The organism is Kitasatospora sp. NBC_01300, from assembly GCF_041435235.1.
Lineage (GTDB): Bacteria > Actinomycetota > Actinomycetes > Streptomycetales > Streptomycetaceae > Kitasatospora.
The window spans coordinates 4,331,315-4,388,045 of record NZ_CP108408.1 but is presented as its reverse complement, the minus strand read 5'-3'; the positions used below and the strand labels follow the sequence as shown (position 1 = coordinate 4,388,045).

52 protein-coding genes (2 of these 52 cut by a window edge) are annotated in these 56,731 nt (G+C 74.3%); 33 read left to right on the top strand and 19 right to left on the bottom strand.

Features of this window, described 5'->3' with window-relative positions:
- The 4 genes from OG556_RS19480 to OG556_RS19465 all read right to left on the bottom strand — a co-directional run.
- Positions 1–1,425 carry the 5' portion of a threonine/serine exporter ThrE family protein gene (locus OG556_RS19480; RefSeq protein WP_371518192.1) on the bottom strand. Its footprint begins 348 nt before the window's first position, so only the first 1,425 of its 1,773 coding nucleotides appear in the window; the start codon lies at positions 1,423–1,425; its stop codon lies off the left edge, out of view.
- Between the two features lie 209 nt (positions 1,426–1,634).
- Positions 1,635–2,288 (bottom strand): VTT domain-containing protein, encoded by a 654-nt coding sequence (locus tag OG556_RS19475; RefSeq protein ID WP_350878332.1) that lies wholly within the window; start codon positions 2,286–2,288, stop codon positions 1,635–1,637.
- Between the two features lie 171 nt (positions 2,289–2,459).
- Positions 2,460–4,817, bottom strand: coding sequence for a hypothetical protein (locus tag OG556_RS19470; protein ID WP_371518190.1), 2,358 nt, complete (start codon positions 4,815–4,817; stop codon positions 2,460–2,462).
- Positions 4,818–4,878: 61 nt separating this feature from the next.
- Positions 4,879–6,840, bottom strand: a complete 1,962-nt coding sequence (locus OG556_RS19465; RefSeq protein ID WP_371518188.1) for an ATP-binding protein — start codon at positions 6,838–6,840, stop codon at positions 4,879–4,881.
- A 344-nt stretch (positions 6,841–7,184) separates the two neighbouring features.
- Between OG556_RS19465 and OG556_RS19460 the strand changes: the two genes are divergently transcribed.
- Positions 7,185–7,499: a hypothetical protein gene (locus tag OG556_RS19460; RefSeq protein WP_371518187.1), complete on the top strand. Its 315-nt coding sequence runs from the start codon at positions 7,185–7,187 to the stop codon at positions 7,497–7,499.
- 52 nt (positions 7,500–7,551) lie between these two features.
- Here OG556_RS19460 and OG556_RS19455 read toward each other — a convergent pair whose 3' ends face one another.
- Entirely contained in the window at positions 7,552–8,781 is a 1,230-nt protein-coding gene (locus OG556_RS19455; RefSeq protein WP_371518186.1) for a TetR family transcriptional regulator, read from the bottom strand.
- Positions 8,782–8,991: 210 nt separating this feature from the next.
- Between OG556_RS19455 and OG556_RS19450 the strand changes: the two genes are divergently transcribed.
- On the top strand, positions 8,992–10,149 hold the full coding sequence (locus OG556_RS19450) for an acyl-CoA dehydrogenase family protein (protein WP_363617680.1): 1,158 nt from the start codon (positions 8,992–8,994) through the stop codon (positions 10,147–10,149).
- 136 nt (positions 10,150–10,285) lie between these two features.
- Here OG556_RS19450 and OG556_RS19445 read toward each other — a convergent pair whose 3' ends face one another.
- Positions 10,286–10,552, bottom strand: coding sequence for a hypothetical protein (locus OG556_RS19445; RefSeq protein WP_063348761.1), 267 nt, complete (start codon positions 10,550–10,552; stop codon positions 10,286–10,288).
- Positions 10,553–10,697: 145 nt separating this feature from the next.
- Between OG556_RS19445 and OG556_RS19440 the strand changes: the two genes are divergently transcribed.
- Both OG556_RS19440 and OG556_RS19435 read left to right on the top strand, forming a co-directional pair.
- Positions 10,698–11,015 carry a cupin gene (locus tag OG556_RS19440; RefSeq protein ID WP_371518184.1) on the top strand — a complete coding sequence of 106 codons (318 nt, stop codon included), beginning with the start codon at positions 10,698–10,700 and terminating at the stop codon, positions 11,013–11,015.
- Between the two features lie 56 nt (positions 11,016–11,071).
- The gene (locus tag OG556_RS19435) at positions 11,072–12,310 is read left to right on the top strand and encodes an IS701 family transposase (RefSeq protein ID WP_371516237.1); all 1,239 of its coding nucleotides are present in this window, start codon (positions 11,072–11,074) and stop codon (positions 12,308–12,310) included.
- A 223-nt stretch (positions 12,311–12,533) separates the two neighbouring features.
- Here OG556_RS19435 and OG556_RS19430 read toward each other — a convergent pair whose 3' ends face one another.
- Entirely contained in the window at positions 12,534–13,145 is a 612-nt protein-coding gene (locus OG556_RS19430) for a TetR/AcrR family transcriptional regulator (RefSeq protein ID WP_371518183.1), read from the bottom strand.
- 148 nt (positions 13,146–13,293) lie between these two features.
- On the opposite strand from OG556_RS19430, the gene OG556_RS19425 reads away from it, so the two are divergent.
- Positions 13,294–14,862: an MFS transporter gene (locus OG556_RS19425; RefSeq protein ID WP_371518182.1), complete on the top strand. Its 1,569-nt coding sequence runs from the start codon at positions 13,294–13,296 to the stop codon at positions 14,860–14,862.
- A gap of 79 nt (positions 14,863–14,941) precedes the next feature.
- Here the strand turns inward: OG556_RS19425 and OG556_RS19420 are convergent, their stop codons facing one another.
- Positions 14,942–15,220, bottom strand: a complete 279-nt coding sequence (locus OG556_RS19420) for a type II toxin-antitoxin system RelE/ParE family toxin (protein ID WP_063348757.1) — start codon at positions 15,218–15,220, stop codon at positions 14,942–14,944.
- Between the two features lie 5 nt (positions 15,221–15,225).
- Positions 15,226–15,507 (bottom strand): type II toxin-antitoxin system Phd/YefM family antitoxin, encoded by a 282-nt coding sequence (locus tag OG556_RS19415; protein WP_244293429.1) that lies wholly within the window; start codon positions 15,505–15,507, stop codon positions 15,226–15,228.
- Positions 15,508–15,678: 171 nt separating this feature from the next.
- Here OG556_RS19415 and OG556_RS19410 point away from each other — a divergent pair, with 171 nt between their 5' ends.
- The 7 genes from OG556_RS19410 to OG556_RS19380 all read left to right on the top strand — a co-directional run bounded on the left by OG556_RS19410 (position 15,679) and on the right by OG556_RS19380 (position 20,706).
- Complete coding sequence (locus tag OG556_RS19410; protein WP_371518180.1) at positions 15,679–16,248, top strand: isoprenylcysteine carboxylmethyltransferase family protein; 570 nt, start codon at positions 15,679–15,681, stop codon at positions 16,246–16,248.
- A gap of 301 nt (positions 16,249–16,549) precedes the next feature.
- A complete protein-coding gene (gene tatA, locus OG556_RS19405) occupies positions 16,550–16,846 on the top strand; it encodes a Sec-independent protein translocase subunit TatA (protein ID WP_063348755.1) in 297 nt (98 codons plus the stop codon).
- 151 nt (positions 16,847–16,997) lie between these two features.
- Positions 16,998–18,368 (top strand): hypothetical protein, encoded by a 1,371-nt coding sequence (locus OG556_RS19400; RefSeq protein WP_371518179.1) that lies wholly within the window; start codon positions 16,998–17,000, stop codon positions 18,366–18,368.
- A gap of 133 nt (positions 18,369–18,501) precedes the next feature.
- Complete coding sequence (locus OG556_RS19395; protein ID WP_371518178.1) at positions 18,502–19,035, top strand: potassium channel family protein; 534 nt, start codon at positions 18,502–18,504, stop codon at positions 19,033–19,035.
- An 85-nt stretch (positions 19,036–19,120) separates the two neighbouring features.
- Positions 19,121–19,531: a VOC family protein gene (locus tag OG556_RS19390; protein WP_371518177.1), complete on the top strand. Its 411-nt coding sequence runs from the start codon at positions 19,121–19,123 to the stop codon at positions 19,529–19,531.
- 114 nt (positions 19,532–19,645) lie between these two features.
- The gene (locus OG556_RS19385; RefSeq protein ID WP_371518176.1) at positions 19,646–20,083 is read left to right on the top strand and encodes a helix-turn-helix domain-containing protein; all 438 of its coding nucleotides are present in this window, start codon (positions 19,646–19,648) and stop codon (positions 20,081–20,083) included.
- Positions 20,080–20,706, top strand: a complete 627-nt coding sequence (locus OG556_RS19380; protein WP_371518175.1) for a glyoxalase — start codon at positions 20,080–20,082, stop codon at positions 20,704–20,706. Before OG556_RS19385 ends, OG556_RS19380 begins: the two co-directional genes overlap by 4 nt.
- A 33-nt stretch (positions 20,707–20,739) precedes the next feature.
- On the opposite strand, the gene OG556_RS19375 is transcribed toward OG556_RS19380, so the two are convergent.
- The 3 genes from OG556_RS19375 to OG556_RS19365 form a co-directional block, all read right to left on the bottom strand.
- Positions 20,740–22,353, bottom strand: coding sequence for a protein kinase (locus OG556_RS19375; RefSeq protein ID WP_371518174.1), 1,614 nt, complete (start codon positions 22,351–22,353; stop codon positions 20,740–20,742).
- A gap of 404 nt (positions 22,354–22,757) precedes the next feature.
- Complete coding sequence (locus OG556_RS19370; RefSeq protein ID WP_371518173.1) at positions 22,758–23,906, bottom strand: hypothetical protein; 1,149 nt, start codon at positions 23,904–23,906, stop codon at positions 22,758–22,760.
- Entirely contained in the window at positions 23,903–24,793 is an 891-nt protein-coding gene (locus OG556_RS19365) for an RNA polymerase sigma factor (protein WP_371522756.1), read from the bottom strand. Before OG556_RS19365 ends, OG556_RS19370 begins: the two co-directional genes overlap by 4 nt.
- Positions 24,794–24,991: 198 nt before the next feature.
- Between OG556_RS19365 and OG556_RS19360 the strand changes: the two genes are divergently transcribed.
- From OG556_RS19360 to OG556_RS19350, 3 genes are all read left to right on the top strand, one after another.
- Positions 24,992–25,705 carry a VC0807 family protein gene (locus OG556_RS19360; RefSeq protein ID WP_371518172.1) on the top strand — a complete coding sequence of 238 codons (714 nt, stop codon included), beginning with the start codon at positions 24,992–24,994 and terminating at the stop codon, positions 25,703–25,705.
- 184 nt (positions 25,706–25,889) lie between these two features.
- Positions 25,890–26,630 carry a tyrosine-protein phosphatase gene (locus OG556_RS19355; RefSeq protein WP_371518171.1) on the top strand — a complete coding sequence of 247 codons (741 nt, stop codon included), beginning with the start codon at positions 25,890–25,892 and terminating at the stop codon, positions 26,628–26,630.
- A 196-nt stretch (positions 26,631–26,826) separates the two neighbouring features.
- Positions 26,827–27,576 (top strand): Clp protease N-terminal domain-containing protein, encoded by a 750-nt coding sequence (locus tag OG556_RS19350; protein WP_371518170.1) that lies wholly within the window; start codon positions 26,827–26,829, stop codon positions 27,574–27,576.
- A 61-nt stretch (positions 27,577–27,637) separates the two neighbouring features.
- Here OG556_RS19350 and OG556_RS19345 read toward each other — a convergent pair whose 3' ends face one another.
- Together OG556_RS19345 and OG556_RS19340 are read right to left on the bottom strand one after the other, a co-directional pair.
- Positions 27,638–28,093, bottom strand: coding sequence for an NUDIX domain-containing protein (locus OG556_RS19345; protein WP_371518169.1), 456 nt, complete (start codon positions 28,091–28,093; stop codon positions 27,638–27,640).
- Positions 28,094–28,238: 145 nt separating this feature from the next.
- Positions 28,239–28,676 (bottom strand): SRPBCC domain-containing protein, encoded by a 438-nt coding sequence (locus OG556_RS19340; protein WP_371518167.1) that lies wholly within the window; start codon positions 28,674–28,676, stop codon positions 28,239–28,241.
- A gap of 160 nt (positions 28,677–28,836) precedes the next feature.
- On the opposite strand from OG556_RS19340, the gene OG556_RS19335 reads away from it, so the two are divergent.
- The gene (locus OG556_RS19335; protein WP_371518166.1) at positions 28,837–29,163 is read left to right on the top strand and encodes an STAS domain-containing protein; all 327 of its coding nucleotides are present in this window, start codon (positions 28,837–28,839) and stop codon (positions 29,161–29,163) included.
- Here OG556_RS19335 and OG556_RS19330 read toward each other — a convergent pair.
- The 3 genes from OG556_RS19330 to OG556_RS19320 form a co-directional block, all read right to left on the bottom strand.
- A complete protein-coding gene (locus OG556_RS19330) occupies positions 29,071–30,048 on the bottom strand; it encodes a sigma-70 family RNA polymerase sigma factor (protein WP_371518165.1) in 978 nt (325 codons plus the stop codon). The two genes, OG556_RS19335 and OG556_RS19330, sit on opposite strands and share 93 nt — an antisense overlap.
- A gap of 129 nt (positions 30,049–30,177) precedes the next feature.
- Complete coding sequence (locus OG556_RS19325; RefSeq protein ID WP_371518163.1) at positions 30,178–30,450, bottom strand: hypothetical protein; 273 nt, start codon at positions 30,448–30,450, stop codon at positions 30,178–30,180.
- A 188-nt stretch (positions 30,451–30,638) separates the two neighbouring features.
- Entirely contained in the window at positions 30,639–30,905 is a 267-nt protein-coding gene (locus OG556_RS19320) for a UBP-type zinc finger domain-containing protein (RefSeq protein ID WP_363582452.1), read from the bottom strand.
- 230 nt (positions 30,906–31,135) lie between these two features.
- On the opposite strand from OG556_RS19320, the gene OG556_RS19315 reads away from it, so the two are divergent.
- Positions 31,136–31,897 carry an SDR family oxidoreductase gene (locus tag OG556_RS19315; protein WP_371518161.1) on the top strand — a complete coding sequence of 254 codons (762 nt, stop codon included), beginning with the start codon at positions 31,136–31,138 and terminating at the stop codon, positions 31,895–31,897.
- Positions 31,898–31,980: 83 nt separating this feature from the next.
- Positions 31,981–34,530, top strand: a complete 2,550-nt coding sequence (locus OG556_RS19310) for a lysylphosphatidylglycerol synthase domain-containing protein (RefSeq protein WP_371518159.1) — start codon at positions 31,981–31,983, stop codon at positions 34,528–34,530.
- A 49-nt stretch (positions 34,531–34,579) separates the two neighbouring features.
- On the opposite strand, the gene OG556_RS19305 is transcribed toward OG556_RS19310, so the two are convergent.
- Positions 34,580–34,777, bottom strand: coding sequence for a hypothetical protein (locus OG556_RS19305; RefSeq protein ID WP_371518157.1), 198 nt, complete (start codon positions 34,775–34,777; stop codon positions 34,580–34,582).
- A gap of 251 nt (positions 34,778–35,028) precedes the next feature.
- On the opposite strand from OG556_RS19305, the gene OG556_RS19300 reads away from it, so the two are divergent.
- The 13 genes from OG556_RS19300 to OG556_RS19240 all read left to right on the top strand — a co-directional run bounded on the left by OG556_RS19300 (position 35,029) and on the right by OG556_RS19240 (position 47,905).
- Positions 35,029–35,673, top strand: a complete 645-nt coding sequence (locus OG556_RS19300) for a class I SAM-dependent methyltransferase (protein WP_063348741.1) — start codon at positions 35,029–35,031, stop codon at positions 35,671–35,673.
- Positions 35,670–36,257: a TrmH family RNA methyltransferase gene (locus OG556_RS19295; RefSeq protein WP_363370405.1), complete on the top strand. Its 588-nt coding sequence runs from the start codon at positions 35,670–35,672 to the stop codon at positions 36,255–36,257. Before OG556_RS19300 ends, OG556_RS19295 begins: the two co-directional genes overlap by 4 nt.
- 192 nt (positions 36,258–36,449) lie before the next feature.
- A complete protein-coding gene (locus OG556_RS19290; protein WP_371518156.1) occupies positions 36,450–37,382 on the top strand; it encodes a 3-oxoacyl-[acyl-carrier-protein] synthase III C-terminal domain-containing protein in 933 nt (310 codons plus the stop codon).
- A 111-nt stretch (positions 37,383–37,493) separates the two neighbouring features.
- Entirely contained in the window at positions 37,494–38,906 is a 1,413-nt protein-coding gene (locus OG556_RS19285; RefSeq protein WP_371518155.1) for an ATP-grasp domain-containing protein, read from the top strand.
- 2 nt (positions 38,907–38,908) lie between these two features.
- Entirely contained in the window at positions 38,909–40,195 is a 1,287-nt protein-coding gene (locus tag OG556_RS19280; RefSeq protein WP_371518153.1) for a type III PLP-dependent enzyme, read from the top strand.
- 47 nt (positions 40,196–40,242) lie between these two features.
- Complete coding sequence (locus OG556_RS19275; RefSeq protein WP_063348736.1) at positions 40,243–40,515, top strand: acyl carrier protein; 273 nt, start codon at positions 40,243–40,245, stop codon at positions 40,513–40,515.
- Positions 40,516–40,517: 2 nt separating this feature from the next.
- On the top strand, positions 40,518–41,417 hold the full coding sequence (locus OG556_RS19270) for a hypothetical protein (protein WP_371518152.1): 900 nt from the start codon (positions 40,518–40,520) through the stop codon (positions 41,415–41,417).
- A complete protein-coding gene (locus OG556_RS19265) occupies positions 41,414–42,145 on the top strand; it encodes a hypothetical protein (protein ID WP_371518151.1) in 732 nt (243 codons plus the stop codon). The genes OG556_RS19270 and OG556_RS19265 overlap by 4 nt, the downstream gene beginning before the upstream one ends.
- On the top strand, positions 42,142–43,302 hold the full coding sequence (locus OG556_RS19260; protein ID WP_371518150.1) for an acyl-CoA dehydrogenase family protein: 1,161 nt from the start codon (positions 42,142–42,144) through the stop codon (positions 43,300–43,302). The genes OG556_RS19265 and OG556_RS19260 overlap by 4 nt, the downstream gene beginning before the upstream one ends.
- A gap of 179 nt (positions 43,303–43,481) precedes the next feature.
- Positions 43,482–44,081, top strand: a complete 600-nt coding sequence (locus tag OG556_RS19255; RefSeq protein ID WP_371518148.1) for a 4'-phosphopantetheinyl transferase superfamily protein — start codon at positions 43,482–43,484, stop codon at positions 44,079–44,081.
- 154 nt (positions 44,082–44,235) lie between these two features.
- Entirely contained in the window at positions 44,236–46,461 is a 2,226-nt protein-coding gene (locus OG556_RS19250; protein WP_371518147.1) for an MMPL family transporter, read from the top strand.
- A gap of 258 nt (positions 46,462–46,719) precedes the next feature.
- On the top strand, positions 46,720–47,010 hold the full coding sequence (locus tag OG556_RS19245) for a helix-turn-helix transcriptional regulator (protein WP_371518145.1): 291 nt from the start codon (positions 46,720–46,722) through the stop codon (positions 47,008–47,010).
- A 136-nt stretch (positions 47,011–47,146) separates the two neighbouring features.
- Positions 47,147–47,905 carry an AfsR/SARP family transcriptional regulator gene (locus OG556_RS19240; RefSeq protein WP_363582478.1) on the top strand — a complete coding sequence of 253 codons (759 nt, stop codon included), beginning with the start codon at positions 47,147–47,149 and terminating at the stop codon, positions 47,903–47,905.
- 114 nt (positions 47,906–48,019) lie between these two features.
- Here OG556_RS19240 and OG556_RS19235 read toward each other — a convergent pair whose 3' ends face one another.
- Positions 48,020–55,210: an amino acid adenylation domain-containing protein gene (locus OG556_RS19235; RefSeq protein ID WP_371518144.1), complete on the bottom strand. Its 7,191-nt coding sequence runs from the start codon at positions 55,208–55,210 to the stop codon at positions 48,020–48,022.
- Between the two features lie 221 nt (positions 55,211–55,431).
- Between OG556_RS19235 and sbnA the strand changes: the two genes are divergently transcribed.
- Together sbnA and OG556_RS19225 are read left to right on the top strand one after the other, a co-directional pair.
- Positions 55,432–56,481 (top strand): 2,3-diaminopropionate biosynthesis protein SbnA, encoded by a 1,050-nt coding sequence (sbnA, locus tag OG556_RS19230; RefSeq protein WP_371518142.1) that lies wholly within the window; start codon positions 55,432–55,434, stop codon positions 56,479–56,481.
- A 103-nt stretch (positions 56,482–56,584) separates the two neighbouring features.
- Positions 56,585–56,731, top strand: partial view of an amino acid adenylation domain-containing protein gene (locus OG556_RS19225; protein WP_371518140.1) — the beginning only. The gene runs 7,815 nt beyond the window's last position; 147 of the gene's 7,962 nt are visible here — the first part of the coding sequence; its start codon is at positions 56,585–56,587; the stop codon falls past the right edge of the window.

Genomic DNA, 56,731 nt, shown 5'->3' with positions numbered 1-56,731 from the left:
GATGCCCGCGTTGTACGCCAGCACGCCGTAGCTGGCCCAGCCGATGCCGCTGTTCAGGGTGACCAGCGCGAGCGAGCGGCGGTCGGTCTGCAGCAGCGTGGCGAAGGCCAGGGTCAGCAGCATCGCGGCGATCATCTGGACCGGCGGGTAGGTGACGCCCGCCAGGCTCTCGTCCGGCCGCAGCTTCGCCTCGAAGCCGACCCCCAGGTAGAGGATCAGCATCACGCCGATCACGATGCCCGCGACCAGGTAGATCACCTCCAGCAGGCGGGCCGCGGCGGTGATGTAGAAGCCGGTCAGGCCGTCCTGGACGGCGGCGACCAGCGCCCGGCCGGGCAGCAGCGCGAACAGGCCACCGGTGATCACCACCGAGCCGCGCAGGCCCCAGTCGTTGAAGGACAGGATGATCCCGGAGGCGGCGGCCGGCATCGCGGCTGCCACGAACTGGTAGAACTCCGGCAGCCGGCGCCGGGCCAGCGTGGAGGCCAGCCGGTCGCCGAGGACGGCCGCGACAAAGGCGCTGGCGAAGACCAGCCAGGCCTTGTCGTCGATCCGCCCGCCGACCAGGAAGGTGGCCGCGCCGGCCAGCAGACCGGTGGTCAGCGCGAGCATCCAGCCCGGGTACGGGTGCCGGTTGCGGCGGATCAGGGCGAGCCGGCGGTAGGCGTCGTTGACCGTGACCTTCTCCGCGGTGATGTCCGCGACCAGCTCGTAGACCGCGTTCAGCCGCGTGTAGTCGGAGGTGCGGCGGCGCACCACCCGGTCGGCGGTGATCGGCGGCTCGACCAGCGAGGGCTGGTGCGAGATGCCGATCAGGGTGAAGGTCACCTGCGGCTCGCAGCGGTCCAGCCGGTAGGCGTGCGCGATGCCGAGCATCGCCGCCTCGACGTCCTCGGCGGCCTCGCCGCTGGCGAGCAGCAGCTCGCCGATGCGCAGCGTCAGGTCGAGGATGCGGGGGACGTTGCGGGTCGCGCCCGCGGAGGGGTGCAGCTCGCGGGCGGTCCGCTCGAAGGCGGGGCGCTCGGACATCGGCATCCGCAGCAGGGTGCGCATCCGGTCCGGCCAGGGCGCCTCGCCGGGGGCGCCGGCGGTCAGCTCCGGGACGACCGGGATGCCCATCGGCGGGGTGTAGCCGGCGGCCCGCCACTCCTCGGGGGTGAGGGTGTCCTCGGCGACCGATCGACGGCGGGCCGGGCGCGCGTCCTCCGGGCCGGGTGCCTGCCCGGGCGCGGGGTGCGGCCCGAGTGCGGGGTGCGGCCCGGACCCGGCGGGCGCCCCGGGCTCGGGGGCCGGCTCCGGCTCCGGGGACAGCAGGCCCCTGGTCTCCGTGATCGGCGGGACGAAGGGGACGACGGTGGCGGGCTCGACGGTCGGGGCCGGATGGCCCAGCAGGCCCTCGGTGGGCGGCGCCTCGGCGGGGTCCACCGGCCGTGCCGGCGGCGTCCGCCGGGTCTGACGGACCGCCCGGCCTCCCCTCGCCCGCTTGCCTGCGCCCGGTCGGCCCCGCTTAGGCACTTCCGCTCCTTGCCGCCCCTGGTGGCCGTCGGCCACCGTTCGATCTCGGGTTACACCTTGCCTGATCGAACTGCCGGACGCACATGTACGCGGCGTACCCCGGCGGGGGCCGCGGACGCCTACCCGGCGCGGTGGCGGTCGGCGGACGCCGCGCCGGAACGGCGGGCCCGCAGCAGTTCGACCGCCACCGGGACCACCGAGACCAGCACGATGCCGACCAGGATCGCCTCGATGTTCTCCCGGACGAACGGGATCTGGCCCAGGAAGTAGCCGAGCACGGTGACGCCGGCGCCCCACAGCACGCCGCCGACGAGGTTGAAGACCACGAAGGTGCGGTAGTTCATCCTGCTCACCCCGGCGACGATCGGGGTGAAGGTGCGCACGATCGGCACGAAGCGGGCCAGCACGATCGCCTTGGGACCGTGCCGGTCGAAGAAGGCGGCGGCCTTCTCCACGTTCTCCTGCTTGAAGAGCCGGGAGTCGGCGCGGCGGAACAGGCTCGGCCCGACCTTGCGGCCGAACAGGTAGCCGACCTGGTCCCCCGCCACCGCGGCGGCCACGATCAGCGCGCAGACCAGCCAGAGCGGCTGGTGCAGGTAGGTGCCGCCGGCCACCAGCAGGCCGGTGGTGAACAGCAGCGAGTCCCCCGGCAGGAAGAAGCCGATCAGCAGTCCGGACTCGGCGAAGACGATGGCCAGGATGCCGATCAGGCCGAAGGCGGAGATCAGGTTGGTCGGATCGAGCCAGGACGGGCCGAGGGCGAGGCTGGTCACGGGCGGACACTCCTGGGGGTCGAGTCTTGGCAATGAAATGGTAAAGCATTTACCAAGACTCGACAGATCCCTGGATGGTTCCCGCTCCGGGCACGCGCGCGACGCCCCCGTGGCGCGCGTGCCCGGGCCGGAGCCGGACCAGGCCGGAGGTCAGAGGTCAGAGGTCAGAGGTCAGAGGCCGTAGCGCTCGACGATCTCCTCGTGCCGGGCGGCGTCCGCGCCCGCCGCCTTGGCCAGGTCGAGCCAGGCGAGCGGGTGCGGCCAGTCGCCGGTGAGCCGGTGCAGCAGCGCGTCGGCCTCGGCGGCGGAGGCCGTCGGCGGCACCCCGAGGGCGGCGTACACGCCGGGCAGCGTGCCGTCCTCGTCGGCCGGGTCGGTGATGCGGTACTGCTCCCCGCTGTACGCCCAGACCGCGTGGCCGGCCTGCTGGAGGCTCTCGCGCAGCGCCGCCCACGGCTCGTCGCCGGGCCAGCCGCCGTCGATCCAGTACGTGGTGTACCCCGCCGGGTCGAGCAGGGTGAGCAGCTCGAACACCGGGCGCCAGCCGTGCCGCTCCTCCTCGGGGGCGTCCTCGGCCGGCGGCGGCTCCAGCAGCGCCGGGGCGAAGACCACCACGTCGCCGTGGTTGAGCGTCAGGTCTTCACCGAGCACCGGCAGGATCCGGGCGGTGGCCGGACCGGTGCGGACGGCGGGCAGGTCGGCGGTGGCGCCGTTGGTGCGGGTGGCCCGGACGGTGACCAGCTGCCACTCCTCGTCCACCGGCCCCTCGGGCTCGTCGAACTCGATGCCGAGCAGCGCGCCCGCGGAACGGACCGCGACCCAGTCCCGGTTGGCGGTGGCCGCCGTGATCAGGTGCCAGAGGTCGGATTCCTGGACGGTGCGGTGGCGCTCCTCCTCCGGGGCGGCCTCGGCGGGCAGCGCGTGCTCCAGGAGCTCCTGGTACAGCCGCTGCGCGGTCGCGTGGTCGCCCAGTTCGGTGGCGGCACCGGCGGCCAGCCGGCGGGTGTTGATCCGGCTGGCGTCCAGGGCCAGGATCGCCTCGCACTGCTCCAGTACCTCGGCCCAGCGGCCCTCGGCGGCGGCCCAGCGGGCGCGTATCCAGTGCCCGTCCTCCGGGCTGTCGTCGGCCAGCCGGTCGGCGAGGCGGCGGACGCCCTCGCCGTCCCCCGCGTCGATCAGGGCGGAGCCGAGCATGCCGATCAGCACCTCGTCGGCCGGGGCGGTGTCGAGCCAGCTCCAGAGCAGGTCGGCGGAGGCCCGGGCGTGGCCGAGGCCGCCGAGCACCGCGGCCAGGTTGACGGCCAGTTCGGTGGCGCCGGCCTGCTCACCCCGGTACCGGTCCAGGGCGACGGAGAGCAGGTCGGCGCCGGTCTCGTAGGGCACACCGACCTCGGCCAGGTGCGCCGCCAGCTCGCCGGGCGGGACGGGCAGCTCGGGCTCCGGCAGCGCCTCGGCGTCCGCCCGCAGCGCGGCGACCTCCGCGGCCACGCCGTCGGTGCGGCGCAGCTGGGCGAGCTTGCGCTCCCCGGTCACGGCGAGGGTCAGCGCCACCGTCCGGGCGCCGCGGGCGAGGGCGAGCCGACCCGCCGCCAGCAGCAGGTCCACGCACGGGCGGTGCGAGCCGGTGCCGTCCAGGTAGCCGACCCAGCCGGCCACGGCGGCGCCCAGCTCGGCGTCGTTCTCCCAGGCACCGGCCGCGACCAGCAGCTCGACCGTGTGCGTCCAGCCGTCCCTCAGGTCGGCGTGGCGCTCGGCGGCCTCCCGGTCGGGCAGCAGCGCCAGCGCCTCCTCCGTCCGGCCGAGCGAGGCCAGCGCGCGGGCCCGCAGCAGGCCGCCCCAGAGCCGGTCGCTCTCGTCGATCTCGTGGCCGCGGGAGCGCTCGGCCTGCTCGGCGGTGTCGAGCAGCGCGAGCACCTCCTGGTGCCGGCCGAGCCGGTGCAGGGTGCCGGCCCGGGCGTGGTGGAAGTGCAGCGAGAGCCGCTCGCCGGCCGCCTGGATCCGGGTGGCGGCGGTGTCCAGGTGGGCGAGCGCCTCGGTGTGGCGGCCGTCGTCCTCCAGCGCGTCGGAGTACTCGCGGGAGAGGCAGTCGAAGCAGGCGCGGCCGGGCTCGATCCGCTCCAGCGTCTCGCCGAGCACCGCCAGCCGCTCCGGCACGTAGCCGGGGCCGTCGACCCGGGCGTGGCAGATCGCGAAGTCCTGCACCACGCAGACGGACTGCGGGCAGCCCGCCGTCTCCTCGCGGTGGGCGAACTCCAGCAGGTCGACCGCCTCGGGCAGGGCCTGCTCGCCCTGGTGGCGCTTGTTCAGCAGGTTCTGCATCCGCCAGTGCCGCAGGTAGACCTCGACCCAGGGCAGGCCGAGCGCCCGGGAGGCGGCCAGCGCCTCCGGGTAGACGGCGTCCACCTGGTCGTTGCGGCCCTCGTTGGCGTGGCCGGGCAGCTCGTAGATGGCGTCGGCCAGTCGCCGGTGGCCGGCCTCGGCCAGCTGGCGGTGGGCGTCGTGGACCCAGGCCCAGATGTCGGTACTCATGTGGTGTCCCCCTGCGTGGTGCTGATGTGATGTCTACCGCGGACCACTGACAATCCGTCCGTCACGCCTCGTCCGGGAGGGCGCCGAGGGTGTCCGGGACGCCCGGCAGGCCGGCCGGGACGGCGGCGGTCAGCGCCGAGACCGCGGTGCCGACGCCGGACAGCGCGGCGGTGAGGTCGCCGCCGGACGAGCCGGTCGAGCCCGCCGAGGCGGCCGCCATGATCACCTTGAGCGAGCGGAGCAGCCCGGCCGCCGTGGCGCTGCCGGTGTGCCCGGCGCGGTAGGCGGCGAGCAGGTCCAGCACGGCCGGGCAGGACAGGTTGAGGTAGAGGCGGGCCCTGACCTCGCCGTCGGTGCGGGCGGTGAACGCCCGGGCCAGGCGCAGCGCCGCGGACGGGATCCGGGCGTCGGCCTGGTCGTCCTCGATCCGGGCCTTCAGCTCGGCCTCGCGGTCCGGCACCAGGACCAGCGGCAGGCCGGGCGGGTCGAACCGGGCCGGGACGAGCTGCTCGCCCTCGTCGGCGAGGGCGCCGGCCAGCCAGGCCGCCTCGCCGACCGGCAGCGGGCGCTCCGGGTCGCGGAACAGCTCGCGGTCGCCGTGCTCGCTGCCCAGCTCGACCAGGCGGCAGCCGCGCAGCTGGGCGTAGCGGCGCAGGAAGGGCAGGACGGCGTAGCGGTCGCCGCGGGCGATCGGCACCCGCATCGCCCGGTACAGCATCTCCTCGAAGCCGCCGCCGCTGCCGAGCGCGACGTGCACCGCGCCCCCGCCCGCGGCCCGCAGCGCGCCGGCGGTGAGGTCGCCCTGGGAGGTGGGGACGGGGACGTCGTCGGCGAGCAGGGTGAACAGCCGCTCGTCGCAGAGCGCGGCGCCGAGCAGGTCCTGGCCGTGCCGGGTGAGGATGCGGCGCCAGGCGGCGGGCCGCAGCCGGGCGGTCTCGTACAGGCCGTCGACGATGGCGTCGGTGAGGGCGCGCTGGAGTGCGCGGTAGTGGTCGTCGCGCTGGAGGTCCTCGCGGCTGGCGGTGGGGGTGAGCCGGCTGGACTCGACCACGCCGCCGATGAACCCGGCCCAGCTGGGCAGCAGGTCGCGGGCGTCCTCGGCGAGCAGCATGCCGCGCAGGTAGACGGCGAGGTCGCGGTTGTCGCTGCTGCCGTAGGTGCCGCCGTCCTGGACCCAGAGCAGGCCGATCGCGTCGGTGCCGCCCCCGGACCCTCCCCCGGTGCCGCCCTCGGTGCCGCCTCCGGTGCCGCCCTCGACCGGGTGGACGGGGAAGGCGGTGAGCGGCTCGAAGCGGCGGCCGAAGGCGGTGGCGAAGCGCATCCGGGCGGCGTGCTGGTCACCCGGCACGCTCTGGCGCCAGGGCACCTCGACGTTGTTGACGGGCTGCTCGTCGTCGCCGACGTAGACCGGGATCGGCAGCAGCACGCAGTACCGGCCGAGCACGTCGCGCAGCGCGTCCTCGTCGGCGAGGTGGGCGTGTTCGGTCTTGAGGGTCAGCTCGACGACCGTGCCGGGGCGGGGCCGGGCGGGCACCGGGTCGACCTGGTACTGCTCGCCGCCCCGGCTGCGGTAGCGGTGGCCGAGGTGCGGTTCGCGGTGCGAGGTGGTGGTGACGGCGACCTCGTCGGCCACCGAGAAGGCGGAGAGGAAGCCGAGGCCGAAGGCGCCGATCAACTCCTGGTTGCCGGTGAGGTCGCGCAGCATCCGGGTGTAGCCGGTGCCGACGGTGGCGAGGTAGGCGTGGATCTCCGGCTCGGTGAGGCCGGCGCCGGTGTCCTCGATGGAGACGGTCCGCCGGGCGGCGTCGCCGCGCACCCGGATCAGCGGGCGGTGGTCGCCCTCCGGGTCCTCCAGGAGTCGGCGGGTGTGCGAGTCGTGGGCGTTCTGGACGAGTTCGCGCAGAGCGACCAGCGGGGTGGAGTAGAGGTGGGTGGCGAGGACGTTCACCAGTCCGCCGAGATCGACCTCGGTCGTACGCAGATCCTCGGCGGGGGCGGGCTCGGGCGGGGCACCTTCAGACATGGGTCCCCAGTGTGCCAGTGCGACTATCCGGCCACCATTTCTTTCTCCCTGAAAAAACTCGGTCAACTCCACGTTGACAGCGCAGGGTTGTCCGACCTTGCCGTCCCGTACGTCAACTTCCGCCTCCACCAGCGGTTTTGGAGGGCCCGAGATGCCTTCGTCGCACCCGTCGGGCAATCTCCGGATATGGCGTCACCATGACACCATCGGGGGAATTGCCACCCGTTTGGTGGAGTTCGTCCACGCTGCTGGTGAATGCTGAACGTGCGACGTCAGGCAACGGCGCCACGGAGCGGCCACTCCGGATCGCGCCACATTTCGCACCCCAGCTCAGGGAGACCACCGTGTCCCGTATCCGCGCAGCCGCCGCCACCGCCCTCGGGGCGTTCCTCCTCGTCGGCTTCGGCGCCGCCGGCGCCCACGCCGACAACGGCGCCGGTGCCATCGACCACTCCAACAGCAGCGTCGTGAGCAACACCGGCTCCGCCAACGTCATCGGCAACGTCCACGGCAACGTGGTCGTCACCCAGCAGACGGCCACCGGCTCGGGCGCGAGCAACCAGAACAACGGCCTCGCCGCGACCGGCAACGGCGGCAACATCGGCGCCCTGCAGGGCAACGGCAACCTCGACGCCCGGGCCTTCTTCCCCGTCGGCTAGACCCGCCCCGCCCCGGGCGCAGCCACACCCTCCGGGCCGGGTGCCCGCTCCGTCAACGCGGGGCGGGCACCCGGCCGCCGTCCGTTCCGGGCAATCCGAGGACGGCCCGGCCGAGGTGCAGCAGGCAGTCCCCGAGGTCCGGGCGGGCGCTGTGCGGTCGGTTCCGCACCCCGTCGTTGACCAGCGCGAACAGGGCGTGGACCCGGATCCGGGCCTCGACCGCGTCGTACTCGGGCCGGACCCGCCGCAGCAGACCGACCCAGGTGCGCAGGAAGTCGCGCCGGAAGTCCACCGCGACCCGGCGGTCCGGCGGGGCCAGCCGCTCCGTCTCGCTGAGCATCGCGCCCAGGTAGTCGCCGTTGCGCAGCGCGAAACCGACGTACGCGCCCAGGCCGGCCGTCAGCGCCGCCTCCGGCCCGGCGGCGGCCGCGAACGCGCCGTCCACCTCCTGCCAGAGCCGTTCGCGGCTGCGCACCAGCGAGGCGGCGAGCAACTGGGCCTTGCTGTCGAAGTGCCGGTAGACGCTGGGGCCGGAGATGCCGACGGCGGCACCGAGTTGGTCGGTGCTGACGTTGTCGAAGCCGCGCTGGTGGAAGAGCCGGACAGCCGCCGCGAGCAGTTCCTCGCGGCGCGCCTGCGGCCTGGGCTCCGGCGACCCGGGGGCGACGGGATCGGCGGCGGGGACGATGGCGGGACCCGGGTGGGCGGCGGAATCCGGGTGGGCGGCGGCGCCGCCCGGGGAGGCCGCGAGGACGGCGGCGACGAGTTCGCGCAGCACCGCCTCGGCGCGGCGCGGCTGCGGCGCGGCCGACTGGTAGGAGAGCCCGGTGCAGGCCGAGAGCGCCGACCAGCAGATCAACTCGGCGTCCGGCAGAGGGAGTTCCGGCCGTCCGGCGCGCAGCACGGCGGTCATCAGCGCGACGTCGGCGCGCAGTTCGCGGCGCAGCGCCGCCCGCCGGGCCGGCGGCAGCAGCCTGGCGTCGCGCTGCACCAGGGTGCCGAGCGGGCGGTGTCCGACCGCGACGGCGGCCAGCGCGGCGCCGAGGTCGCCGGTGGTGCGGGCCCCGCGCAGCCCGCAGGCCAGCGCGTCCAGCCCCAGCCGGAGGGCGCGGTCGAGCAGTTCGGGCTTGCCGCGGAAGTGCCGGTAGAGGGCGGGCGCGGTGATGCCGACCCCGGCGGCGACCTCGGTCATGGAGACCTGGTGGTAGCCGCTGCGGTGGAACCGGTCGGCCGCCACGGCGAGGATCTGGGCGCGCCGCCCGGGCGGTCGTCGGACCACCATGGCGAGCCTCCCCTCCCGCACTCCGGACTGCCGACCGAAGGCTAGCAAGGATTCACTTGAGGGCGCCGACCCCTGGTGACCACCGGCCTTTTCCGGCGCCGTCGACCCTGGACAGCCGAAGCTACCCGGGATTAACTTGTGAGGCCATCACCTGGCACGTTCAGCCCCTGCCGGCGCCCGCAGCCGGTCACCACCGAAGGGAGCGCCGCCGTGCGCCGCACCGTGTTCAACGAGGACCACGAGGCCTTCCGGGAGACCATCCGGGACTTCATCGCCAACGAGGTCGTCCCGGTCTACGAGAGCTGGGAGGCCGACGGCCACCCGCCGCGCGACTTCTACCGGCAGCTCGGCGCGCTCGGCGTCTACGGCATCGAGGTGCCGGAGGAGTACGGCGGCGCGGGCGAGAGCGGCTTCAAGTACCAGACGGTGATCACCGAGGAGACCGCCCGGGCGGGCGTGAGCTTCGGCTCCTCGGGCGTGCACACCGCGCTGGTCCTGCCCTACCTGCTGGAGTACGCCACCGAGGAGCAGAAGCGGCGCTGGCTGCCCGGCTTCGTCTCCGGCGACATCATGACCGCCATCGCGATGACCGAGCCGGGCGCCGGCTCCGACCTCGCGGGCATCGCCACCACCGCGAAGCTCTCCGAGGACGGCACCCACTACGTCCTGAACGGCGCCAAGACCTTCATCACCGGCGGTGTGCTGGCCGACCTCGTCCTGGTGGTCTGCCGCACCGCCCCGTACGACCCGGACAACCGCCGGGCCGGCCTGTCCATCCTCTGCGTGGACACCACGTCCCCCGGCTACACGGTCGGCCGCAAGCTGCAGAAGATCGGCCTGCGCACCTCGGACACCGCCGAACTGGCCTTCAGCGACGTCAGGGTGCCGGTGGAGAACCTGCTCGGCGAGGAGGGCCGGGCCTTCTCCTACCTGACCCACAACCTGGTGCAGGAGCGGCTGGCGATCGCCGTCAGCGCGTACGCGTCGGCGGCCGCGGCGGTGCGGTTCGCGCTCCAGTACGTCAAGGACCGCAAGGTGTTCGGCAAGGCGGTGGCCGAGTTCCAGAACACCAAGTTCACCCTGGCCGACTGCGAGGCCCAGGTGGTGGCGCAGCAGTCGATGGTGGACCGCGCGCTGGAGCTGTACCAGCAGGGGGAGCTGACCGTCGCCGACGCGGCCGCCGCGAAGCTGTTCTGCACCGAGTCGGCCTCCACCGTCATCGACAAATGCCTTCAGCTGCACGGCGGTTACGGCTACATCCTGGAGTACCCGATCGCCCGGCTCTACACCGACAACCGGGTGTTCCGGATCTACGGCGGCACCAGCGAGGTCATGCGCAGCATCATCGCCAAGTCGCTCGGCCTGTAGGCGGGCCCACAGCCGCGGCGGGCCGCACCCCCATGGCGGCCCGCCGCACCCGGCCGGGGGCACTCGGGCGGGGCCGGCGTGCTCGGTTGGGCGGGTGCGCTCGGTTGGGCGGGTGCGCTCAGTTGGGCGGGTGCGCTCAGTTGGGCGAACCGTGCTCCGCGCGCCAGGCCTCCCAGCCCGCGCTGGACGCCACCTTCGCCTCGCGCAGCGCCCGCTGGGCGAACGCGGCCGGCGCGGTCTCCAGGCTGCGCACCCAGCTGCGGCCGGCCGTGGCCAGCGCCGCGCACACCATCGCCGCCCCGGCCACGCCGAGCACGGCGCCGATACCGGTGAGCAGCGCGCCGCCGGCCAGCAGCGAGCGGTTGACCTGGAACCCGCCGGAGACTGTCTCGTTGATAGCCATGCCTCCACGATGCGGGCACTCGCCGGGGGCTGCACGTCGAACGGCTCCGGGTGCGCGAGCCCGGCGCGTCCGCGAACCTGGGCACACGGCGCCGGTCCGGCGGCGCCCGGGGTCGGCCCGGCACGCCGGGTCAGGAGGACGCGCGATGCCCGATCTCGAACAGCTCGCCGTGGAGCACGTCGCCCGGGCGGCAGAGAGCCCGCACGGGCGCAGCGCCCACCTGGTGCTCCACGACGGCGTCCTGCGGCAGACCGTGATCGCGCTGACCGCGGGCACCTCGCTGGACGAGCACACCCCGCCGACCGCCGGCAGCGTCCAGGTGCTGCGCGGCCGGGTCTCGCTGACCATCGCCGGCCGGCACCTGGAGCTGCCCGTCGGACGGCTGGAGCCGGTGCCCCAGGAGCGGCACGGGCTGCTGGCCCACGTCGACTCGGTGGTGCTGCTGACGGTGGTCACCGCCTAGTAGTACTTCGTTAGGTTGATTTGATCTTGTGGTCGTGGCGGTGCATGCTGCGGTCTGTGGATCTTGGTGAGGTGGAGAAGCTTCGTGGGGACCTCGGCGACTTCGTGGCCGAGGTCTTCGCATCGCTCGCGCGCAAGGATCAGCGCCGGCAAGGGGATTGCTATCTGCGCGGGCTGATGTTGGACGGGCGGCGCAAGTCGATCCAGCCGATGGCCGAGCGGCTGCCGGACGGGAACATGCAGGCGCTGCAGCAGTTCGTCAGCCAGTCGCCGTGGGACCACACGCCGGTTCTGCGGCAGATCGCACGGAAGATGACCGCCGCCCTCGCGCCGGAGGCGTGGGTGATCGACGACACCTCGTTCCCGAAGGCCGGCGACCAGTCCGTGGCCACGTCTCGGCAGTACTGCGGCGCGCTGGGCAAACGCTCTCTCTGCCAGGTCGGGGTGAGCGTCCACGCCGTCACCGACCAGGCCTCCGGCCCGCTGTCCTGGCGGCTGTTCGTGCCGCCGGAGTGGGACGATCGTGACGATGCCCGCCGCCGTCGCACCGGCCTGCCACCGGAGGTCGGGCACGTCGAGAAGTGGCGCCTGGCCGTCGACGCCCTCGAAGAGTTGATCTCCTGGGGGCTCGCCCCGCAGGTCGTGGTCGCCGACGCGGGCTACGGCCAGTCCGCCGCGTTCCGCCATGCCCTGCGCTCACGGGGCCTGGACTACATCGTGGCGGTGCGCGGCGACGAGACCGCGCACCGCCACGACGCCGAACCGGTGGCGCCCGCCTATGGCGGTGCCGGCCGCAGGACACTGCCCCGTTACCGCACGGATTCCGTCGCCCTGCACGAGCTCGCCACCGAAGGCGGGCGCCGTGCGTTTCGGCAGGTCACCTGGCGTCAGGGCAGCCGCGGGGCGATGCGCTCGCGCTTTCGCGTCCTGCAGGTGCGGCCCGCGGGGAAGATCCCCCGGACGCTCGCCGCCGCCGAGGCCGGCGGCGGCGCCGCATGGAACGGCGTCCTACCGGCCGAGACCCTGCTGGTCGAATGGCCTCCCGGCGCGACCGCGCCCACCGACTACTGGCTCACCAACCTGCCACCCGACACCGTGATCCGCCGCCTCGTGCGCCTGGCCAAGATCCGCTGGCGCATCGAGCACGACTACCGCGAGATGAAACACGGCCTGGGCCTGGACCACTTCGAGGGCCGCACCTGGCGCGGCTGGCACCACCACGTCACCCTGGTCACCGCCGCCCACGCCTTCCTCACCCTCCGGCGCCTCGACCCAAAAGTCGAGACGCCGGCCTGACCTTCTACCGAGTCCTCGACACCATCCAGGACCTGATACGGGCCTGGACCGGCGAATGCCCCACCTGCCACCGCGAGTTACCCACCACACGCCGACCGGGACGCACCCGACCACGCCAGACCTAACGAAGTACTACTAGGTCCTGTCCGGTCGGTCTTGGCCCGGCAAGATCGGCCGGACAGGACCTGGCGGGGCGGCAGCCGTCGACAGCGGGCAACCGCCGTCAGCGGGCGGTGGCAGGCGGTGACGGCACCGCGGGGCCGAACACGCTTCCGCTGACCAGCCGCAGCCCGCGCAGGAAGTCCCGCCCGTTCGGCGCCAGTTCGGGGGCGGCCAGCCACTGGGCGGCGTACCCGGCCAGCAGGGTCTGGTAGAAGGAGCCGCGGACGACCTCCTCCTCGGTGTCCGGCACTTCGGGCAGCCCCTGGAACAGCGCGGCGAGACCGAGCCGGCCCTCCTTCTGCGCCTCCGCGAACGCGTGCGCCAGCTCGGGCGCGTGCGCGGCCTGGGCGAGCGCCTCGAACTGGGCCGCCCAGAGCCCGCGGTGCTCGGTGAAGACGGTCCTGAGGCCGTCCCAGACCGCGGCGAAGCGCTCCTCCGGGTCGTCGGACACCCGGTTGGCGGCGTCCACCACCGCGCCCAGGGACGCCCCCATCTCCCCGATCGCCTCGATCATCGCGGCGTTGAGCAGCGCGTCCTTCGAACCGAAGTGGTAGCCGATCGCGGCCAGGCTGACGCCCGAGGCGGTCGCGACGTCACGGGCGGTGGTGCGCCCGTACCCCTTCTCGTACAGGCAGCGCTTGGCGCCGGCCATCAGGTCTTCGCGGTTTCCCATGACCCGATCCTACGGAAGGACTGCACAGATGTCTTGCACGAATGTCTCGCACTGACGTCTCATACTTACGTCTCACACTGCCGTCTCGCACGAGCGATTTACACATACGTACTAGACAAGCGTCTGACACGTCCGTACCGTCTTCCCCATGACCGCAACCACCGGCCGCGCAGGCCGTCGCGAATGGATCGGCCTGGCCGTCCTCCTGCTCCCGACCCTCGTCCTGGCCATGGACATGGGCGTGCTCTTCTTCGCCGTCCCCTTCATCTCCACCACGCTGGCGCCCAGCGGCACCCAGCAGCTGTGGATCATGGACGTGTACTCGTTCCTGCTCGCCGGGCTGCTCATCACCATGGGCTCGCTGGGCGACCGGATCGGCCGCCGCCGGCTGCTGATGATCGGCACCGCCGGCTTCATCGGCGCCTCGCTGCTCGCGGCCAGGGCCGACACCGCCGGCCAGCTGATCGCCGCCCGCGCCCTGCTCGGCGCCGCCGGGGCCACCGTGATGCCCTCGACGCTCGCGCTGATCCGCAACATGTTCCACGACCCCAAGCAGCGGCAGATCGCCCTCGGCGCCTGGGGCGGCGTCCTCACCGCCGGCGCCACCCTCGGCCCGGTCGCCGGCGGCCTGCTGCTCGACCACTTCTGGTGGGGCTCCGTGTTCCTGGTCGCCGTCCCGGTGATGGCCCTGGTACTGCTCACCGCGCCCGTCCTGCTCCCCGAGTACCGCTCCACCGCCCGCACCGGCCGCTTCGACCTGCCCGGCGCCGCGCTCTCGATGGCCGCGATCCTGCCGCTGGTCTACGGCGTCAAGACCCTCGCCGTGGACGGCTGGAGCCCGCTGCCCGCCCTCGCCGTCCCGGCCGGCCTGCTGCTGGCCGCCGCGTTCGTCCGGCGCCAGCGCACCGCCGCCGACCCGCTGATCGACCTCGGCCTGTTCCGGATCCGCACCTTCAGCGGCGCGATCAGCGTCAACACCATCGCGATGTTCGCGATGATGGGCTTCTCCCTCTTCACCTCGCAGTACCTGCAGCTGGTCAAGGGCATGAGCCCGCTCACCGCCTCGCTCTGGTCGCTGGTGCCCAGCGTCGGCGTCGGCGTGGCCGTCGGCACCAGCTCGGCGCTGGCCGGCAAGGTCCGCCCGGCGGCCCTGATGGGCGGCGGGTTCCTGGTCGGAGCGGCGGGCTTCGCGCTGATGACCCAGGTCGGCGCGCACTCCCCGCTGGCGCTCGTCCTCGTCGCGGCGGGCGTCCTCGCCGCCGGCACCGTCGGCACCATGACCATGACCGCCGAAATGGTCGTCTCCGCCGCCCCCGCCGAGCAGGCCGGCGCCGCCTCCGCCACCTCCGAGACCGCCGTCGAACTCGGCAGCTCGCTCGGCATCGCCCTGCTCGGCGCGGCCGGCGCCGCCGTCTACCGCCACCAGCTGGACGGCGCCCTCCCGGTCGGCGTCGACGGCGAGGCCGCCCGGGCCGCCCAGGACACCCTCGGCGGCGCGGTCACCGTCGCCGGCCACCTGCCCGGCCGGATCGGCACGGACCTGCTGGAGACCGCCCGGGCCGCCTTCACCGACGGCCTGCACGTCGCCGCGGTGGTCGGCCTGGTCTTCGCCCTCGGCGCCGCCCTGCTGGCCTACCGCCTGATGCGCCACCTCCCCGCCGCCGCCCCGGCCCCCGAGGCCGAGGCCGAGGCCGCAGCCGAGGCCGTCACCGTCTGACCCACCCGGCCCGATCCACGCGAGTCATCGAGAGCCCCCGCCCCCACGGGCGGGGGCTCTCCACCGTTCCCGCCGATCCCTACCGGTGCCGGTAGACCTCACGACGGTTGCCGACCGCCATGACCCAGACGATCAGCACCCCGTCCTCGACGGTGTACAGCACCCGGTAGTCCCCCACCCTCAGCCGCCACCGAGCTTGGTGCCCCTGGAGCGACTTGATGTCGAAGCCCGAGGTGTCGCCGACGTCCAGCGCCTTCTGCAACTCGGCGAGGCGGTGCAGGATGCGGACAGCGTCCGGCCTGGGCACCTTGAGAAGATCCCGTTGCGCGCCAGGACTGAACCGCGTGACATACCCCATCGCGCTCAGCCGTGGTGTTCGCGGAGCATAGCGGCCATTTCCTCCAGCGACACGGAGCCTTCGAGGCCCTCGGCCTCCGCCTCGTCCGCAAGGCGGTTCAGCCACTCGTCCTCGGCCTGCTCGGCGACTTCCCGCAGGCGCTGGTACTCGGCGATGTCGATCACCACCGCCTCCTGCCGACCGCGCCTCGTGATGATCGTCGGAGTCTCGTCACGTCGCGCCCGGTCGATCACATCCGCGAGATGGCTCCGGACCTCGGCCATCGACTCGATCACTGGCTCGCTCATGACGTCAATGTAGCAGTTGTACATCTGTTACTTATCGAGTCCGGCGGGCCGGACGATCCACCTGGGGGTGGAGGCTGGGGAGTCCACCTCCGGGGGCGTGCGTCGGCGGGCTCCGGGGAGGACCGTGAAGGGGTATCTGGCCCGTCCCTCCTCTCCGCCGGGAGCCGCCGCATGTCCCTGACGACCCTGCTCTCCCTCCTCGGCCTGCTCTGCTGGGTCGGCTACGAGCTGATGCTGCGTCGCCGCGAGGACTCCGCCGCCGGCACCTGGCGCGCGGACGACCGCGACCGCGGCTCGACCCGGCTGCTGCTCGCCTGCTACGCCGCCGCGGTGCTGGTCGTGGTGCTGTTCGGCCGCGCCGGGATCGGCGAACTGCCGCTCTGGGCCCGCTGGTTCGGGATCGCGCTGATCGCCGCCGGGCTGGCCCTGCGGGCCTGGGGCATGCGCACCCTGGGCCGCTACTACACCCGCACCCTGCGCACCGTGGACACCCAGCGCGTCGTCCGCAGCGGCCCGTACCGGCAGATCCGCCACCCCGGCTACGCCGGCAGCCTGCTGGTCTGGACGGGCTACGCGCTCGGCCTGGGCAGCTGGCCGGCGGCCCTGCTGGTGCCAGCGCTGCTGCTCGGCGCGTACGGCTGGCGGATCGCCGCCGAGGAGCGGTTGCTGCTGGCCGCCTTCGGGCCGGAGTACGCGGAATACCGGCGGACGTCGAAGCGACTCGTGCCCTTCGTGTACTGAGCCGCCGCCGATCGGGCGGTTGCCGACGGCGGACCCCGGCGACGCAACCGGAGGGGCCCGAGGGACCGGAGAGGCAGGTGCTGCGCGGTGCGGTGCCGTGCGGGCTGGTCACGGGTGCGCGAGCCGGACCGGGCCGGTTCCGGCCGCCGCCGCCGGCGCTCGCGTTCCGCTCGAACGGCACCTGCTTTTTGGCCAGCGTTTCCCGGCCGGTGTATCCGTTCGCCGTCGTCGCCAGGCATACTGGCCAGCACGGGCGCTCGCCCACCCTTGACTCTAGACAAGAAGGGACCGGTGGCCAGGGATGCTGCGGAACGGTCTTGAGCCCTGGCACCTCCTGGTGGTGCTGGCGATCGTCATCCTGCTGTTCGGGTCGAAGAAGCTGCCGGAGATGGCCCGCGGCCTCGGCAAGTCGATGCGCATCCTGAAGGCGGAGACGAAGGCGCTGCGCGAGGACGAGGCCCCGGCGGACGCCGCGCAGAGCGCCGGCACCGCGCAGAGCACCGCCGCGCCGCAGCCGGCCGCCACGACCCCGCCGGCCGTCACGCCGACCAACGTGACCAAGGCCACCGAGACGAAGCGGCCCGAGACGGCCGTCTGAGTCCCGCTCTCCTCCGGAAGCCCCCGGTACCGTCCGACGACGGTGCCGGGGGCTTCTGCTGCATCCGGGCTGCTCGCGGCCCTCCCGGCTGGCCGTCCGATCTGATCCGTTATCTCCTGGTATGCACCCACCGGAGGAACGGAGTCGCGGCATGCCCACCGACGAGCCGGGCGACGAGCCGCCCGCCAGACCACCCGCCGGACCGCCGGGCGGACCCCCCGCCGGGTCGCCCGACGAGCTGGCCGACCTGCGGGCCCGCCTGAGCGCCGCCGAGGCCCACCAGGCGCAGCTCACCCGGCAGTTGGCGACCCGCCCGGACCGCCACCGGGTGCGCTCCCTCTTCGCCGTCCTGCTGATCCTGCTGGCCTGCGTGCTGACCCCGCTGAGCGCCGTCGCGGTGTGGGCGAGGTCGGAGATCGGCGACACCGACCGGTACGTCGCGACCATGGCGCCGCTGGCCAGGGACCCGGCGGTCAGGGCGGCCGTCACCAATCGGGTCACCGACGAGGTCGTGGCGCGGATCCCGGTCGACTCGCTGCTCGACAACATCGCCCCCGACGACCGGCCCAAGCTCGGCGCGCTGCTGAACGGCATCGGCCAGGCCCTCACCGACGGGCTCACCGGCTTCGTCCACAACCAGGTCCAGCGGGTGGTGGACAGCGACGCCTTCGCCACCCTCTGGACCGACGTCAACCGGCAGGCGCACACCGCGATCGACCGGATGCTGACCGGGCAGGGCGGCGGCGCCGTCGAGGTCAGGAACGACACCGTGGTGCTCGACCTCGCCCCGGTGATCGCCCGGGTGAAGACCGCGCTGGTCGACAACGGGCTCGCGCCGGCCGCGAGGATCCCGGAGATCCACACCTCGTTCACGCTGGTGCAGTCCGACGCCATCCCCAAGGTCCGCACCGGCCTGCGGCTGCTGGACCTGGCCGGCTTCTGGATGCCGGTGCTCACGCTGGCCTGCGCGGTCGGCGGGGTGCTGCTCGCGGTCCGGCGGCGCCGGGCGGCGGTCACGGTGGCGCTGGGGATGGCCGCCGGGGCGCTGCTGCTGGGCATCGGGCTGAGCGTGTTCCGGGCCGTCTACCTGGACGGGCTCCCCGCCGGGGTGGACCAGGCGGCCGCCCAGGCGGTGTACGACGCGCTGGTGCGCTACCTGCGCTCCGCCGTCCGGGTGGTGATCGCGCTCGGCCTGGTCGTCGCGCTCGGCGCCTGGATCAGCGGCGGCGGTCGCTGGGCCCGCACCGCGCGCAGCGGCTGGCACGCGGGGCTCGGCGCGGCCCGGAGCACCGCCGAACGGGCCGGGCTGCGGCTCGGGCCGGTCGGGCGGTTCGTCCACCGCTGGAAGGCCTGGCTGGGCTGGGCGGCGGTCGCGGGCGCGGCGCTGGCGTTCGTGCTGTGGAGCTATCCGACGGTGCTGGTGACGCTCTGCCTGGCGCTCGCGCTGGTCGCCGTCCTGGCCCTGCTGGAGCTGCTGGACGAACCCGGCCGACCGGACGGAGGAGCCCCGGCCTCCGCCTGAGGGGCGGTCAGCGGGGGCCGGTGCCGCGGCCCCCGCCGACACACCCCCGGACGCTCTGGCCCGAACGGCCCGAACGGCCCGAACGGCCCAGCCCGGGACGCGGCCGGCCCGGCGCTGCCGCAGGCTGGACGCGATGTCCGGAAGCCAGCCACCGCCACCGCAAGGCCGGGTCGACCCGCGGTCCGCGCTCTGGCTGCTGGGCGCCTGCACCGCGCTGATCCTCGCGTACTGGCTGCTCCCCCTGCGCCGGCTCGGCTACCGCCACCCCGTCCTCAGCTGGCTCGTGTTCGCCGCCGCGCTGGTCGGCCTGACCGGCCTGCTGCTGGCGAAGACCACCGCCGTGCTGCGGGGCGACGCGAAGCGCCCGGTGGTCTGGCTGACCTTCCTGATCTTCCTCGCGATGACCATCTTCGCCGCGACCTACTACGTCATGGCCGCCCGGCCGGGCGATTTCGACGGGCTGGTCACCCGGCTCGACGCCCTGTACTTCACCGTCGTCACCCTGGCCACCGTCGGCTACGGCGACATCACCCCGGCCGGTCAGGCCCCTCGCCTCGTGGTGATCCTGCAGATCGGGTACACCTTCGTCTTCCTCGCCACGGCGGCGGGGACGCTGTCGCGGGCGATCCGGGCGAGCGTCGAGACCCGGAGCCACCGCAAGCCGTGACGTCGTCCACAGGCTGTGGACAGCCGCGTCCGATCGATCAGGATTCGAGAAGCACGCCCGCGCGGCCACACCTAGCATCGGCGCCATGGACATCACCATTCACACCAGCGTCCTCCCGCACGACGACCCGGACGCGTCCCTGGCCTTCTACCGCGACGTCCTCGGCTTCGAGGTCCGCGGCGACGTCGGGCAGGGCAAGATGCGCTGGATCACCGTCGGCCCCGCCGACCGGCCCGACACCTCCATCCTCCTGGCACCGCCGGCCGTCGACCCCGGGATCACCGAGGACGAGCGCCGCACCATCGCCGAGATGATGGCCAAGGGCACCTACGGCTGGATCCTGCTGGCCACCCGGGACCTCGACGGCACCTTCCGGGCGGTGCAGGCCGGCGGCGCCGAGGTCGTCCAGGAGCCGACCGAGCAGCCGTACGGCATGCGCGACTGCGCCTTCCGCGACCCCGCCGGCAACCTGATCCGCATCCAGGAGCTGCGCTGAGCCGTGCGGACCGCGCAGTCCCTGACGGCCGCCCCGGCTGCCATACCTGCCACGGCTGCCACGGCTGCCCCGGCCGCGACGGCCGGAGTCGGGCCCGGTGAGAGGAGTCCTCCCGTGTGTCACCCCTCGTGGGCCCGCGCCCGCGCGGCGGCGCAGCGCCTGAAGGACCTCGCGCGGCTGCGCCGCGTCCGGGACCGGATCGACCGCGAGTACGCGCGGCCGCTGGACGTCCTGGCGCTCGCCCGCGACGCCGGCCTCGCGGCCGGGCAGCTCAGCCGCGAGTTCCGGCTGGCCTACGGAGACTCGCCGTACGGGTACCTGACGGCGCGCCGCGTCGAGCGCGCGGCCGCGTTCCTGCGCTGCGGCGACCTCGGCGTCACCGCGGTCCGCCGCGCGGTCGGCTGCACCTCGCCGGACGCCTTCCGCGCCCGCTTCACCGAACTGGTCGGCATGCCGCCCGACGACTACCGGCGCCGCGCACGACGGGCCGCCGGACCGGTCAGGATTCGAGAAGCCCCGGCCGCCGGGCCGCGCCTAGCGTGGCGGACATGACCTCCATCGACTCCCTCGTCCTCGACGTGGCCGACCCCACGGCCGCCCGCAGCTTCTACACCACCGCCTTCGGCCTGGACACGCAGCTGCGCCTGCGGGCCTCGCAGGAGCCGACCACCGGCTTCCGCGGGTTCACGCTGTCGCTCACGGTGTCCCGGCCCGCCACCGTCGACGGCTTCGTCGGCGCCGCCCTCGACGCCGGCGCCACCGCCCTCAAGCCCGCCGCGAAGTCGCTCTGGGGCTACGGCGGCGTCGTCCGGGCCCCGGACGGGACGATCTGGAAGATCGCGACCTCCGCGAAGAAGGACACCGGGCCGGCCACCCGGCACATCGACCAGCTCGTGCTCCTGCTGGGAGTCGCGGACGTCTCCGCGAGCAAGCGGTTCTACGTCGACCGCGGCCTCACCGTGGCGAAGAGCTTCGGGCCGGTGTACGTCGAGTTCGCCACCGGGTCCGGCCCGGTCAAGCTCGCGCTGTACAAGCGCCGGGCCCTCGCCAAGGACGCCGGCGTCTCCCCCGACGGCAGCGGATCGCACCGGCTCGTGATCGGCGGCACCGCCGGAACCTTCACCGACCCGGACGGGTTCGCCTGGGCGGCCGAACAGCCCGCGGCCGCGCGCTGAACCGCCCCGTCGGACAGAACCCCGCCCCCGAGGTCACCAGTCCTGGTTGTCGGCGGCCGTGGCGTGCAGGGTGACCAGCAGGGCGCCGAGGCGGGCGTTCCAGTTGGCGTAGGTGGGGCCGTCGATGGCGTGCTTCTTGGCCAGGTCGCGGATCACCTTCTGGGCGTCCTTGAGCTCCTGGGCCGCGTCGTCCGGATTGCCCTCGTTGAGGCGGGCGGAGGCGTCGTCGAGGATGCGCAGCAGCTGCGCCTGGCGGTCGTGCTCCTTGCCCGCGACCTGGGTCTGGACGACGGCCTGGCGGAAGGCGTTGAGCTGGAGGGCCGCCCCCTGGTTGCCGGGGACGCCGGGGTTGGGGGCCGTGGGGAGCCCGGCCGGGGTGGTGGGGGCCGCGGTGGTGGGCGTCGGGGTCACCGCGGGGGTGGACGCGCGGGCCGGGGTGCTGGGCGCGGCGGCCGGGGTGCTGGGGGCGGTGGCCGCCGGCGGCTTGGTGGGAGCGGGGGCGGCGGCGTTGCCGGCGGGCTCGTCCAGGGCGGCGACGGCCAGGGCGGTGACGCCGGCGAGTCCGACCACACCCAGCGCGCCGAGGACGAGGGGCCTGCTGCGGCGGCGGCCGCGGCCGGCGGGCGCGGGCGGGCCCTGCCGGACGGGCGCCATCAGCGAAGTGGCCGGCGGGGCCTGCGGGACGGGCGCCATCAGCGAGGTGACGGCCGGGGCCTGCGGCGGGAGCAGCGTGGTGTGCTGCTGGTTGGGGTTCACCGGCCTCACGGGCGGCAGCAGTTGGGTGGCGGCGGCGGTGGCGAGGAGTTCCGTCGTCGGGTCGCCGACCGCCAACCCGGGGATGGTGGAGAGGAGTTCGGCCCGCGCCGCGACGGCGTCCGCCGGCCGGTCGGCGGGGTTCTTGGCGAGCAGGCGCAGCACGGCCGCGTCCAGCGCGGGCGGCAGGCCGGGGCGGCGGTAGGACGGCGGCAGGGGCTGCTCGCTGACGTGCTTGAAGGCGATCGCCACCGGGGTCTCGGCGGTGAACGGGGTCTCGCCGGTGAGCATTTCGGTGAGCACGCAGCCGACCGCGTAGAGGTCGGTGCGGCCGTCCAGGGGCGAGGCGGTGGCCTGCTCGGGCGACAGGTAGGCGGCCGTACCGAGCACGCTCGCCGTCTGGGTCAGGTTGCTGGACGAACCGGCCCGGGCGATGCCGAAGTCGACGACCTTCACCCCGCCGTCGTCGGTGATCATGATGTTTCCGGGTTTGATGTCCCGGTGGACCAGCCCGGCCGCGTGCGCGACCGCCAGCGCCTCGCAGACCGCCGCCGCGATGCCGACGGCGCGTTCCACCGGCAGGCCCGGCTGCTGCACCAGCACGGCGGCGAGCGAACGGCCGTGGACGAGCTCCATGACGATGAACGGCGTGCCCTGGTCGACGCCCGAGTCGAAGACCATGACGATCCTCGGGTGCACCAGCATGGCCGCGTGCTGCGCCTCGCGGCTGAACCGCTCGGCGAAGCGGGGGTCGTCGGCGAGTCCCCCGTTGAGGACCTTGACGGCCACCTGGCGGCCCAGCACGTGGTCCAGCCCGCGCCAGACGGTGGCCATGCCGCCGACGCCGAGTATCTCGACGAGTTCGTAACGCCCGTTCAGCGCCCGTCCGATCACCTGGAACTCCCCTCACGTGCCGTGCCCGGTGTTCCGGGCCGCCTCGTGCACCTGTGCACGATAGCCGCACCGCCGGACCGCACCGCCGGGGGCGGGGAGGCGGTCGGGGGACCGGGCAGCGGTCCCCCGGCCGCCGGCGCGGGGGTGCGACCCGCCCTGACTGCGGGAGGGCGGGCCGCACGTTCCAGGCCGACCGGGCCGGCGGCGCGTCCGGGGTGAGCGCCTGCCGGGGCCGGCCGGGGCCGGCCGGGCGGCCGGACGGCACGGGGAGCCGACCGGCCACCCGGGGTCTTCGGGTGGTACTGACGAGCGGTACTGCGGGTGGTGCGGTCCTGCGGGTGGTGCGGTCCGGGTGGGCGGCGAGCCCGGGGGGAGTCGCTCGCCGCCCACCCGGAGTTCCTGGGTTACCTCCGGCCCGACTGGCTGTCGTCGGGCCGGTCGGTCCTGCTCGGGCGGACGTCGGGCAGGGGCGGCGCGCTCGGCGGCGCCGGGACGGTCACGCCGGACCGGCCCGGCTTGGCCCCGTTGCCGCCGTTTCCCTTGTCCTGGCCCTTGTCCTGGCCCTTGTCCTGACCGTTGTCCTGGCCGTTTCCCTTGTCCTTGGTCTTGGCCTTGTCCTGCCCGTTGCCCCGGCCGTCCTCGGTGTTCCCCTTGCCCGCACCGGGGCCGGGGGTGGTCCGGCCGGGGTCGTGGGGCTGCGCGGCGGCACCCGGGTGGTCGTCGTCCTCGTCGCCGAGCACCTCCGCGCAGTAGTCCGCCACCTTCTCCGCCCCGCCGGCCGCCGCGACCAGCGGGCCGAACCGCGGCTCGGTGGCCGGTGAGCGCTCGCCCCGGCCCGACCAGTCGGCGAAGCCGTGGCAGAGGGCGACCAGTCCGGGCGCGAGCGGCCGGGCGCCGTGCCCCTCGACGTCGCCGTCGCCGTCGGTATCGGCGGAGGGGGTGCCGGGCTTCGGCGCGGTGGACGGTCCGACCAGCTGCGGGCCGCCCGAGGCGGAGCCGCCGCCGGACGGGCGGACGGGCGGGGTGCCGGGCGCGGCACCGTCGGGCGAGCTGCCGGACGAACCGTCGGCCGAGCCGGCCGACGCATCGGCGGACGCGGTGTCGGGCGCACTGCCGGAGGGCCCGCCCGCGGCGGCGAGCGTGTGCTCGGGCGCGCCGGACCCGCCGCCCAGCGGGGACGGCAGGTTGCCGGTGCCGGCGGCGACCGCGACCCCGCACAGCGCGGTGGCGCCGAGCACGGCGGCAGTGGCCTTCGTGCTGAAGGCCCTGGCCAGCGCGGCGGTTGCCATCGATCGTCTCCGGACGGGTGTGGTCACTACGGGGTCGGGCGTGAGACGCGCCTCCCGGAACGCGGTCAGGGCGGCCTGCTCCCCGGCCAGTTCGTCGGCCGTCGCCGGGGCGGCGGCCGCGGCGAGGATCCGGGCGAGCGGCCCGGGACCGCCGTCCGGTCCGGTGAGCGAGGCGTCCTGCCCGGCCGGCGGGCCGCCCACGGCACCGCCGAGCAGATGCTCGGCAGCGTCACGGTCGATCCGACGGGATCGGTTGGTGCTCATCTCATGTCCTTCAGCGTCGCGGCCCGGCGTTCTGTCACACCTTGCGGAGAACTTTTTCCCGCAGGCTTTCCCGCGGGTTTCCCCGTGGGCTTCCCGGCCGCCTTCCCCGCGGTTTCCTCGGAGGGTTCCTCGACGGGCTCCCCGGTACGGCGCCGGCCGGGTCGGCCGGGCCGCCGCACGGCGGGTTCGGCCTCGCGCGCGGCGGGGATCCCGACCCCGGCCGCGAAGGACTGCTCCAGCAGCGTGGCCAGCTTCCGCAGCCCCCGGTGGGCGGCCATCCGGACGCTGCCGGCCCGCTTGCCGAGCACCCGGGCGGCGCTCTCGGCGTCCAGCTCCATGACCACCCGCAGCAGGACGGCCTCGGCCTGGTCGCGCGGCAGCCTGGAGATCAGCGCCAGCGCGTCGGCGGTGCCGACGGTGGCCAGCGCGGCGCCCGCGGTGTCGTCCCCGGCGGCCAGCCCGGCCAGGTACTCGAAGGGCAGGTCGGCGACCGGGCGGCGGCGCCGGGCGCGCAGGTGGTCGAGCGCGCGGTGGCGCGCGACGGTGGCGGCCCAGCCGCGGAAGCCGTCGCCGTCTCCGGAGAAGCCGCCCAGGTCGCGGGCGATCTGGAGCCAGGTCTCGGAGGCGATGTCCTCGGCGTCCTGGGCGTCCTCGGGGCGACCGCCGACCAGGACCCGCAGGTAGCGCAACAGGCCCGGCTGGACGGTCCGGAACAGCAGCCGGAACGCCTCCTCGTCCCCGGCCTGGGCGGCCCGGACGGCCTCGGTCAGATCGGCGGGAGCGGGGGCCCGGCCCGCTGGCGGGCCGACGGAAGGGACTGGTCCGGACCGGCCGACGGGGCTGCCGGTGCCCGCTCCGGGGCGCTCTGCACTCTGCACCCGCCACATCATGGGCCATCCGGGCGAACGCGACCCCGCGAGCCGGGAGAAGTCGCAGGTCGGAGCGGCTGTCACGGCCCGCACCATGACAGCTGTCACGCGGATCCGGCAACGGACGGCACTGCTCTGACGGAGGGTCGGACGGAAACACTGGAGGCACGACGCGGGCAGCGGCCCGCGGCCACCAGCAGGGAAAAGGAACCCGCCGTGAGCCGAACCGTCACCACCACCACTGCTGCCACCACCGCCGAGGCCCGCACCACCCCGAACCCGTCGGCCGCCGGGCTCCGCCCGCTCGCCATCGACGTGGTCGCCCCGCTGGCCGGCTACTACCTGCTGCACTCGGTCGGCGGCCTGAGCGTGTTCGCCGCGCTGGCGTGGAGCAGCGCCATCCCGGCCGCCCGGACCGTGCTCGGCCTGCTGCGCGAGCGCAGGCTCAACCTGTGGGCCGCGCTGATGCTGACCGTGAACCTGGCGGGCCTGGCGCTCACCTTCGTCACCGGCGACGCCCGGCTGATGATCGCCAAGGACGGCGGACTGAGCGGCACCGTGGCGCTGGCCATCCTGTTCTCGGCGCTGGTCGGCCGGTCGGTGATGACCCCGGTGCTGATGCCCTTCCTCACCAAGGGCAAGCACGACCGAGCCGCCGCCTGGCAGCGGCTGGTCGAGGGCCGGGCGGCCGGCTCCCGGGCCTTCCAGCGCCACGAGCGGGTGTTCGCGGGTGTCTGGGGCACCGCGCTGCTGGCCGACTGCGCCGCCCGGGTGGTCGGCGCCTTCACCCTGCCGGTGGCGACCATGGCCTGGCTGTCCACCGTGCTCATGATCGGCGCGATCGCGGCCGGCGCGGTGCTCGGCCGGATCGCGGCCGAGCCGATGGAGAAGCTGGTCGCGGCCGAGACCGAAGCCCCGACCGCCGCCTGACCTCGCGTGCCGTCCACCCACCGTCCACCGCCGCCCGGGGGAGCACCACCGCCCCCGGACGGCGCCCGTACCGGCCCCAACGCCGGGTGTCGGCGATCCGAACAGCACGGAACCATCCGGATCTCCCGGGAGTCCTTCATAACGAGGGGGTAACGGGACCCCCGGTCGAGGAAACGGGGCCCCCATGAGCCGGACGCACGCGCTGACCACCACCGAGGACCGCACCCTCGTGTGGGACGGCTGCCTGAACGTCCGCGACCTGGGCGGGCTGCCCACCGTCTCCGGCCGGCCGACCGCCCGCGGGGCGATAGTCCGGGCGGACAACCTGGACCGCCTCACCGCCGAGGGCTGGGACGCCCTCCTCGACCACGGTGTCCGCACCGTGGTCGACCTGCGCAACGCCGAGGAGTACAAGCCGCTCCTCCCGCTCCCCGAGGGCGTCGAGCTGATCCGCGTCCCGCTGGACGAACTCGCCGGCCCCGCCTGGTGGGAGGCCTACGGCCGGCTGGACGGCACCCCGCTCGCGCTCCGCCCCTACCTGGACCACTGCCCGCACGCCGCCGCCGCGCTGATCGCCGCCATCGCCGGCGCCCGCCCCGGCGGCCTGGTCGTGCACTGCGGCGCCGGCCGCGACCGCACCGGCCTGGCGGCCCTGCTGCTACTCGCCCTGGCCGGCGTCGAACGGGCCGCGATCGTCGAGGACTACCAGCTCAGCGGCCCCAACGTCCGCCCGCTGTACGGGATGCTGGGCCTGCCGGACCAGTACCACCGGATCGACGCGGTGCTCGCCGAGGCCGGCACCACCGCCGAAGCCGCCCTGGCGGACGCGCTGGAGGGCCTCGACCCGGCGGGCTACCTGCTCGCCGCCGGGGCCACCCCGGCCGAGGTCGCCGCCGTCCGCGCCCGGCTGCTGCCCGCCGCATAGCGGCCACCGGACCGGAACGGCTCCTGCAACTCGACCACCTGGAGCCCGAGTTCGCGAGACGGCCCGGTTTCGGGCCGGGCCGGAATCCTCGGCCCGCCGATCGGACGCCTCCGTTCCGCAGGGACCGCCGAAGACTACTCACGCGTAGCGTCAACCGATGGTTGACGACCCGGGATCGACAACCTACGGTTGACGCATGGAGAATCCCGTCGTTCCCAACACCACTCCGCTGCGCCTCGACGACCTGATCGCCGCGATCAAGAAGGTCCACCCCGACGCGCTCGACCAGTTGTCCGACGCGGTCATCGCCGCCGACCACCTCGGCGACCTCGCCGACCACCTGATCGGCCACTTCGTCGACCAGGCCCGCCGCTCCGGCGCCTCCTGGACCGACATCGGCCGCAGCATGGGCGTCAGCAAGCAGGCCGCCCAGAAGCGGTTCGTCCCCAAGGACCCGGGCACCCCCGCCGACCTCGACCCCAGCCAGGGCTTCGCCCGGTTCACCGACCGGGCCCGGAACGTCGTGATGGCCTCGCAGGAGGAGGCCAGGGCGGCCGGCAACGCCGAGATCACCGCCGAACACCTCCTGCTCGGCCTGCTCACCGAACCGGAGGGCATCGGACTCAAGGCGCTCGCCGCCCAGGGCATCACCCCGGAGGCCGTCCGGGAGGCGACCGCCGCCGTCCTGCCGGCCGCCTCCGCGCAGGTGCCCGCGCTGATCCCGTACGACGCGCAGGGCAAGAAGGTGCTGGAACTGACCTTCCGTGAGGCGCTGAAGCTCGGGCACAACTTCGTCGGCACCGAGCACATCCTGCTCGCCCTGCTGGAGCTGGAGAACGGCTCGGGCGTGCTCGCCGGCCTCGGCGTCGAGAAGTCCGAGGCGGAGACCTTCACCTCCGAGGCCATCAAGGCCATCATCGCCGCCCGGAACGCCGAGCAGGCGTGAGACGGGGCCCGGCCCCGGGCGGAACTCCCGCCCGGGGCCGGTCGGTTGGGCCGGGCGGGAGTCAGAAACCCGAGATCGGCGTGGTGACGATCCGCACCCGGCCGTCGGCGGCCGCCTCCAGCGCCGCCCGCAGCCGGAGCGAACGGGCCGGGCCGAGGAGTTCCAGCGCCTCCTCGACGGTGGCCCACTGGTGCCGGTCCAGTTCGCCGGCCGGGACGGTCACGGGGGTGCCGTCCGGGACGGTGCCGAAGTCGAACATCAAGTGCTGCGCCGGGTGGTCGAGTTCGGTGGAGGGGTGGGTCCAGGAGATGGCCAGCAGCTCCCCGGTCGCCCGGACGATGCCGGTCTCCTCCAGCAGTTCCCGCGAGGCGCACTCCACCGGCCCCTCGCCGAGGTCGATCGTGCCGCCCGGGAACTGCCAGTACTCGCGGTACCCGGCCTTCACGATCAGGATCCGGCCGGACTCGTCCCGCAGCAGGCAGCCCGCCGCCGCGTAGATCCTGGGCAGGGAAGCCAACCATTCCTCACGGGACTTCAAGGGCTCAGCCGTCACTGCGATCCTCCTGGGGCACGGTGGTTCTGCACCGCCCACTCTGCCACCGACCCGCCCGGCGCCGTCGGTTCAGCGCCGTCGGTTCAGCGCTGCCGGCAGCGCTGCCGGTTCAGCGCTGCGCGGCGAGGTGCTCGACCAGGCGGTCGAAGCTGGAGTTGAGGCCCGCCTGAGCCTCCGGGCCGCAGTACATCGCCGGCACCTCGGTCTGGTGCAGGACCACCTCGGTGCGGCCGTCGCCGAGGTCCTTGAAGGTCATCGTGGAGTGCAGGCCCACGCTCTCCTCGACCAGGGCGATCAGCTCGCCCGGGCGGATCTCGGTGATCTTGGCGCGCATCGGGTACGCGTCGCCGGTCGCGTCGACGATCATGGTGCTGTCGTAACGCCCGCCCACCCGCGGCTCGATGGTCACGGTGTCCAGCTCGACGTGGGTGCCGACCGGGCCCCAGAAGCGGACGAACTGCTCGGGCTCGACGTAGGCGCGGAAGACGGCGTCCGGGGTGGCCGGCAGCTCGCGGGTGATGGTCAGCTCGCCCAGGTTCTCGGTCATGGTGTCGTCCTTCGTGATCGCGGCGCCACTGTGGCGCTTTCACAGGAGTAGACCGAGGGCGCGATCGAAACTCATCGCTCCATGCGGAAATTCTTTCGAGAATTTCCGAGAAGTTCCGCCGGAGCCGATGAGCCGGGGCCGCCGGGCCGGTCCAAGCAGCATGGACACCACGCCGGAACCCCCGCCCGCCCCCGCCCTGACCTGCGACCTGAGCGCGCTGACCGCGCCCGACCTGGCCGTCGTCGACGCCCTCGCCCGGCTGCGGCTCGCCGCCGCGCGGCACGGGGTGGGCGTGGTGCTGCTGAACGCGAGCGGCCCGCTGCGGGAGCTGCTCGCGTTCAGCGGGCTCGCGGCCCTGCTGCCGGGGGGCGTGGACCCCCTCGACCTCCGGCGGCTACTCGGCGGCCAGCCGGGGCGGGAGGCCGAACAGCGGGAAGAGCACGTCGGTGTCCAGGAAGTTGGTGAACCCGGTGATCCGGCCCGCTGACACCTCCAGCACGATCAGCGCCCACGGCTCGTGCCCGCCCGCCGGGCTCGGCCGGTACTGGGCGAAGGCCGGAGCGCCGTTGGCCGTCACCGGGACCAGCCGGGAGCCGCGGCAACCGTGGCCCGGGCCGAGCATCCAGGCCCGGATCTCGCCCTGCCCCCGCAGCCACATCGCGTACGGCGGCATGTTGAGCGTGACGTCCTCGTGCAGCAGCGCGGCGAGGCCGTCCATGTCGTACGCCTCGAAGGCGCGGACGTAGCGGTCCAGCAGCGCGCGGTGATCGTCGTCCAGCGCGGGGGCCGGGCGGGCGGCCGCGCCGTCCCCGGCGAGCACCGCGCGCGCCCGCTGCAGCGCGCTGTTCACCGAGGCCACCGTGACGCCGAGCAGTTCGGCCACCTGGGCGGCCTTCCAGCCGAGCACCTCGCGCAGGATCAGCACGGCCCGCTGCCGGGGCGCGAGGCGCTGCAGCACGGCGACGAAGGCCAGCTTCACCGACTCGCGCTGGGCCGCCACCTCGGCCGGGTCACCCGTCTCGGGCAGCACCCGGCCGTCCGGCGCGGGGCCGATCCACCTCACCTCGGGCAGCTGGGTGTCGCTCGCCGTGGCCACCGTCACCGGGCCGGCCAGGTCCATCGGGCGGGCCCGGCTGTTGCGGCCGTTCAGCGCGTCCAGGCACACGTTGGTGGCGATCCGGTACAGCCAGGAGCGCAGCGCGGCGCGGCCCTCGAAACCGCGGTGGCCGCGCCAGGCGCGGACCATCGTCTCCTGCACCGCGTCCTCGGCCTCGAAGACCGAGCCGAGCATCCGGTAGCAGTAGCCCGTCAGCTCCGTCCGGTACCGCTCCAACTGGAGCTCGACCGGCTCCTCCGTGATCAGGTCGGCCATCGTGCGCCCCCGTCGTCCCGCCCCGTGCTGGTGAACGGCACGAAGGTACTCCAGCCCACTGACAACCGCCCCGGCGCGCGTCGGGGGCGGGCGCCGGAACGCGGCGCCCGCCCCCGGACCCGGATCCGCTCAGTGGGCGGAGTGCTTCTCCGCGCCGCGGTGCCGGTGGCCCTTGAGCTCGGCGTGCATCGACGGGGCGGCGTGCCCCGCCGAGGCCGCCTGGTCGCGGCCGCCGTGCCGGAAGGCGTCGGGCGCGGCGTACCCGGCGGTGGCGGAGGACATGGCGTCGGCGCGCAGCATCGGCACCATCCGGGTGGGCGCGGTCGCCATGCCGCGGCGCTCCAGCAGTTCCTGGGTGCCCCGGCGGAGCTGGGCAGTGCTGCCCGGTGTTCGCCTGGTCATCGTCGGCCTCCCTTCGGCGGTCACCGGCGGGACGGATGTCGACCGGAGGGGCCGGGGGCCGCGCGGGCGTTATGTCCGGATTTTATCCGGGTTCCGCCCGGATGCCACCGGGAACGGGCCTGGCTTCCCCTGGGTTCCCGGGCTTTCCCGGACCGGCCCGACCCGCGGGACGCGCCCCGCGCCGGGCCTCAGCCCATGACCTCGTGGACGAAGCACCAGCGCCAGTCCTCGCCCCGCTCGTACGAGCGGATCACCGGATGCGAGGTGTTGTGGAAGTGCGCGGTGGCGTGCCGCTGCGGCGAGAAGTCGCAGCAGCCGATGTGGCCGCAGTCCAGGCAGATCCGCAGGTGCACCCAGTCCCGGCGCCCCTGGGCCAGGCAGTCGGCGCAGCCGTCGGCCGGGGGGAGGGGCTCGATGTCCTGGGGGGCCGCGGCGAGGTCTTCGCAGGCGCTCATGCCCGCAGGGTAGTGACGGCCCGGCCGGCCCCGGCCCCAAGACACGCCGCGCGCCCGGCCGGCCTTCCCGGCGCCAGGGTGGTCCTGCCGCACCCGGGAACGCGGATCCCGGGAAGACCGGACCCGGGGAGGGCCGCACCCGGGACGCACACGGCCCTGGGCGAACCTCCGCCGCCCGCACACAGTTGTCGTCGTCAGCCCCACCACCCTCCCAGGCCCAGGAGCCACCGATGAGCTACCCCGCCCTCGCCGCCCGCACCGCCGTCGTCACCGGAGCCGCCAGCGGCATGGGAGCGGCCACCGCCCGCCTGCTCGCCGCCCACGGCGCCCGGGTCGCCCTGCTCGCCCGCCGCACCGACCGCCTCGACACCCTCGCGGCCGAGCTCACCGCCGCCGGCGGCCAGGCCCTCGCCGTCACCACCGACATCACCGACCAGGCCTCCGTCGACGCCGCCGCCAAGGCCGTCCACGACGCCTACGGCCGGGTCGACCTGGTGGTCAACAGCGCCGGCGTGATGCTGGCCAACCCCCTCGCCGACGGCCGGACCGACGAGTGGACCCGCATGGTCGACACCAACCTCACCGGCGCCCTGCGGATCATCCACGCCTTCGCCGACGACCTCACCGCGGCCGCCGCCGACGGCCGGGCCGCCGACCTGGTCAACGTCTCCTCCATCGCCTCGCGCGTCGTCTTCCCCAACTACGCCGTGTACGGCGCCACCAAGGCCGCGCTCACCCAGCTGTCCGCCGCCCTGCGCTCCGAACTCAGCCCCCGCGACGTCCGGGTCAGCTCCATCGAGCCCGGCCTGACCGACACCGAGCTCGGCGGCCACATCGACAACCCCGCCCTGCGCGAACAGCTCGGCGGCATGTTCGCGGCCATCCCCGCACTCACCGCGGACGACCTCGCCGACCTGATCGCCTACACCGTCAGCCGCCCCCGGCACGTCAACCTGAGCCACGCGGTCGTCGTGCCGACCCGGCAGGCGTAGGGCCTGCCCCCGGACTCCCCCGATCCGGGCCGGCTTCCGGGCTCCGGCTCCACCATCAGGGGAGGCATGGGAGCATGCCACCCGTGGCGATCGTGACGGGGAGAACGAACGGCGACACCGGCGGTGGCGACACCGCCGGCACGCCCGCACCGGCGGACACCGGCATACCGACGAGCGCCGGAGCCCGCCGGGGCCCGGCCCGGGCGGTGTCCGAACCCGGCCGGATCCGGCAGCCCGTCGCCCTGATCCGGCTGCTCACAGGGCTGATCGCCATCGCCCTCACCCTGCTGCTCGCCGACTACGCCCGGGCCACCACCGGCGGCATCGCCGCCGACGTCGCCGAGGCCGCCGAACTGGTGCCCCGGCCGCTCGCCGGCCTCGCCGGCGGCCTCACCACCGCCGCCGTGCTGCTGGTGCCCGTCGTCCTCGCCGCCCGCCGCCTCCTCGGCCCCGACCGGCGACGCGCCCTCCAGCAGGTCTCCGACGGCCTGCTCGCCGCCGTCCTCGCCTACGGCGCCACCCTGCTCCTCGACCTGTGGGCCGACGGCGTCGCCCCCGTCTCCCTGCTCGCCGCCCTCACCCAGGCCCTGCCGGGCGGCGCCCTCGGCCACACCGAGCCCGTCTACGGCTACCTCGCGCCCGTCCTCGCCTTCATGACCGCCTCCGGCAACCGCGAACACCGGGCCCCCTGGGCCGTCCTCGCCCTCTCCGGCCTCGCCGGACTCGCCGGCGGGTACGCCACCCCCACCGCCCTGCTGCTCGGCCTGCTCATCGGCTGGACCGGCGCCCACGGCACCCTCTACGCCGTCGGCACCCCCGACCCGCTGCCCAGGCCCGGCGAGATCCTCCGGGCCCTGCGCGAGAGCGGCCTGCGCCCGGCCGAGGCCCACCCCGCCGGGCCCGACCGCTACCTGGTCCGCCAAGCCGACGACCGGCCCGACCTCGACGTCCAGCTCCTCGACCGGCAGGCCGTCACCGCCGCCGCCGTCCAGCGCGCCTGGCGCCGCCTGCGGCTGCGCACCGCCCCCCACCCCCGGGCCCTGCGCTCCCCCCGCGCCGGCCTCGAACACGAGGCGCTCGTCACCTACGCGGCCCTCGCCGCCGGCGTCCGCACCCGCCGCATCGCCGCCACCGCCGGCCTCGGCCAGGACACCGCCCTCATCGCCTACGAACACCTCCCCGGACGCACCCTCGACCGGCTCCCCGACGAGGAGATCACCGACGACCTGCTGGCCGACGCCTGGCGGCAGCTCGCCCGCCTCCAGCGCCGGGAGATCGCCCACCGGGCGCTCGTCCCGTCCTCCCTGCTGGTGGACGCGACCGGCGCGGTGCACCTGGTCGACTTCGCCGACGGCGACATCGCGGCCAGCGAACTCGTGCTGCGCTGCGACATCGCCCAGCTGCTCACCACCCTCGCCCTGCGGGCCGGCGCGGCCCGCTCCGTCCACACCGCCGTCACCGTCCTCGGCGCCGACACCGTCGAGGCCGCCCTCCCCCTCCTCCAGCCCATCGCGCTCGCCCGCACCACCCGCCACGCCCTCAAGCACACCGCCCGACCGACCGCCGACGCCCCCGCGGACGGCCCGGCAGGCCCCGGGCCCGACGAGGCCGCCGCCGGCGGGGGCGGGCTGCTGGAGGAGATCCGGGCGGAGGTGCTGCGGACCAGGCCGCAGGCGGAGGTGCGGCCGGTGCGGTTGGAGCGGCTGCGGCCGCGGACCCTGCTGGCGGTGGTGGGCGGGGTGGTGGCCGGGTGGCTGCTGATCCCGCAGCTGTTCGCGGCCGAGGACAACCCGATCGCGGCGGTGGCCGACGCCGATCCGACGTGGCTGGCGCTGGCGCTGCTGGCGGCGGCACTGAGCCACGTGACGGCGGCGATGGGGTTCGTCGGGTTCGTGCCGGAGCGGCTGGACTTCCGCAACGCGGTGCTGGCGCAGCTGGCCGGGTCGTTCGTGAAGCTGGTGTCGCCCGGCGGTGTCGGCGGGATCGCGCTGAACACCCGGCTGTTGCAGCGGGCCGGGATCCCGACCGCGCAGGCGCTGTCCAGCGTCGGGGTGGGGCAGTTGATCGGCCTGGTGCTGCACCTGCTCCAGCTGGGCGCCTTCGTCTACCTGCTGGACCTGCAACCGGGCGGTTCGGAGCTGGACGCGCTGCCCGCCGTGGTGGGCGGGCTGGCGGGGGCCGCGGCGCTGCTGGCGGTGGTGTCGGCGGTGCCGCCGGCCCGGCGCTGGCTGGCGGCGCGGCTGCGGCCGCTGACCACCGAGGTGCTGCCGCGGCTGCTGGACCTGCTGCGCAGCCCGGCCCGGCTGGCGGTGGGGCTGACCGGGCAGCTGCTGGTGTCGATCTGCCTGATCGGCTGCCTGTACTGCTGCACCCGGGCGATCGGCCGGGAGCCGTCCTTCGCCTCGGTGGCGGTGGTGTTCCTGGTCGGCAACGCGGCGGGCAACGTGGCACCCACCCCGGGCGGGGCCGGCGCGGTGGACGGGGCGCTGATCGCGCTGCTGCAGCAGACCGCGTCGATGGAGAAGGGCGGCGCGCTGGCGGCGGTGGCGATGTACCGCCTGCTGACGCTGATCCTGCCGGTGCTGCCGGGCTGGGCGGCGATGACCTGGCTCCAGCGCCGCCGGGCGCTGTAGGGCCCCGGGCGGCGCGCCGGACCGGGCCCCGGACCGGGCCCGGCGGCGGCTACTCGCGGTACTCGTCCTCGTCGAGCTGGACGACGCGGCTCTGCTCGGCGGCGTCGGCGACATCGGTGGCCGGGTCGGCTCCGACGGCCCGGCGTTCGGCCACCTCGTCGTACTCGTCGCCCTCGGGTGCCGCGTCGTCGGGTTCGACGGTCTCGACGGCCTCGTCGATCAGGTAGTCCTCGTGATTCTGCGGCATGGCGTCCGTCCTCACTGTTCGGAGGCGCTGTCCGGAGGCTCCCACGGGCGCGGGGGCGGTACTGGCAGTATCCGTCGCCGGGCGGCCGGGCGCGATTGCGCCGTGGCGGCCCCGCGGCTGCCCCGCGGCGCCCGGGCCGCCGGCCGGCACGGAACGCGCCGCAGGCCACCGGGGGTACGATCGGTGCCGTACCAAGGGCTTACCCACACCCACCCGGTGGCCCCGAGGCCCTTACGAACGACGGGGAAATCATGTCCGGCTCGCACTACTTCACCGGTGCACCCGAGGTCGCCAGCGAGCGCCGGCCGATCACGGTCTCCCTGCCGGACCTCACCCTCGAACTGACCACCGACACCGGCGTGTTCTCGCGCGGCCGGCTCGACCCGGGCACCCGGATCCTGCTGGAGCACGCCCCGCAGCCGCGGGTGCGCGGCCCGATCCTGGACGTCGGCTGCGGCTACGGCCCGATCGCGCTGACCTGGGCGAGCCGGCGCAGGCGGCTGCCGGTCTGGGCGGTGGACGTGAACGAGCGCGCGCTGGAACTGGTGCGGCTGAACGCCGAGGCGCTGCGGCTGGGCAACGTCCAGGCCGCGCTGCCCGAGGACGTCCCGCAGGACGTGCGGTTCGCCACCATCTACTCCAACCCGCCGATCCGGATCGGCAAGGCCGCGCTGCGCCGGCTGCTCACGCACTGGCTCGGCCGGCTGACCCCGGACGGCTCGGCGTTCCTGGTGGTGCAGAAGCACCTGGGCTCGGACTCGCTGCAGAAGTGGCTGAACGAGCAGGGCTACCCGACCACCCGGGTCGCGTCGGTCAACGGGTTCCGGATTCTGGAAGCACGACCCCGCCCGGAGCCGGGCGAGGGCACGGAGAGTGGACGGGGAACGTCGTCGTGAAGCAGTTGCGCGGGACCGAACTGAAGCGACTGCACCGCTCGTGGCGGCGCAGCAACGAGTTCCGGCTCGCGATGATCCTGGAGAACCTGCAGTCGCCGTTCAACGTCGGCTCGGTGGTCCGGACCGGGGCCGCGATGGGCGCCGAGAAGCTGTACCTGGCCGGGGAGACCCCGTCGGTGCGCTCCTCGGGCGCGCAGAAGGCCGCGATGGGCACCGACAAGTACCTGAAGGTGGAGCACTTCCCGACGATCGCGGAGGCGGTCGCGGCGGCGAAGGCGGACGGCTTCAAGGTGGTCGGCCTGGAGCTGGCGGACGAGGCGGTGCCGATGTTCGCCGCCGAACTGACCCCGGCGGTGGCCTTCGTGCTGGGGCACGAGGACCGCGGGATCACCCCCGACGCGCTGGCGCTCTGCGACCAGGTGGTGTTCGTGCCGCAGCTGGGCCGGGTCGGCTCGCTGAACGTGTCGGCGGCCGCGACGGTGGCCTGCTACGAGGCGCGCCGCCAGGGGTACGCGATCAGCGGCACCCCGGACGGCACCGACCTCGGTGACCTCGGTGACCTCGGCGGGGCCGACGACGAGTAGGACCTGATCCGATCCGGAGGGGCGGGCCGAAAGGCCCGCCCCTCCGGTCGTTTCCGCCCGGCGCCGCGGGGCGGCCGACCACGTCCACGGGCCGGGCTTCCCCGGCGTCCGCGGGGAGCGCGCCCCGGCCCCGCCGGCGGTGGTCAGCGCAGCGTCAGCTAAGCGTCAGCGCTCCAGGCGACTGTAGTTGGCATGACGTCGATCACGGCAGTCTCCAGCTGTCTTCCCGACACCATCCCGATCGCGCGCTTCCAACAGGAACTCCAGCTGACGGATGTGCAGCTCCGGCGCTACCAGCGCTTCTACGGGCTCTCCGAGGTGTGCCGCGACCCCGCGGCCACCGAGACCGAGCTGCTGCTGCGCGCCGCGACCAAGCTGGTGGAGCTGCGCGGGCAGGAACAGCGCGTCAAGTACGTCCTCCAGGCCCGCACGATGCCGTCGCCGCTGCCGTACCCGATGACCTCGCTCCGACCGGTCCAGGTCGAGCTCGGCCTGGAGCACGCCGCCGGCTTCGTCGTCTCGCACCACGCCTGCGCCTCCGGGCTGCTCGCGCTGGACCTGGCGGGCACCCTGCTGGCCGCCGACCCGGATCCGGACGCGCTCGCCCTGGTCCTGGCCGGGGAGAAGGCGTGCACCACCCGGACGCAGTCCATCCCGGACGTCACCGTCATGGGCGAGGGCACCGTCGCCTTCCTGGTGAGCGCGGACCGTACCGGCTCCGACCGGATGCTCGGCTACGCGACGCGCACCCACACCCAGTTCGGCGACGAGTTCATCATGGGCGACGCCGCCGCCAAGGAGTTCCAGGACCTGTACGGGCCCGGCCTGTGCGAGGTGATCGGCGCCGCCCTGGAGGAGGCCGGCTGCGGCCTCGACGAGCTGGCGCTCGTGCTGCCGCACAACGTCAACCGGCTGTCGTGGATCGGCGTCTGCAAGGCGCTCGGGCTGCCGCTCGACAAGGTCTTCCTCGACCTGGTCGGCGAGACCGGGCACTGCTTCTGCGCCGACCCCTTCATCAACCTGCAGAAGGCCACCGAGCTGGGGCGGCTGCGCCCCGGCGACCGCTACCTGATGACCAGCGTGGGACTCGGGGCGACCTTCGCCGCGATGGTCCTGGAGCACTGACGGCCGCCCGCTGATCGGCCACCCCCGCAGTACCGGCGCACCCGCACCACCGCAGCACCCGCGCACCCGCCGCACCGCGCCCGAGCGCACACGAGAAATGACGAGGTCGACATGCATCTACCGTCCTCCGGCTTCAGCGCGCGCCTCAAGCGCGCCGTGACCGGGTCCGCGGACACCCCGCTGGTGTTCCTGGGCAACTTCGAGGTGGAGAACCACTGGGCGCTCGGCGAGCCCGCGCTGCCCCGGGTCGCCTCGCACGCGGGCAGTGCGGTGGTGAACCGCATGGACGAGTTCGCGCTGCTGCTCGGCGGCAAGGACGACCACGTCGTGCTGAAGACCGCCCTGGACGAGGGCTACCGCGGCTACCTGGAGGGCCTCGGCCTGGAGCTGCCCACCGTGCACGTGGTGGCCGGCCAGGACCCGCAGCGCACCGTCAGCGAGGACGCCCTCGCCGACCCCGAGCTGCTGCGCGCGCTGTCCGCCGTCGCCGCCGAGGGCGCCCGGCTGACCGCGCACGGCATCTCCACCGTCGAGGAGGAGCTGGCCGAGCGCACCGGGCTGCGGCTGGGCGCGCCGACCGCCGCGGTCTGCAAGCGGGTCAACAGCAAGGTGTACAGCCGCCGGCTCTCCGACGAGCTGGGCATCCGCCAGGCCCGCGGCTGGGCCTGCGAGACGCTGGAGGAGCTGGCCGAGGCGGTGGCCGCGGCCGGTGAACTGCTGGCAACAGGCCGCAAGGTGGTGCTGAAGGACGCGTTCGGCGTGTCCGGCAAGGGCATCGTCGTGCTGGACTCGGAGGCCCGGCTGGGCCGGCTGCACCGGATGGCGGTCCAGCAGGCCGAGCGCGCCGCCAAGGCCGCGGGCGGGGCCCCGCGCACCGCGCTGGTGATCGAGGAGTGGGTCGCCAAGCGCTGCGACCTCAACTACCAGTTCACGGTGGGTCGGGACGGCTCCACGCACTTCGACTTCGTCAAGGAGCTGCTGACCGAGGGCGGCGTCCACAAGGGCCACCGGATCCCGGCCCGGCTGACCGACGGGCAGGTCGCCGAGATCGAGGCGACGGCGCTGCGGCTCGGCGAGCGGCTGGCCGCCGACGGCTACTACGGCGTGGTCGGCGTCGACGCGATGGTCGACCCGGACGAGGGCCTGTACCCGGTCATCGAGATCAACGCCCGCAACAACATGTCCACGTACCAGAACGTGGTGCACGAGGGCGGCCTGGCCGGGGCCGAGGAGGTCGCCGTCGCCCGGCACTTCCCGCTGCGGCTGACCCGCCCGCTGCCCTTCGCCGAACTGGCCGAGGTGCTGGACGGGCTGCTGCTGACCGAGCGGGGACCGCGCCCGCGCGGCCTGTTCGTGAACAACTACGCCACGGTGAACGCCGCCGCGGGCACCGCCGCCGACACCGAGGCGGACGGCTTCGAGGGCCGGCTGTACGGCGTGCTCGTCGGGGCCTCCGACGAGGAGATCGAGGCGCTCGACACCGACATCACCCGCCGCCTCGCGGCCTACCCGGAACGGAGCTGACCGTGAGCGTCGCATTCGAGGTGCAGGGCCTCGGGATCACCGAGCTCGCCGAGGAGTTCGGCACCCCGCTCTACCTGTACGACGGCGAGGAGATCACCACCCGCTTCCAGGGGCTGCGCGAGGCGCTGCACCCGGCGCTGGAGGTCTTCTACTCGCTCAAGGCGAACCCCAACATCTCCGTCTGCGCGCTGCTGCACAGCCTGGGCTCGCGCGCCGAGGTGTCCTCGCTGACGGAGCTGGTCACCGCCCGCCGGGCCGGGGTCGAGCCGCGCGACATCATCTTCCTCGGCCCGGGCAAGAGCCGCGGCGAGGTGGCGGCCTGCCTGGACGAGGACATCCACGCGATCGTCTGCGAGTCGATCGGCGAGCTGGACCTGATCGACGAGGTGGCCCGCGAGCGCGGGATCACCGCCCGGGTCGCGCTGCGGGTCAACCCGAGCTTCTCGGTGAAGGGCTCGGGCCTGACCATGGGCGGCAAGCCGCGCCAGTTCGGCACCGACGAGGAGCTGCTGCTGGCCGAGGGCGAGGACCTCGCCGGCCGCTACCCCAACATCCGGCTGATGGGCGTCCAGGTGTACCTGGGCACCCGCATCCTGATCGAGGAGTCCGTCGTCGAGAACACCCGGCGGATCCTGGAGCTGGCCGAGCGCCTCTCCACCGAGCTGGGCTTCCCGCTGGAGACGGTCGACGTCGGCGGCGGCCTCGGCATCGCCTACTTCGACAACGAGAAGGACCTCGACGTCGCCGAGCTGACCGCCGGGCTCAACCCGCTGATCGCGGACTTCCGCGCCCGGCACCCGGAGACCCGGATGATCATGGAGCTGGGCCGCTTCCTGGTCGCCGCGTCCGGCACCTACGTCACCCGGGTGCGCTACACCAAGACCTCGATGGGCGAGAACTTCGCGGTCACCGACGGCGGCACCAACCACCACATGGCGGCCGTCGGCATCGGCTCGTACGTGAAGCGCAACTTCCCGATGGCCGCGCTGGAGCGGCTGGACGAGCCGGCCACCGAGCCCTGGCACATCACCGGCCCGCTCTGCACGCCCAACGACGTCATCGGCAAGAAGGTGCCGATGCCGGCGCTGCGGGCCGGCGAGCTGATCGGGGTGCAGCGCTCCGGCGCGTACGGGCCGACGGCCTCGCCGGTGCACTTCCTCAGCCACGGCTACCCGGCGGAGGTGCTCGTCCTGGACGGGCGGGCGCACCTGATCCGGGAGCGCGACGACGTCGAGGCCATGCTCGGCCGCCAGCGGCTGTACGCGGCCCCCGGCGACGACCAGAACTGACCACCGACCGGCCGACCCCCGGCCGGGACCAGCCCGAGGAGAACACCATGAGCGACACCGCCAACACCGTGGCCGACGTGAAGTACGTCGACGCCGTCCGCAAGGGCCTGTCGGAGGTCCTCAACAAGGACGTCTCCGGCGCCGACCCGGGCGTCCGCCTCTTCGACGAGCTGGGTCTGGACTCCAGCAGCGCGCTCGAACTGCTCATCACCATCGAGGAGATCCTCGACGTGCAGTTCGACGCCGACGAGCTGGACATGACCCACTTCGAGACCGTGGGCTCGCTGGCCGGCTTCGTCGCCGCGGAAGCGAGCGCCTAAGCATGTTCCGCGCGACTGCGCCCGTGCGGCGTCCGGCCCCGGCCGGCGCGGACGGCCCGCCCGGCACGCCCGGCCAGGCCCCGGCGGCGGTCCTGCCGCGGCTGGTCCGGGCCGGCGCCCACACCCCGCCGGGGCCTGGCGCGCCGTACCGGCCGGAGGCCGCGCGGGAGGACTTCTACCGCGAGCTCGGGGCGCTCTACGGCGCGGACTTCGACCGCGAGCAGTTCGCCGCCTCGGGGCGGCGCACCTCGGTGGAGCTGGCCCACGGCGCGCTCGACGCGCTGGGCCCGCTGACCGCCGAGGAGTGCCCCGAGGTGGTGGTGGTCGCCTACTCCGCACCGGACTTCGACCACGCCGAGCTGGTCGCCTCCTGCGTGAAGGGGCGGCTGCCGGGCGAGCCGCTCTCCTTCGCCCTGTCCGACCAGGGCGTCCTGGCGCCGTTCAGCGCGCTGCGGGTCGCCGTGGAGTACGCCCGGCGGTGCGGCTGGTCGCGGCTGCTGCTGCTGGTCGTGGACCAGGGCACCCAGCCGTTCCCGCTGCCCGCGACCGGGCAGAGCGCCGTCCGCGCGGACGCCGCGGTCGCGCTGCTGATCCACTGGGACGGCGGCGACGCGCCGCTGGGCGGCGCGGCCCAGGGCCTCCCGGAGCCGGGGCTGTTCGCCGGCTGGGACACCTCGGCCGCGCTGGTCACCGGCTCCGGCCTGTCGGACGGCTGTGCTGAACTTCCGGCACACGGTGGCCCGTGGACCAGGGTGGCGGCCGGACAGCCCGCCACCGGCGGCTGGGCCGCCCTGCTCGCCGCCGCCGACCGGGACCGCCCGGTGGTGGTGGCCGACTACGACCGGGAACGCGGCTTCCTGGCCTACTGCACGCTCGACACGGGGGAGTTGGGGGTCCGATGACGGTTCCGGTCGAGGTGCGCGAGCACTGGCAGGAGGCCCGGACGAGCGCGCGCAACGACGGCCTCGTCCCCGCACTGACCCTGCTCTCCCGCGCGCTGTCCCCCGGGGTGGCACCGCGCGGCCCGCGCGGGCACGCCGTGGTTCCGCGCGAACTCCTCGGCGAGTACGCCGAGTTCGGTGACGACGAGGACGGGGACGGGGGCCCGGACCCGGTGCCCGGCCTGGCCGTCCTGAGCCCCGCCGACGCCGCCCGGGGCCCCGCCGGCCCCGACGCCCACGACTGGGGCACCGGCCTCGCCTGGCTGCGGCTCGGCGCGTCCGAGCGGCTGCGGGAGGCCTGCCTGGTCTACCTCGCGGGCCGCCAGGTCGAGGGTTCCTCGCTGCTACTGCAACAGCTGGTCAAGGGCGCACTCGCCGACGTGCTGATCGACCACCTGGAGATCGAGGGCGTCCTCGACGACCTCGCCGAGGGGCCGGACGACTCCGCGGACGACTCCCCGCTGGCCCCCGCCCGCCCCCTGGACGGCGCGGCCCTCGCCCGCCTCCAGGCCCAGATCACCCAGGCCGACCGCGCACTGCTGCGGCTCCTGGGGGCGTACGGTTTCACCGCCGAGGGGCCGGGCCGGGCGGCGTACGCCTCCGAGCTCCTCGCCGACGTGTACTGCGGCTGGCCGGGGCCGGCCGGGGACACGGCACAGAACGTCGACTCCCGGAAGGGGAAAGTGTGATCAGCCTGCCCGGCCCGCTGGAAACCACGCACCGGTACGTGCGGCGGTGGGCCGAAGACCTGCGGGCGGGCGCGCTCGACCTCGACCGGGACCCGGACGCCGTCCACCGCTTCCTGGACCTGCCCGCCGTGCGCTTCCTGGCCGGCCACCAGGTGCCGCCGGAGTGGGACCGGGCGTCCGCCGAGGCCGGCGCCGGCCCCGCGCACGGCCTGGCCACCCTGGAGCGGGTCCTGGTGAGCGAGGAACTGGCGCGCGGCGACGCCGGGATGATGCTGGGCGCGCCCGGCGCCTCGATGTGCGGGGTGCTGCTGGGCGTGCTCGGCAGCCAGGCGCAGAAGGACTGGGTGTACGGCCGGCTCGCCGAACGCCCCCGCTGGACCTGCTTCGGCCTCACCGAGCCCGACCGCGGCTCGGCCATCGGCGAGATGACCACCACGCTGACCCCGGTGGGCGACGGCTCGTACGTCCTGGACGGCGAGAAGCGCTACGTCGGCAACGCCGCCCGGGCCGACCTGGGCGCCGTGTTCGCGCGGGTCGCGGGCACCGAGCGGCTCGGTGTGCTGGCCGTCCTGGTGGACACCGCCGACCCCGGCTTCCGGGCGGAGCCGCTGCCCACCCTCGGCCTGCGCGGCGTCCAGCTGACCCGGATCACCCTCGACGGGGTGCACGTGCCGGCCGAACGGGTGCTCGGCGCCCACCTGCCGCCGACCCGGCGGGGGATGTGGAGCATCGTCTCGGTCTTCAACCAGCTCCGCCCGAGTGTGGCCGCGATCGCCCTCGGTATCGCCCGGGCCGCCCACGACTACGTCGCCGAGAACCGCCGGGAACTGCGCGGCGCGGAGCGCGAGCTGTTCGAGTCGCTCGGCCAGCGGATCGACGCGGCCCGCCGGTTGACCTACCGGGCGGCCCTCGCGGTGGACCGCAAGCCGGCCGCCGGGCACCTCTCCTCGGCGGCGAAGGCCCGCGCCTGCGAACTCGCCGAGGACGTCACGATGCGCGCGCTGGGTTTCTTCGGGCCCGGCGCCCGGCTGGACCACCCGCTCCTCGACAAACTCGCCCGGGACGCACGGGGCGTGGAGTTCATGGAGGGGACACGGAACATCCAGAAGCTGAATCTGTTCCAGGGGCTGCACACCGGAAAGGTGGGCCGGTTCTGAACGGGACAGAACAACCGGTCGGTCGGGATACGGTCGAGATCTGGCAGATTCCGCTGACCGGTGGCGAGCACCCGGACCGCCCGGACGGCGAAGCCGCCCAGGGCGCCCCGGACGGGTACCCGCCGCACCTGGAGGAACTGCTCGACGAGCAGGAGCGGGCGCGCGCCCGGAGCGGACAGTTGCCCGGGCTGCGGCGCCGCTTCGTGCTCGCGCACGCCGCCACCCGGATCGTCCTCGGCGAGCGCCTCGGCCGCCCCCCGGCCGGGCTGCGCTTCAGCCGCGGCCCGTGGGGGAAGCCGGCCGTCGAGGACGCGCCGGGCCTGCACTTCAACCTGTCCCACTCGGGCGAGATCGCCCTGCTCGCCCTGGCATCACGGCCGGTCGGCGTGGATGTCGAGCTGGCCCGCGCCGAGCTGGACACCGCCCGGCTGGCCGGTCGCTTCTTCCCCCCGGACGAACGGGAGCTGGTCGCCCGGGGCGGGCCCGACGCCTTCACCCGGCTGTGGACCAGGAAGGAGGCGTGTGTGAAGGCCTCGGGCGCCAGACTCACCCAGGGCATGGGGATCCCGGTCGCCCACGACGGACCGGAAGCCACCGTGTACGCACGCTCCGGTCCGTTGCCCGGGCCGTGGAGAGTCACCGACCTGCCGCTGCCCGAGGAATACGCGGGGTCCGTCGCACTGATCGGCGACGGGCCCTTTAACGTGTCCCGGCGGATGTGGTATCAAATTCCGCCCGGGGAATCCGGCGGCAGCCCTCTCGGGTCGGCTGTCAAGTAGAAGAAACTCCCCCTCCAATCGTCGAAGTTGTACCCGTGATCATGCGTCGAAGCGTCACTAGATTCAGTGATGCAGGCGAACGCCGCACCGCACCGGCCGGACTCACAAGTCAGGCCCGTGTCTTGATCCGGGCATTTCTTTTGAGGAGGGGAACGTGATCGTGGAAGGCAGGAACGTGATCACCAGGGCCGCTCGGTGGAGCGCCGTCCACCCCTGGTGGGCGATCGCGCTCTGGGTGGCGTTCGTCGTGGCGGCCCTCGTGGTCGGCGGCGTCACGGGCACCCGGCAGGCCACCACCTCCGACCTCGCCATCGGCCAGTCCGGCCGGGCGGCCGCGATCGCCCGCAGCGGCGGCCTCCAGGAGCGCGCGGTGGAGAACGTCCTCATCACCCCGTGGGACGGCGGCCGGCTCGACCCCGTCCAGGCGCAGTCCGCGGCCTCGGACGCCACCCGCGACCTGAAGGCCCTCCCCGGCATCAGCTCGATCGACGCCCCGGTGCCCGCACCGGACGGCTCGGCCCTGCTCGTCCCGGTGACCCTCGACGGCGACCCGGAGACCTCCGCCGACCGGGTGCAGCCGCTCATCGACACCGTGGCGAGGACCCACGCGTCGCACACCGAGCTGCGGATGGAACTCGTCGGCGCCGGCTCGATCAAGGCCGGGCTCAACGAGATGCTGAGCAAGGACCTCGGCAAGGCGACTGTGCTGAGCCTGCCGGTGACGCTGCTCGTGATGGTCTTCGTCTTCGGCGCGATCGTCGCCGCGAGCGTCCCGGTCGTCCTCGGCCTGTCCTCGGTGCTCGCCGGTCTCGGCCTGTGGGGGGTGGCCTCCCAACTGGTGCCCGACCCGGGGCCGGTGACGCACGTCATCGTGCTGATGGGCATGGCCATCGGGGTCGACTACTCGCTGTTCTACCTCAAACGCCAGCGCGAGGAGCGGGCGTTGGGCGCCAACAACATCGACGCCATCGAGATCGCGGCCGCCACCTCCGGGCACTCGGTGCTGGTGTCCGGCGTGGTCGTCATGATCTCGATGGGGGCGCTCTACCTCGCCGGGCACATCGCCTTCGAGTCGATGGCCACCGGCGCGGTGCTGGTGGTCGCCATCGCGATCACCTCCTCGCTGACCGTGCTGCCGGCCATGCTGTCCCGGTTCGGACGCTACCTGGACGCGCCGCGGGTCCCGGTGGTGTGGCGGCTCACCCAGAAGGGCGGGGTCAAGCCGCGGCTGTGGTCGACCATGCTCAAGCCCGCCCTGCGCCACCCGGTGATCGCGCTGGTGCTCTCGGTCGGCGCGCTGCTCGTCCTCGCGCTGCCCGCCCTCGGCCTGAAGCTCAAGGCCACCGGGATCGACGACCTGCCCCGGTCGATCCCGGCGATGCAGGCCAACGAGCGGCTGACCGGCTCCTTCCCGAGCCAGGCCGACACCCACACCGTCGCGGTGAAGGTCCCGGCCGACCGGACGGCGGAGCTGGGCGGCGCGGTGGAGGCGCTGGTCGAACGCGCCTCGCAGGACGCCCTCTTCGTGCACAACCCGGCGCCGACCGTCCGCACCTCACCCGACGGCACGGTCGCCACCATCGCGATCGGCACCCACTTCGACAGCGGCTCGCCGCAGGCCCGCGCCTCGCTGGCCCGGCTGCGCCAGGACCTCGCCCCGCAGACCCTCGGCACCGTCGCGGGCGCCGAGTTCGCGGTCGGCGGCAGCGACGTCGCGTTCGACGTCGACTACCGGGCGAACGTCATGCACAAGATGCCCTGGGTGCTCGGGGTGGCCCTGGTGCTGACCTTCCTGGTGATGACCGTCGCGTTCCGCTCGGTGATGCTCGCGCTGATCACCGTGGCGCTCAACCTGCTGTCCGCGGCGGCCTCCTTCGGCCTGCTCGCGCTGATCTTCCAGCACACCTGGGCGGAGGACCTGCTGCACTTCGAGTCCACCGGCCGGGTGGTGGCCTGGCTGCCGCTGATGCTCTTCGTGATCCTGCTCGGCCTGTCGATGGACTACCACGTCTTCGTGGTCAGCCGGATCCGGGAGGCGGCGCGCGGCGGGCTCTCCGTGAAGGAGGCGGTCGAGCAGGGCATCACCCGCACGGCGGGCGTGGTGACCAGCGCCGCGGTGGTGATGGTCTGCGTGTTCGCCCTGCTGGCCTCGCTGAACTTCATCGAGATGAAGCAGATGGGGGTGGGCATGGCCTGCGCGGTGCTGCTCGACGCGACGGTGATCCGGATCGTCGTCCTGCCGGCCGTGGTCACCCTGCTCGGCTGGAAGACCTTCTGGCCCTCGCGGCTCGCGCGCCAGACCACGACCCGGACCCCGCGGATGCCGGCCATCGTGGCCGCGGCGGCGGCGGCCTCGGCGGCGCGCACGACCCTCCCGTAACACGGGAACCGTCCAACTCGACGGCCGGGGAAGGGCTTAGCCCCTTCCCCGGCCCTTTTCGTGTGCGTTTCGTGCAGGCACCGGCCACAACCAGTTGTGACAAGGGGTTTGACGCCGACAGTCCCGTGGTGGTTTGTTACGGGAGTTGTAGAATCGCATGCGCGTTCGTCGGCACGTGAACGACCTTCCCGGTGACGGGGGGGCACAACTGCCGCCGGACGCACCACGGGGAAGCAGGGGGCGGTCAGGGGGGTGGCCATGCACAGTGACGGCAGCCTCGCCTCGGCGCGCTGGCGCGACGAGCTCACCCGGGTCGGGACGCTGTCCGGACGGGAACGGCAGGTCTTCGACCTGATCGGTGCCGGACACTCCAACCGCGGCATCGCCGCCCGACTGCACGTCACGGAGCGCACGGTGAAGGCGCACGTCGCCAACATCCTCGCGAAACTGGGAGTGGAGTCGCGGCTTCAGGTGGGGTTGGTGGCGCAGGTTCATCAACTCATGTACGAAGGTACATGGCCGGACGACCCAGGCGTGTCCGATACTTGACCAGCGCGAATGATACCCAGGCTTTTCCCCTTTGTCAGGCCACCCCAAACACGTCGACCACTGTTGACGGTGGCCGGGCCGAGGTCACAGGAGAAAGGCTTGTGGCTGGAGTTCACCGCTAGGGACGGGGAATTTGGTGTACATCTCCATATTAGGCCCACTATTGATCGGCGACGGTCAGCGCACCGTAGGTCTACGGGCGAAGAAGAATCGCGTGATGCTCACCATGCTGGCGCTCAACGCCGGTCAGGTGGTCGCGTTCGACGAACTGATCGACGAGCTGTGGGGGGAAGCGCCGCTCAAGAACGCGCGCAACGCCTTGCAGGCCAATGTCAAACGCATGCGCAAATCGTTGGCGGAACTTGGTCTGGAGGGGCCGGACCAGGAACTCATCCGCACGGTTGACAACGGTTACATGCTCAACGTCTCGGAGGACGCGGTCGACGCGTACCGATTCCTGCGGACGGCGGAGAAAGGCGCGGGGCTGGTCAGCGACCGGCCGTACGAAGCGATGGACACGCTCCGCAAGTCGCTCGCGATGTGGCGCGGACCGGCCCTGCTCGACACGAGCGACGGGCCCTGGTGCCGGGCCGTCGCGCTGCGTCTGGACGAGCAGCGCAAGACCGCGCGGGAGGACCTCATCTCGGCGCAGCTGCAGGCGGGCGAGGCGGGGGCGGTGGTGGCCGAGCTGAAGCAGTTGCTCGCCCAGTACCCGGAACGCGAGCGGTTCAGCGAGCAGTTGATGATCGCCCTCTACCGGTGCGGCCGGCAGTCGGAGGCCGTCGACATCTTCCACCGCACCCGGAAGTGGCTCGACGACGAGTTGGGGCTCAAACCGAGTCGTCGTCTCCACCACCTCTACCAGGCGATCCTGATGCAGGACCCCTCGCTGTAAGTACCGTCGGGGCGAGGGCAGTTCGCCCCGGCACGCCGGCGGCTCCCCGGCTGGGGCGCCGCCGACGGCCCCGTGACGGCCGGGCCCGGATTCCGGGCCCGGCCGTCACGTCGTTCAGGACCGGCGCAGCGCGGCGTCGGCCACCGCGCCGATCCGGCCGGCCGCCTCCCGGCCGAGCATCTCCTCGTGGCCGCAGGCGACGTCGTGCACCGTCAGCGCGCCGGTCAGGTGCGCGCGCCAGCGGTCGGCGAGCTCGGCGGCGGGGGCGCCCTGCACCTCGTCGGCGGCGGCGAACAGCAGCAGCGAGCCGTCGAACCGGCCGGGGGTGAACTCCCGGGCGATGTCGGTGTGGTGGCGCATCACCGCCATCAGCCGGCGCAGCTCCCCGTCGTCGATGCCCGCCCCGGTGGCGTGGTGGGCGAGGAAGGCCTCGCGGATCTCCTCGTCGGTCGGGGCGTGGTCGCCCGGCAACACCGGGAAGACGTCCAGCGCCGCCAGGAAGGCCACCCGCTCGCCCGCCGCCTGGAGCTGCACCGCCATCTCGTGCGCGACCAGCCCGCCGAAGGACCAGCCCAGCAGGTGGTACGGGCCGTGCGGCTGCACCCGGCGGATCCTCGCCAGGTACGTGGCCGCCAGCTCCCGTACGCCCTGGGGCCGTTCCCACTCCCCCTCGGGCGCGGCGACGCCGTCGGACTGCAGCGCGTACACCGGCCGGGCCGGGTCGAGGTGCGGGGCCAGCTCCGCGTACGGCAGGCCGAAGCCGACCCCGCCGTGCACGCAGAACAGCGGCTCGGCGGTGCCGCCCGGCCGGATCGGCAGCACCGGCTCCAGCACCGTCGCGGGGAGCCGCTGCGCGGTGGCGGGCCGGGCGGCGGCGGCGAGGGCCGCCACCGTCTTGTGGGTGAAGACGTCGGCCAGCGAGAGCGTGAGCCCGGCCTTCGCGGCCCGGCTGACGATCTGCACCGAGCGCAGGCTGTCGCCGCCGAGGTCGAAGAAGTCCCCGTCGGCGCCGACCTGGTCGAGGCCGAGGATCTCGCCGAAGACCCCGGCGATGGCCTCCTCGGCCGGCGTGCCCGGGAGCCGCACCGGGGCCTGCGCGGCGGCGGGCGCGGCACCGGGCGCCGGCAGGGCGCGGGTGTCGAGCTTGCCGTTCGCGGTCAGCGGCAGCGCGGGCAGCGTCACCAGCGTCGCGGGCACCATGTGCGCGGGCAGCGACCCGGCGACGAACGCGCGCAGCACCGGCACGTCGACGGCGGCGACGCCGGGCAGCGGCACCACGTACCCGGTCAGCTGGGGCACGCCGGTGGGCGAGGGCGCGACCCGCACCGCGGCCTGCACGACCACCGGGTGGCGCACCAGCGCGGCCTCGATCTCGCCGAGCTCGATCCGGAAGCCGCGCAGCTTCACCTGGTGGTCCACCCGGCCGACGTAGTCGAGCGTGCCGTCGGCCCGCCAGCGGGCCAGGTCGCCGGTGCGGTACATCCGGGTGCCGGCCGGGCCGTACGGGTCGGCGACGAAGCGCTCGGCGGTGGTGGCCGGGCGGCGCAGGTAGCCGTGCGCCAGGCCGGTGCCGGCGATGTACAGCTCGCCGGTGACACCGACCGGCGCGGGCGCGAGGGCGTCGTCCAGGACGTACAGCCGGTGGTTGTCCAGCGGGCGGCCGATCGGCGGGCGGCCGCCGCCGGGGCGCAGCGGGTCGCTCCAGGTGGCGCAGACCGAGGCCTCTGTCGGGCCGTAGGCGTTGCGGAACTCGGTCAGCGGGGCGAAGCGGTCGACCAGCGCCGGCGGGCAGGCCTCGCCGGCGGCCAGCAGGTGCAGGCCCTCGGGCAGCACCACGTCCTCGGGCAGGCCCGCGACCACCGTGGGCGGCAGCACGGCGTGGTTGACCCGGTGCTCGGTGAGCAGCGCGCCCAGCACCTCCCCGGAGATCCGGCTCTCGTCGGTGGCGACCACCAGGGTGCCGCCCGAGTACAGCGAGACGCACAGCTCCCAGACGGTGGCGTCGAAGCTGAACGAGGCGAACTGCAGCACCCGGGTGTCCGGCCCGGCGCCCAGCCGCGCCCGGTGGTTGGCGGCCAGGTTGGCCGCCCCCAGGTGCGGCACCGCGACGCCCTTGGGGCGGCCGGTGGAGCCCGAGGTGTAGATCACGTAGGCGACGTCCTGCGGGAGGAGCGGCCGGGTGCGGTCGGCGTCGACGGGGTTGCGGTCGGGCCGGCCGGCCAGGTCGGACCGGGTGCGCACGGAGTCCAGGACCAGCGGGACGACGCCCTCGGGCAGCCCCGGGATCCGGTCGGCGGCCGCCTCGACGGTCAGCACCTGGGCGGGCGCCGCGTCGTCGAGCATGTAGGCGATCCGCTCGGCCGGGTACTGCGGGTCGACCGGCAGGTAGGCGGCGCCGGTCTTGAGCACCGCCAGCAGCGCGACCACCAGCGGCGCGGAGCGCGGCATCGCCAGCGCGACCACGTCGCCCGGCCCGACCCCGCGCTCCAGCAGCAGGTGGGCGAGCCGGTTGGCCCGCTCGTTGAGCGCCGCGTAGGACAGCCGCACCGTCTCCGGGCCGGCCGGCACGCCGTCCGGGCCGATCAGCGCGGGGTGGTCCGGGTCGGCGGCCGCCAGGCCCTCGAACACGGCGGTCAGGGTGACCGGGGTGAACGGGGCGGTCGGGCCGGCCCACTCCTCCAGCAGGACGCGGCGCTCCTCGGCGGTGAGCAGGTCGAGGGCGCTGAGCGGCGCGTCGGGGGTGCGGGCGGCGGAGTCGAGCAGGGTGGCCAGGGCCCGGGCGAGGCGGGCCGCCGTCGCCCCGGTGAACAGGTCCTCGCGGTACTCCAGGCGGATGTCCAGACCGGCCGGGGCGCCGTCCGGACCGGTCCGCTCCAGCACCTGGAAGGACAGGTCGAACTTGGCCGTCGTGCTGCCGATCGGCAGCACCTCGGCGCGCAGGCCGGGCATCGCGGGCAGCAGGTCGGCGCCGCTCCCGGATTCGGCGGCCTCGAAGGCCAGGATCACCTGGAAGAGCGGCTGCCGGCCCATCGAGCGGACCGGGTTGAGCTCCTCCACCAGGTGCTCGAAGGGCAGTTCGGCGTGCCCGTAGGCGGTCAGGTCGGTCTCCCGGACCCGCCCGAGCAGGGCGGTGAACGCCGGGTCGCCCGAGGTGTCGGTGCGCAGCACCACGGTGTTGACGAAGAAGCCGACCAGGTCGCGGACCGCGTCGTCGGTGCGCCCGGCCACCGGGCTGCCGAGCGGGATGTCGGTGCCCGCGCCCAGCCGGGTGAGCAGTGCGGCCAGGCCCGCCTGGACGGCCATGAACAGGCTGGCGCCACCGCGCCGGGCGAGTTCGGCGAGCCGGGCGTGGGTCCCGGCGGGCACCGTGCACCCGACCTCGGCGCCGCGGTGCCCGGCCCGGGCCGGGCGGGGGAAGTCGGTGGGCAGGTCCAGCTCCTCCGGGATGCCCGCCAGCGCCTCGCGCCAGTGCGCGAGTTCGGCGCCGGCCAGGCTGTCCGGGTCGTCCTTGGAGCCGAGCAGTTCGCGCTGCCAGAGCGCGTGGTCGGCGTACTGCACCGGCAGCGGCTCCCAGCGCGGCCCGGCGCCGTCCAGCCGGGCCCGGTAGGCGTCGGAGAGGTCGCGGGCGAGCGGGCCGAACGACCAGCCGTCGGCGGCGATGTGGTGCACCGTCAGGGCCAGCGCGTGGCTGTCCCGGCCGAGGGTGAACAGCCGGGCCCGCAGCGGCACCTGGGCGGACAGCTCGAAGGGGTGGACGGCCTCGGCGGCCAGCGCCGCCTCCAGCGCGCCCGGCGCCGCCCCGGAGAGGTCCACCACGACCAGCGGGGCGCCGGCCTGCTCGGCCTCCTCGGCGGAGAGCACCAGCTGCGAGGGCAGCCCGTCGGCCTCGGCGAAGACGGTGCGCAGGCTCTCGTGCCGGGCCACCACGTCGCGGACGGCGGCGGCCAGCGCGGCGGCGTCCAGCGGGCCGGTGAGGCGGACCGCCAGCGGGATGTTGTAGTTGCCGGTGGGCCCGTCCATCTTGTCCAGGAACCAGAGCCGCTCCTGGGCGTACGAGAGCGGCACCGAGGACGGCCGGTTCGGGACGGCGCGCAGCGCGGGGCGCCGGGGGGCCGGCTCCGCGGCGGCGGCCGCCGCCGCGTCCGGGTCGAGGGCGCGGGCCAGCGCCTCGGCCGTCCGGGCGTCGAACAGGGTCCGCACCGGGACGTCCACGCCGAGCGCGGCACGCAGCCGGTTGGCGACCCTGGTCGCGGACAGCGAGTGGCCGCCGAGTTCGAAGAAGTCGTCGTCGGCGCCGACCCGGTCGAGCCCGAGGGCCTCCGCGAAGACCGCGCAGAGCAGTTCCTCGCGCTCCCCCGCGGGCTCGCGTCCGGTGCCCGCCCGCTCGTCCGGCGGGGCGGGCAGGGCCTTGCGGTCGACCTTGCCGTTGGGGGTCAGCGGCAGGTCGTCCAAGGGAACGTACACGGCAGGGATCATGTGCGTGGGCAGCACCGATGACGCCCGCTCCCGCAAGCGGTCGCGGTCGATCCCTGCCGGTACGACATAGGCGACCAGGCGGGCGTCCCCCGCCCGGTCGGTGCGGGCCGTGACGACGGCCCGCGTCACTCCGGGCTGCGCCGCGAGCACGGACTCGATCTCGCCGAGCTCGATGCGGTAGCCACGGATCTTCACCTGGTGGTCGCTGCGCCCCGCGTACTCCAGGGCGGTGCCGGCGGCGTCCCAGCGGACGATGTCGCCGGTGCGGTACATCCGCTCGCCGCTCGGGCCGTACGGGTCGGCGACGAAGCGCTCGGCGCTCAGGCCGGGGCGGCCCAGGTAGCCGCGGGCCAGGCCGGTGCCGGCGAGGTAGAGGTCGCCGAAGGTGCCGTCGGGGACGGGGCGCAGCGCGCCGTCCAGGACGTACACCCGGGTGTTGGCGATCGGGCCGCCGATCGGCGGCGGCCCGGCCTCGGCGGCGGTCAGCGGCGCGGCGGTGGACCAGATGGTGGTCTCGGTCGGGCCGTACACGTTGGTCACGGACGCGCAGTGCGCGGTGAGGGTGCGGGCCAGCGGCTCGGGCAGCGCCTCGCCGCCGACCAGGGCGCGCAGGCCGGCCAGCCGGGGGGCGTGGTCGGCGGCGAGCGACTGCCAGAGGCTGGGGGTGGCCTGCAGCAGGGTGGCGTCCAGGCCGGTGACGGCGTCCGCCAGGGCGGCCGGGTCGCGGACCGTCTCGCGGTCGGCGACCAGCAGTTCGGCGCCGGCGGCGAGCGGGACGAACAGCTCCAGGTTGGCGATGTCGAAGCCGAAGGTGGTGACGGCGAGGAAGCGGTCCTCGGGGGTCACCTCGAAGCGGGCGACCATGTCCTCGACCAGGTTGACCAGCGCCCGGTGCGGCACCACGACGCCCTTGGGGCGGCCGGTGGAGCCCGAGGTGTAGATCACGTACGCGGGGTGGTCGGCGCGCGGGGCCGTGCCCGGTACGCGCTGCCCGGGCGCACCGGTCGCGGCGTCCGGGCCGTCCAGCACCCACAGCTCGCCGGTGCTCATCCCGCCTTCGGCGGATTCGGCGGATTCGGCGGATTCGGCGGCGAGGAGTTCGCGCACCCGGCGGTGGGTGAGGGTGACCACGGGGGCGGCGTCGGCGAGCATGTAGCGCAGCCGGTCGGCCGGGTAGTCCGGGTCCAGCGGCAGGTAGGCCGCGCCGGACTTGAGGACGGCCAGGGCGGCGACCACCAGGTCGCAGGAGCGGTCCAGCGCGATCGCCACCACCTGCTCCGGGCCGGCCCCGGCGGCGTGCAGGGCGTGCGCCAGCGCGTCGGCGCGGGCGTGCAGTTCGCGGTAGGTCAGGCGCTCCCCGCCGCAGCGCACGGCGGGCGCGTCCGGGGTGCGGGCGGCCCGGGCGGCCAGCAGCGGGGCCAGCCAGTCGCCGGACAGCGGCGCCCCGGTGGCGTTGCGGGCCCCGGTGATCTCGGCGCGCTCGGCCTCGTCCAGGACGTCCAGCCGGCCGCACGGCTCGTCGGGCCGGGCGACGGCGGCGGCCAACAGCCGGGCGAAGCGCCGCCCGACCAGTTCGGCCTCGGCCCGGGTGACCAGCGCGGGCACGTGGTTGACGGCCAGGCCGAAGGGGGTGCCGGGGAAGACCGTGAGGGTGACCGGGAAGTGGGTGGCGGAGCGGACGTCGGCGCCGGTCACCCGGGGGCCGGTGCCGGTGGCCAGCGGCAGGCCGCCCATCGGGTAGTTCTGGAACATCAGGGCGGTGTCGAAGAGTTCGCCGCGCACGGCGGTGAGCTGCTGGACCTCCGCCAGGGTCAGGTGCTCGTGCGCCAGCAGCACGGTCTGCGACCGCTGCACGTCGGCGAAGAGCTCGGCCGGGGTGCGGGCCGGGTCGACGTCCACCCGGACCGGGAGCGTGTTGGCGAACAGGCCCACCATCCGCTCGACGTCCGGGACCTCGGCCGGCCGGCCGGAGGTGACCGCGCCGAACAGCACGGTGTCCTGGCCGGTCAGCCGGGACAGCAGCAGCGCCCAGCAGCCCTGCACCACCGCGTTGACGGTCAGGCCGCGCGAGCGGGCGAAGCCGGTCAGCGCGGCGGAGACCTCGGGGGTCAGCTCCAGCGGGACGGCCTGCGGCAGCGCGGCCGCACCGGCGGCCCGGTCGCGGCCGGCCGGCACCAGCCGGGTCGGGTCGACGACCCCGGCCAGGGCGGCGGTCCAGGCCTGCCGGGCGGCCTCCTTGTCCTGCGCGCCGAGCCAGGCGAGGTGCGCCTGGTAGCGGGCCGCGCCGGCCTGCGGCTGCTTGGCGGGGGTGCCGCCGGCCTTCAGCTCCTCGGCGAGCGCGGCGAGTTCGCCGATCAGCGAGACCATCGACCAGCCGTCCACCAGGATGTGGTGGACGGTCCAGACCAGCCGGCAGCGCCCGCCCTCGGCGCGGGCCAGGGTGAGCCGCTGGAGCGGCGGGCGGGCGAGGTCGAAGCGGCGCAGCCGGTCCTCCTCGGCGAGCCGGTCGAACTCCGCCTCCGGCCCGGCCGCGCCGGCCGCCACCGCGACCTCGCGCCACGGCAGTTCGACCGACGTGGGGATCACCTGGACCGCCTCGCCGCTCTTGCGGTGCCGGAAGCAGGCCTTCAGGTTGGGATGCCGCTCCAGGAGCAGGCCCGCCGCGGTGCGCAGCGCGACGGCATCGACGTCGGTCAGCTCGTCCAGGTCGAGGACAAGCTGAATGGTGTAGACGTCCGTCCCCTCACGGTCGTACTCCGAGAGAAAGAGCAGTCCCTGTTGCAGCGGCGAGAGCGGAAGGACTTCACTGATGGCGGACGGCCGATTCAAACCGGGCTCCTCGTGGAAGGCCTGCAGGTGCGGAATAACAAACGCTTTCCGATGGCGCTGACGAGCAACTGACCGGCAACTGACGGACGGCTGACGCATGCCTCCGGGCGGCCCCGAAACCCTGGTCGCGGACCCCGTCAGCAGTCCGTCAGCCCCTCGTCAGCGCCCGGCGGGAGGCTTGCCGCCGAGGCTAATTCGTTACCGAAGGCCAGGAGTCTCCAGTGCCGGTCATTTCCGCGTCGCACGAATTCGAGGTCAGCGACCTCTTCGTGAATCTGCAGCCGTTCTTCGGGCACCGTCTCTTCCTGAAAGTCGAAGGGTTCAACTTCGCCGGGTCCATCAAGCTGAAAGCAGCCCGGGAAATGGTCGCGCAGGCCGAGGCGGCGGGCGTCCTCGGCCCCGGCTCGACCCTGGTGGAATCCTCGTCCGGGAACATGGGCGTCGCCCTGAGCGTGCTCGCCGCCAGCCGCGGCTACAAGTTCATCTGCGTCACCGACTCTCGTTGCAACGAGGTCACCCGCCGCACCATGGAGTCGTACGGCGCCGAGGTGCACCTGATCACCGAGCCGCACGAGACCGAGGGCTTCCTCGGTGCGCGGATCCGCCACGTCAAGGCGCTGCTCGCCGCCGACGAGAAGCGGGTCTGGCTCAACCAGTACCTGAGCCCGGGCAACTGGATGGCGCACTACCGGACCACCGCGCCGGCCATCGCCCGCCAGTTCCCGGACCTGAACGTGCTGTTCATCGGCGCGGGCACGACCGGGACGCTGATGGGCTGCGCCCGGTACTTCCGCGAGCGGCGCCCCTCCGTGCGGGTCGTCCCGGTCGACAGCGTCGGCTCGGTCACCTTCGGCGCCCCGCCGGCCACCCGGCACATCCCGGGCCTGGGCACCAGCGTGCGGCCCGCGCTGCTGGACGAGTCACTGGTGGAGCGGGCGGTCCACGTCGAAGAGACCGACACCGTCCGGACCTGCCGCGAACTGATGCGCGGCGGCTTCCTGTTCGGCGGCTCCACCGGGACGGCCGTCAGCGGCGCGCTGCGCTGGCTGGACGAGCACTACGGCGACGGCGCGGGCGGCGTGCGCGAACGGGTGACCGCCGTGACCATCTCGCCGGACCTGGGCGAGCGCTACATGGACACCGTCTACCACGACGAGTGGGTGCGCGGTTCGGTCGGCCCGGAGGGCCTGCTGCCCGGGGTCGAGCACCGGGGCCTCGGGGCGGGCGTCGCCGCCGGGCTCCAGGCCGGGCTCCAGACCGTGTCCGGCTGACCGGACCGGCGGGGCCGGGGCCGGCGCGAGCGAGGCCGGCGGGGTCAGAGGGTCGAGAGTTTTCAAGGCGGGGCTGAGGCTGAGAATGACGGAGAGCAAAGCAGTGACGACTAACCGGAACGCTGTCCTTCCGCTCACCGCGGCACAGGCCGAGATCTGGTTCGACGAGCAGTTCGCCGCCGGGCCGCTGGCCTACAACATGGCGGACTACATCGATCTGCGCGGACCGCTCGACGCCGAGCTGCTCGGA

Excerpts from the sequence above, each read along its gene's own strand:
- OG556_RS19335 (WP_371518166.1), top strand. The coding sequence starts at position 28,837 with ATGGACACCACGCCGGAACCCCCGCCCGCCCCCGCCCTGACCTGCGAC.
- OG556_RS19415 (WP_244293429.1), bottom strand. The coding sequence starts at position 15,507 with ATGAGCGAGCCAGTGATCGAGTCGATGGCCGAGGTCCGGAGCCATCTC.
- OG556_RS19270 (WP_371518152.1), top strand. The coding sequence starts at position 40,518 with ATGTTCCGCGCGACTGCGCCCGTGCGGCGTCCGGCCCCGGCCGGCGCG.
- OG556_RS19395 (WP_371518178.1), top strand. The coding sequence starts at position 18,502 with ATGTCCGGAAGCCAGCCACCGCCACCGCAAGGCCGGGTCGACCCGCGG.
- OG556_RS19400 (WP_371518179.1), top strand. The coding sequence starts at position 16,998 with ATGCCCACCGACGAGCCGGGCGACGAGCCGCCCGCCAGACCACCCGCC.
- OG556_RS19410 (WP_371518180.1), top strand. The coding sequence starts at position 15,679 with ATGTCCCTGACGACCCTGCTCTCCCTCCTCGGCCTGCTCTGCTGGGTC.
- OG556_RS19465 (WP_371518188.1), bottom strand. The coding sequence starts at position 6,840 with ATGTCTGAAGGTGCCCCGCCCGAGCCCGCCCCCGCCGAGGATCTGCGT.
- OG556_RS19430 (WP_371518183.1), bottom strand. The coding sequence starts at position 13,145 with ATGGGAAACCGCGAAGACCTGATGGCCGGCGCCAAGCGCTGCCTGTAC.
- OG556_RS19275 (WP_063348736.1), top strand. The coding sequence starts at position 40,243 with ATGAGCGACACCGCCAACACCGTGGCCGACGTGAAGTACGTCGACGCC.
- OG556_RS19305 (WP_371518157.1), bottom strand. The coding sequence starts at position 34,777 with ATGCCGCAGAATCACGAGGACTACCTGATCGACGAGGCCGTCGAGACC.
- OG556_RS19445 (WP_063348761.1), bottom strand. The coding sequence starts at position 10,552 with ATGGCTATCAACGAGACAGTCTCCGGCGGGTTCCAGGTCAACCGCTCG.
- OG556_RS19420 (WP_063348757.1), bottom strand. The coding sequence starts at position 15,220 with ATGGGGTATGTCACGCGGTTCAGTCCTGGCGCGCAACGGGATCTTCTC.
- OG556_RS19285 (WP_371518155.1), top strand. The coding sequence starts at position 37,494 with ATGCATCTACCGTCCTCCGGCTTCAGCGCGCGCCTCAAGCGCGCCGTG.
- OG556_RS19365 (WP_371522756.1), bottom strand. The coding sequence starts at position 24,793 with ATGTGGCGGGTGCAGAGTGCAGAGCGCCCCGGAGCGGGCACCGGCAGC.
- OG556_RS19340 (WP_371518167.1), bottom strand. The coding sequence starts at position 28,676 with ATGACCGAGAACCTGGGCGAGCTGACCATCACCCGCGAGCTGCCGGCC.
- OG556_RS19470 (WP_371518190.1), bottom strand. The coding sequence starts at position 4,817 with ATGAGTACCGACATCTGGGCCTGGGTCCACGACGCCCACCGCCAGCTG.
- OG556_RS19330 (WP_371518165.1), bottom strand. The coding sequence starts at position 30,048 with ATGGCCGACCTGATCACGGAGGAGCCGGTCGAGCTCCAGTTGGAGCGG.
- OG556_RS19355 (WP_371518171.1), top strand. The coding sequence starts at position 25,890 with ATGAGCCGGACGCACGCGCTGACCACCACCGAGGACCGCACCCTCGTG.
- OG556_RS19380 (WP_371518175.1), top strand. The coding sequence starts at position 20,080 with ATGACCTCCATCGACTCCCTCGTCCTCGACGTGGCCGACCCCACGGCC.
- OG556_RS19425 (WP_371518182.1), top strand. The coding sequence starts at position 13,294 with ATGACCGCAACCACCGGCCGCGCAGGCCGTCGCGAATGGATCGGCCTG.
- OG556_RS19265 (WP_371518151.1), top strand. The coding sequence starts at position 41,414 with ATGACGGTTCCGGTCGAGGTGCGCGAGCACTGGCAGGAGGCCCGGACG.
- OG556_RS19290 (WP_371518156.1), top strand. The coding sequence starts at position 36,450 with ATGACGTCGATCACGGCAGTCTCCAGCTGTCTTCCCGACACCATCCCG.
- OG556_RS19370 (WP_371518173.1), bottom strand. The coding sequence starts at position 23,906 with ATGAGCACCAACCGATCCCGTCGGATCGACCGTGACGCTGCCGAGCAT.
- OG556_RS19350 (WP_371518170.1), top strand. The coding sequence starts at position 26,827 with ATGGAGAATCCCGTCGTTCCCAACACCACTCCGCTGCGCCTCGACGAC.
- tatA (WP_063348755.1), top strand. The coding sequence starts at position 16,550 with ATGCTGCGGAACGGTCTTGAGCCCTGGCACCTCCTGGTGGTGCTGGCG.
- OG556_RS19320 (WP_363582452.1), bottom strand. The coding sequence starts at position 30,905 with ATGAGCGCCTGCGAAGACCTCGCCGCGGCCCCCCAGGACATCGAGCCC.
- OG556_RS19455 (WP_371518186.1), bottom strand. The coding sequence starts at position 8,781 with ATGGTGGTCCGACGACCGCCCGGGCGGCGCGCCCAGATCCTCGCCGTG.
- OG556_RS19300 (WP_063348741.1), top strand. The coding sequence starts at position 35,029 with ATGTCCGGCTCGCACTACTTCACCGGTGCACCCGAGGTCGCCAGCGAG.
- OG556_RS19315 (WP_371518161.1), top strand. The coding sequence starts at position 31,136 with ATGAGCTACCCCGCCCTCGCCGCCCGCACCGCCGTCGTCACCGGAGCC.
- OG556_RS19440 (WP_371518184.1), top strand. The coding sequence starts at position 10,698 with ATGCCCGATCTCGAACAGCTCGCCGTGGAGCACGTCGCCCGGGCGGCA.
- OG556_RS19325 (WP_371518163.1), bottom strand. The coding sequence starts at position 30,450 with ATGACCAGGCGAACACCGGGCAGCACTGCCCAGCTCCGCCGGGGCACC.
- OG556_RS19245 (WP_371518145.1), top strand. The coding sequence starts at position 46,720 with ATGCACAGTGACGGCAGCCTCGCCTCGGCGCGCTGGCGCGACGAGCTC.
- OG556_RS19390 (WP_371518177.1), top strand. The coding sequence starts at position 19,121 with ATGGACATCACCATTCACACCAGCGTCCTCCCGCACGACGACCCGGAC.